The organism is Microbacterium kribbense (assembly GCF_039537285.1).
In the GTDB taxonomy this organism is placed as follows: Bacteria; Actinomycetota; Actinomycetes; order Actinomycetales; family Microbacteriaceae; genus Microbacterium; species Microbacterium kribbense.
In genome coordinates, this window is sequence record NZ_BAABAF010000012.1 from 1 (window position 1) to 57,483 (window position 57,483).

Genomic DNA, 57,483 nt, shown 5'->3' on the forward strand with positions numbered 1-57,483 from the left:
GACGAGGAGGTGGCGATCCCAGAACTCAACGCGGCATAATCAACAACAGCTGATCCGCACGGTGTCGAGAAACTCCACCACTCAGCGGGACGTCACCGATCAGACAGGCTGAGTCAGCCTCCAACGCACTCGCCACCCATCTGCTCGGTCTTGAGCTCCTGATGACGAATGAGACCTTTCACGCGCTGCCTGCAATTGTCATTGCACGGTCGATTGCCGAGATCAGCGCTACAGCTTCATGGATACTCAGCCCGGACTCCAGGTGGATAAGCGTACGGCGCGCGGCTACGCGGCACTCTTTCGATCGATTGAGAAAAGTACATCAGCGCTCCCGGATCAGACTGGCAGGGCGCGCGAGATGCTCATCGAGCATCTCGACGGCACCGGTGTCGTGGTCACACGAGGATACGACAAGGCGAAGTGCAAGCCGAAGCTGGAGGTCGCGCAAGTTGCCGTGGGGAACGCGTACGCCAAGACGAACTTCCAGTACACGCAGCGCATCCGCGAGCAGATCCCGTCGAGCGGCGGGATGTACTCAGTACTCTCCGGCATCGCCCACGGCGAGATGATTCCCGTATCCACCGCATGGGAGACACCCGACACGCTCGCCAGGGTGGTCGGAACGGTCGTCCACCAGTCCGTGAGCGCCTGGTCGCGAGCTGTACACGATTGGGTTGGTGTCACGCCTGCTCCATTCCTCAACCAGTCGGACATTGACGATCTGATTGCATCGATGCCGGAGGATTTCATTGCCGACTTCAGGACTAACACGGCTCACTAGAAGAAGAAGGCCGTCGGGGTGCGGGCGGCGTTGGAGTCGTCCGGCCTGGATCACGGGCTGATCAGCGTGCACGACAAGAGGCGCACGCTCGGGATGACTCCGGTGCCGTCGATCGCGGCATTGGCGCGGATCTTCCGCCAGGCCGGCGTCGCCCGGACGGAACCACGGAAGAAGCCGCGCGCCGCGTACCGGCGGTTCGTGTATCCGGCGCCGAACGCGTGCTGGCAGCTGGACGCGACCGAGTACGTCCTCGCCGGTGGCCGTAAGTGCGTGATCTTCCAGCTCATCGACGACCACTCCCGGTACGCGGTCGTCGCCTCCCACGCCGCCATCGGCGAGACCTCCCGCGACGCGATCCGCGTCGTCCGCAAGGCGATCGAGGCGCTCGGCGTCCCGCAACGACTGCTCTCCGACAACGGGGCCGCGCTGAACCCGTCACGGCGCGGCATCGTCGGGCAACTTGTCGCGTACGTCACCCAGCTCGGGGTCGAGCCGATCACCGGGAAGCCCTACAAGCCGACCACCCAAGGCAAGAACGAGCGATTCCACCAGACCCTGTTCCGCTATCTGGACAAGCAGCCCATCGCTGCGAACCTCCGCGAGCTGCAGGCTCAGATCGACGCGTTCGACCACATCTACAACACCCAACGCCCGCACCAGGCGCTGCCCGGCCGGATCACCCCACAGGCCGCGTGGGACGCGACCCCGAAAGCCGACCCGCCGAGACCGAAGCCGCTGCCGCCACGGACACGGAATGATCCGCCACCGCCAGCACCATCGCCGAACGGTCGCGTCCACGACGGGATCCGGGTCGCGACGGTCCACCCGAACGGATCGATCAAGGCCAGAGGCGTCACCTTCAACATCAGCTACCCCATGCGCGGCAAGGACGTGTCCGTCATCTACGAGGCTGCGGGACTCCTGATCTTCGACGACCACGGCACCCTCATCGCCGAGCACCGCTGGCCACCACCCGGCATCAAGTACGTCGGCAACGGCCGACCCCACGGCCCGAAGAAGAAGGAAACGTCACCGATGTCCTGACACAGGAAGCGTCACCGATGTCCTGACACAGAACTGTCACCCATGTCCTGAGACATCACAGGCCCACGTGCTCAGCACCATTGACCTCGGCTCGACCGATTTCACACAGGTTCAGATCAGCGGCCAATCCGATTTGATGCGATTTGAGCAGATTCGCCGTAGCAGGTCTGAGTTGATTTGTTCCCACGCCATGCTCAAGTGGACAGGGCGTTCTTCCTTCGTCCGGGGACCACGCGCATTCGCACGAAATTGCGACAGACCTCGGCGACCGGCATCAATGCGCTGCGCGGTAGCACTACGGGGTTAGCATCCACAGATGACAGCGGGTTCGACGGCGAATAGTTTGCCCGACGTCGATCGTGGCCGCAGCTTAATCTAGTTCCAGCATCGCCTCGTCTCAGCGTTCGCTGACGCGGCCGAACAGGCGTGCGATGGGGGCGAGCACCAGCGGACGCGCTGCCACCCAGCCGATCGCGACGATGACCATCGCCCCGACGAAGAACCAGAAGCCGACCCAGGTGTCACCGCCCTTCGCGGCGAACATGCTGTTCAGGTTGTGCAGCGCCCCGGTGGTCAGCACCAGCGTGACATGCCCGATGATGAACAGCACGAAGAACAGCATCGTCGGGAAGTGCACGGTCTCGAACACGAGGTCCAGCGCGTGGCACCTGCGCTCGCGCGGACTCTCACGGACGCGCTCATCGACGTGCTTGGAGGCGTCACAGCGATTCGCGCGTTCGGCAAGGGTGCGATCGTCGGAACAGGGGGCGAGATCGAACACGCAGCCGCGCTCATCCACACCCCATTCTTCGGCAACTTGTTCCGCGAGTTCCTGGACGGCGAGTCGATCATCTGCTTTGCCGACACTCGCGCAGAAGCCGGGGCCTCTCTCGTCGTTCCGGTCTGGCATAAGACCGTCGCCGCGACACGCGACTATTACCAGACCATCACGGCGCGGGTTGCCGACGGGCCCCGGCCCGATGAAATCGTGGTGGTTGCGGCAGCTTCTACGGGTCCGCGACCGCGCGCTCGCATCGGAGACCGCACCACCGACCCCGTCGTGCACGCGCAAGACATCGAGATTCTTCAAGGAGTGACCGCATGAATATCCGCAAAATCATCACCATCACCGAGAACACCCTCACAGAGGGCGGCCGCGCCGTCGACCCGCAACACCGTGTTGCCGTCGTCGCGGCGGTCATCGAGAACCCCTGGAAAGGCCAAGGGTTCGTTTCCGACCTCGGCCCCGGGATCGAGCAGAACGCCTCCGACCTGGGGGAGCTGCTCGCCCCGCGCGTGATGGCCGCACTCGGTTCGGCAGCGCAGGCGTACGGAAAGGCCGCGATCGTCGGGCTCGACGGCGAGATCGAGCATGGCTCGGCGCTGATCCATACGCTGAAGTTCGGCGATCACTTCCGTCGAGCGGCTAATGCCACCACGCTGCTGCCGGCGGTCGAGAAGCGTGCCGCCGCCGGCACCGTGTTCGACATCCCACTCAAGCACATCACGGATGCCACGATCCGCTCGCACCACCAGTCCATCGAGGTCCGTATTGCTGACGCACCGCATCCGGATGAGATCCTCATCGCGCTGGCCGCATCCACATCCGGACGGCCACAACAGCGGCTTGCCGCGCTGTCAACCGAAGGTCGCAAGTAGGCGTGAGAACAGTCGCGCTGCTGCATGGTGTCGGCCTGGACCCATCGATGTGGGCTCCAGTCGGCACGCTACTGCACGACCACGGGCTCACGGTCGTGACGCCGACCCTGCTCGGACACGGGACCAACCGTCATCTTGCGGCAGGATCGACGCTGGATGACTTGGTCGACGACGTCGCGAGCCATCTGGAATCCGCAACCCACATTGTGGGCTTCTCGTTAGGCGCCCTCGTCGCGCAGCGACTGGCGATATCACGGCCAGATCTGGTCGCGACCTTGACCTCAGTAAGCTCCGTGTTCGACCGGTCCCCGACCGAACGCGAAGCGGTATTGCGACGTCTGGCCATGGCGAGCCGTGATTTTCCATCCGCTGCCAGCGCCGCGATCGACCGGTGGTTTCCTGAAGACGCGGCCGGGCGCCGTCGAATTCCCGATGACCAAGTCGGCGACGTCCAGGCAGTACTTTTGGCCAATCACCTTGGTTCATACCTGGCGGCTTATCGGATCTTCGCGACCGCAGATGCTGATCTGTTTCCACAACTGTCGTCGATCCAGGTCCCCGCCCTAGCTGTCACGGGAGGCCTCGACCCCGGATCAACTGCCCGGATGACGCGCGGACTCGCGCGCACGATCCCGTCCTGCCGACCGGTGATCGTGGCCGGCGCCCACCACATGGTCCCGCTGGAGCGTCCAAGACAGCTTGCAGATCTGATCATCGATTTAATCAAGGAGCATGAACATGCCTGAGACAACGTACCAGCACTTCATCGGCGGCCAGCACGTCGAGCCGGCCAACGGTGAATATTTTGAGTCTACCAACCCTGCCACCCTCGAAGTGCTCTACCGGGCGGCCCGTGGTACGGCCGCCGATGTCGACCGTGCGGTCGCTGCCGCACGCCGCGCGTTCGAAAACCCTGCATGGGCCCACCTGAGCCAGACGGCGCGTGGTCATCTCCTGCGTCGTTTCGGCGATCTGATCGGCGAGCACGCCGACGAACTCGCAAATATCGAAAGCCGCGACAACGGCAAGTTGCTGCGCGAGATGCGCGGCCAGGCCGCGACACTGCCCGAGTACTACTACTACTACGCCGGACTGGCGGACAAGATTCAGGGCGACGTCATCCCCGCATCGGACTTCCGGATCCTCAACTACACGGTCCGCGAACCCATCGGCGTGGTGGGAGCCATCACACCGTGGAACTCCCCACTGACGCTGACCACGAGCAAGCTTGCACCGGCACTGGCAGCCGGCAACACGATCGTAATCAAGCCCTCCGAGTACACGTCGGCATCGATCGTGCGACTCGCGGAGCTCGCCACCGAAGCAGGAATCCCAGACGGCGTCGTCAACGTAGTAACCGGATTCGGAGCGGAGGCCGGCCAAGCGTTGGTCGATCACCACGACATCGCGAAAATCTCGTTCACCGGCAGCACCGGCACCGGTGCGAAGATCGGCGCTAGCGTGGCATCACGATTCGTGCGATCGACGCTCGAACTAGGCGGAAAGTCGCCCAACATCATCTTCCAGGATGCCGACCTCCAGAACGCGACCATGGGCGTCGTCGCAGGCGTCTTCGCAGCAGCCGGCCAGACATGCATCGCCGGCAGTCGGGTTTTCGTGCAGCGCTCCGTGTATGACGAGGTGTTGGAGCGGGTCACTGCGCGCGCACGCTCGATCGTGATCGGTGACCCGTTGCTGGATGCCACAGAACTGGGTCCGCTGGCCTTCGAGGCACAGTTCCACAAAGTCAACGGCTACGTCGATTCCGCCATCCGCGACGGCGCGACGGTAGCATCCGGCGGCGGTCGTCCCGACAACGGCATGCCCGGATGGTTCGTCCAGCCGACCGTGCTGACGGATGTTGAAAACGACATGCGTGTCGCCCAGGAGGAGATCTTCGGCCCGGTGGCAGCGTTGATGCCCTTCGACGACGAGGACGACGTCGTCCGCCTCGCCAACGACACTGACTACGGCCTTGCCGCGGGCGTCTGGACTCGCGACCTGGCACGTGCGCACCGGATGGCGCGCCGTCTGGAGGCCGGAACGATCTGGATCAACACCTACCGCGCAATGTCTCCACAGTCCCCACGGCAGGGCTTCAAGAACAGTGGCGTCGGTCTCGAGCACGGCATCGAGTCCATCCGCGAGTACACCCGCGTAAAGAGCGTCTGGGTGAACACCGACGAGTCCGAAGCCCCCGACCCGTTCATGATGCGGGGATGAGCAACTCGGCTCGCATGCCCGCGAGCGCGACGAAGAAATCGAAAAAGTGAGGACCATGACCCAGCGTCAAATGGGAGCAGTGCAGGGCCAGACCTTCCTCGTCGATCACCTGCGACAGCTCATCATGAACGGAGCATACGAGCCCGGCGCGGCACTGTCAGAAGCGCGCCTGTCGGCCGAATTTGGAGTGTCTCGCACCCCAGTGCGGGAGTGTTTGAAGCAGTTGCAGTCCGAGGGACTAGTGGAAATCCGGCCCAAGGTCGGTTCCTTCGTCCGCGTGACAACTCGCCGTGAAATCGTCGAGATGTTCCAGGTGAAAGAGGCGCTCGAGGGTATGGCAGCGCGCCTGATGGCGGGCCGGGGACGAACTCCGGAATTGGATGCTCTCGAAGAGAACGTGCTCTCCTCTGAACGCGCCGCGAAGGCGGGCAATCAAGACGATTATGCGCGGCTAGTCGGCGAATTCCATGAGACCCTCATTCTCGGCTCAGACAACACGAAGCTGGCCGGTCAGTATCGCATCCTCATGAACCAACTCGCATACCCACAGCTGGTGAACCGATCCTTGAGTCACCCCGGCCGCGTACAGCAGTCAACACGAGAACACCACAAGGTCTTCGAACTGATCCGCGACAAGGACGGCCACCGTGCCGAACAAGCAATGCGTGACCACGTCGTGTATGCATCCCGCGAGATCCTCTACAACGTGGGAGCCCCGGAGATGCGCCCGAAACCTTCCACGGAGCCCTCACCCGCGCGCTGATCTGGGGACTGTCAGAAAAACGGTGGATCTGGGACTGGCTTGACCGAAAGGTAAGGCAGTGACTCAGATGACCGAGATGATCGATCCTGTGACGGGAGAGATCATCGATGAACAGCAGGTCGCGCAGCAGTTGCTCGCGCAGGCGAAGGAACAGGGCGTCAGCCTCGTCGGGCCGGGAGGGTTGCTCGCGGGGTTGACGAAGACCGTGTTGGAGACCGCACTCGAGGTCGAGATGGCCGAGCACCTCGGCTATGAGAAGCACCAGGTAAGCGACAGTGGTAACGCCCGGAACGGGACGAGGTCCAAGACGGTGCTCACCGAGGTCGGTGCTGTGGAGATCGAGGTGCCGAGGGACCGGGACGGATCGTTTCAGCCGAAGATCGTGCGCAAGCGGCAGCGCCGGCTTGACGGGATCGACGAGATCGTCCTGTCGCTGACCGCCCGCGGCCTGACCACCGGTGAGGTCGCCGCGCACTTCGACGACGTCTACGGCGCCTCGGTGTCCAAGGACACGATCTCGAAGATCACCGACAAGGTGATCGAAGAGATGACCGAGTGGCAGAACCGCCCGCTGGATCGGGTCTACCCGGTCGTTTCCAGTCATCGTTGCGAATCCTGATGAGGGAGAGTTGCGATGCCGAGGTATGCGCCGAACAAGATCCCGGGTGAGGTCAAGCGCCGATATTTCGAGTTGATTCGGCAGGGGCTGAGTGGTTCGGGTGCCGTTGCGAGAGTCCTCGCTGTCACTGACCGTGTGCTTCTCATACCCGAGGTGCTCGGCCATCTCGACCTCGAGCGCGGTCTCCAATACGGTCTTCGTCAACCCCGCGAGCATCCCTCCCGGCCCGACGAGACTGACGCCCTGCTCCTCCGCCTGCGCGAGCAACTGCCCGGCGATCTGCTGCTCATCGATGATCTCTCCCGTCACAGGACCGATCATCTCGGTCATCTCAGTCATTGCCTTACCTTTCGGTCAGACCAGTCCCAGATCCACCGTTCCCCGACAGTCCCGGGCCGAGCGACGCGCCGCCTCTCCGGCTTCGCAACGCATGCCTGCCCTAGAACGGGTAGTCGGCGATGTCTCTCTGCACGGTGACCCATTGCGTCTCGGTGAACGTATCCAGGTTCGCGTGCGGCCCGCCGAAGCGTCCACCAACTCCCGAGGCCTTCATTCCGCCGAAGGGGATGGATGCTTCGTCGTCGACGGTCGCGTCGTTGATGTGGATGGCGCCCGACTCGATGCGGTCGGCCAGCTCGTATGCCCGGTATGCGTTGCCGGTGAGGATCGACACCGACAGACCGTACTCGCTGCGGTTAATGATCTCGATCGCCTCGTCGATGTCGTCGTAGACGAGGACTGGTGCGACCGGTCCGAAGATCTCCTCGGTCCAGGCGCGGTTCTCCTCGCCGACGTCGGCGAGGACCGTCGGCTGAAAGAACGGACCGTCATGAGTGCCACCGGCCACGAGCGTCGCGCCCTGCGCGACTGCGGCCTGCACGACGTCGTCGATGTGGGCGAGCTGGCTGTCGTCGATGATGGGGCCGAGCGCATTGTCGCCGTCCCGGCCATCGCCTACACGCAGCGCCCGCGCCTTCTCTGCCAGCAGACGGACGTACTCGTCGGCGATCGACCGGTGCACAAGGTGGCGTCCGGTACTCATGCAGATCTGGCCCTGGTGCAGGTACGACCCCCACGCTGCGACGGACGCCGCCTTCGCGACGTCCGCGTCGGGCAGCACGAGCTGGGCATTGTTGCCGCCGAGTTCGAGGTGCACTCGCTTGAGCAGGGGCGCGGCGGATGCCGCGACCCGGCGACCTGCGGCGGTCGATCCGGTGAACGAGATCGTGGAGATCTGCGGATGCTGCACGATGGCCTCGCCGACATCACCGCCGCCGGGGAGCACATGCAGCACGCCCTGCGGGAGGCCCGCTTCTTCGAACAGTGCGGCCAAGGCCAGTCCACCTGAGATCGCGGTGCGGGGGTCCGGCTTCAGGATGACCGCGTTGCCGAGTGCGAGCGCCGGGGCGACCGACCGCATGGAGAGGATGCCGGGGAAGTTGAACGGCGAGATCACCCCGACGATGCCCACGGGTACCCGGCGGGCGAGCGACAGCCGCGGCTTCATCGAGCGCAGTATCTCACCGTAGGGATGGGATGCCAGGGCGGCGGATTCCTGCAGCTCGGTGGTGACGAGCATGGCCTCGAAACCGGCCTTGCCCTGGGTCGAGCCGGCCTCGTCGACGAGCGGATCGATCAGACGCGCGGAATTGTCCTGCAGCAGCTGTGCCGCCTTCAGCAGTATGGCGGCGCGTGCCGGGTAAGGCTGTGCGCCCCACTCCCGTTGCGCGGCAACGGCGATGGTGACGGCGCGGTCGACGTCTGCGGGACTGGCACCCGCGACGGTGGCGATAAGGCGCCCGGTGGCCGGGGCGCGTACGGCGATCTCAGCGCCTGTGCCGTCGGTCCATCCGTCGATGAACAGCTTGCCCTCCCACAGGGGAGTCTGGTTCTCGGTCATGGTCATCGTCGACGTGTCCTTTCTGGTCTCGAGGCTGGTCAGTTTTCCAGCTCAAGGACGATCTCTTTCAGGGTGGTGGTGTACGCGGTGATGTCGTCTTCGGTCATCGGAACCGAGAGGGAGAACTCGCCGCGGTGAACGGGGAAGAAGCCGCGGATAGCAAGCTCGAGGGAGATGATTTGCGTAGTTTCCGCGTCGAGGCCGCGCCAGTAGTCGCGGTGATTGCGCAGCGTCAGCCCGGGGTGATTGAGATACCCGTAGGCGAGGTGCGAAAATCCCTTCCCGTAGATCGCGAAAGGACTATTGCGGGCGGTGCTCCACTCGTTGAGCTCGGTCTGGATTCGCTGCGCCTGGGTGTTCAGTCTCGTGAAGGCGTCCTCGTCCATGGCGGTCAAGCACGCGATGCCAGCCACCAGCGCGAGCTTGTGTCCGTGGTGTGTGCCGGAAATCGTGACGGTGCCGTTCTCGAGCACGCTCATGACGTCCTTCGAGCCGCCCACCGCACCAAGGGGCATCCCGCCGCCGATGATCTTGCCCATCACCGTCAGATCGGGACTGACCCCGTAGACGCCCTGCAACCCATGGAATCCGGCGCGCAGGCTGATCGTCTCATCGAAGATCAGGATGATTCCGAGCTCGGATGTGATCTCGCGGAGCATCTCGACGAATCCTTGATCGAGGACGACCAGGCCGCCCGCGCCGCTTTGCAGCTCGACGATCACTCCGGCGATCTCTGCGGCGTGCGCGCGCAGGATGCGCTCGGTGCCTTCCCTGTCGTTCTGGGTGAGGATGACCGCATTGTCTATGTCGGCCTGCGGGATGCCGCCGCTGTCGCGGATCGGCTGCGGATCGGCATCCGTGCCGCCCTCGTCGTCGGGGCCGGTGTGGGAGGAGATGTGCAGCGGGTCGCTGAAGCCGTGGTAACCGCCCTCGAACTTGGCGATCTTCGTGCGACCGGTGAAGGCGCGCGCGATCCGGATAGCGCTCATGCACGACTCGGTGGCCGAGCACGAGAACTGCACCTTCTCGACAGACGGGATGCGGTCCACCAGGATCTGCGCGAGCTGCAGCTCCATGGGACTCGGGTTGCCGAAGGAGATCCCACTCGGAATCGCGTCGATCAGCGCCGACGTGATCGCCGGGTGATTGTGACCGAGCACGTTTACCGTGAAATTGTTGTTCAGGTCAAGCAGACGATGACCGTCGACCGTGACGATGTGCGAGCCATCCCCGTTGCTGACGAACACCGCGTGCGGGCCGAAGTTGAACGAATTCCGGCTGTAGCCGCCGGGAATCAGTCTCTTGCCGTGACGGGTCATCTCGGCGGAGACGGCGAACTTCGTCGAGAAGTCCTTCACGCTCTTTTCGAGGCTCAATTTCGACATGGGTTCTCTTTCCGTACCGGCAACGACATGGAGGGCTCATCTGCGGTCCGCTCGAGGCGCGACCGTGCACCCGCATTCATCGTGGGTCGATGCGACATCCCCTGGCAACGGCCGATCCGCGATCGTGCGATCGCGTCAGCAGATTAGGCCCACGGCCCGGGATCCCTCGGCAAGCCGAGGGATCCCGACTATCCACTACCCGGCGGGGCCCAGGCGAACCGCCCCGGGGATGAGATGCAGATACTGGTCGACGATGCCAGAGGCAACCTCGCGGAAGCGGGAAGCCGCATCATCACCGTCCGCCGATGCCACCGAGACAATGGCAAGACTGGACAACTCGGCATCCGTCAACGGGATGAAACGCACGCCGGGATGCGGAAACATTGCCGCGGCGGTGGCCGGGTAGGTGTCGACAGCATGGCCATACGCGACGGCAGCGAGACTCTCGGGCACGGATCTCACTTCGCCGCCGACGCGGCTCAGGCCACCGCGCTCGTCATCGAACGACCAATAGGAGCGCCAGTCCACCGGCGCGCCTTCGGCGGCCACGGCGAAGGGCCTGTCGATCAAGTCCTCCACACTGAGACTGGCCGCCGACGCAAGCTCATCGTCGGCCGGTACGACAGCCACCCGCGGCTCCGCATACAGCGGCTCGACGTGCAATGACGCGTCGGTGACGGGCAACCGAAGGAGAGCGACATCCACGTCGCCGTTGCGCACGGCATCCAGCTGATTGACCATCGACAGCTCCACATACTGGAGCTCGACATCGACCGCAGCGTCGCGGAACGCGGAGAAGATCAGGTGCGTCAACGGGCCGGCACCCTCGGCGAACGTGCCCACGCGCAAGCGCCGCAGTGTGCCGCGGGCAACGTCCCGGGCACCGGACACGGCCGACCCGAGGGCGGCGAGGGTCTGCTCGACCTCCTTCAGGAACACCGCACCAGCCGGTGTGAGCGAGACGTGGTGACTGGAACGCTCGAACAACCGGAAACCCAGCTCCGTCTCCAACGACTGGATCTGGGTACTGATCACGGACTGCGAGACGAACTCCTTCGCGGCCGCACGCCCGAAGTGCAACGTCTCGGCGACCCGGACGAAATACCGCAGTTGTCGCAGTTCCATCTCGCCTCCAGGCTGGCGATCTGCCCAAGCAATCGCGCGATTGCGAATCCATCGTTGACCAGCGAAACGCCGTATTTGACGATGATACGACGCGCACCCGAACGCGCGATGTCTGTGCCGCACCGCCGCAGCCGACAAAATGAGGAGCGCAAAGATGTCCCATACCCCCGTCGAATCCACCCGTGAGCCCCGCGTCGCGGACGAGCAGCATGGGACGACGCTGAAGAAAGGTTCACTCGGCGTACCGGCGATCATCTTCTTCGTCGTCGCCACGGCCGCACCCCTCGCGGCCGTCCTCGGCGCGGGTCCCGTCGTATTCACCTTCGCGGGCGCCGGCGGGCCGGCGATGTATGTCATCGCAGCGATCGTCTTGCTGCTGTTCGCGATCGGGTTCGCCGCGATGAGTCGGCACGTCACCAGTGCCGGTGGGTTCGCCGCGTTCGCCGCCAAGGGCCTGGGGCGGTACGCCGGATACATCTTCGCCGGCGTGGCCGTAATCTCCTATGCCGGGATGCTCATCGGTCTGTTCGGTCAGCTTGCCGTCTTCACGGCGGACCTGTTCTCCAGCGTTCTGGGATGGGATGTGCCTTGGCAGGTCGTCGCGTTCGCCGGCGTCGTGCTGGTGGGCGCGTTCGGCTACCTCGACGTCCAGCTGTCGGCCTCGGTGCTGGGAGTCTTCATGATCCTCGAGGTACTGATCCTCGTGGTGTTTGACATCGCGGTCTTCGCGTCCGGCGGCCAGTCGGGCGTCAACCTGGAGGCCTTCACCCCGGCGAACGTCTTCACCCCACAGATGGGCGCGGGGCTCCTGTTCGCGTTCTCCTGCTTCGTCGGGTTCGAAGCCACCGTGATCTATGGGGAGGAAGCCAAGCGTCCGCGACGGACGATCCCCCGCGCCACCTACGGCTCCATCCTCATCATCGGCGTCATCTACACCGCAACGATGTGGGCGCTCGGACTCGCGTATGGGTCGGGGAACGTGCAGCATGCCGCGACCAGCGACCCCGTCAACTTCGTGTTCGCCGCCAACACAAAGTACGTCGGCGAGTGGTCGACCACGATCATGCACATCCTCGTGGTGACCAGCCTGGTCGCGGTGCTGCTCGCCTTCCACAACACGCTCGCCCGCTACCTGTTCTCCCTGGGCCGCGCCGGGTTCCTCCCCCGGTCTTTGGGGCACACGCATCGCAGATTCCAGAGTCCGAGTACCGCCAGCATCGTCTTGACGATCGTGACCGCGGTGGTTCTGGGCGTGTTCGTCCTCGCACAAGCGGATCCGTTCCAGACGATCTACCTGTGGCTGGTCGGCGTCGGCACGCTGGGCGTCCTGCTTCTGCAGGCCGCGGGCGCGGCATCCGTCGTCGGGTTCTTCGCCCGGCATCCGAACAAGCGCGCGAGCAGGTGGGCGAGTTTCATCGCACCCGCCCTGGGCGGCTTGGGCCTCATAGCCGCACTCGTCCTGGCGGTGGTCAACTTCCCACTGCTCACCGGGGTGACCGAAGGCCCCGCGACCCTGCTTCCCGTCCTCATGCTCGCCGCGGCAGCCGTCGGTCTCCTGATCGGCGCCGTACGGTCACGCGGCGGCAAGGAAGTGGACCTCTCGACGGGCATCATCACCCTAGAAGACGCCGCACTCGAAGAATCCGGATCCGACTGATAGAGCAGCGAGGATGGGGTGGCCCAACCGATAGTCCGAGCGATCTCAGCACGCATCGAGCCCATGGCTTCCGACGTACCCGATGATGCCAGCCAGCACCCATGTCCCTAGAGCATCGACGGGTCACGTACGTTCCGAGCGTCAAGGGGTATCGCGTATCTGGGTATGCGTCGCCAGATGACCGAGCATTGTCAGGGGTGACGGTGGGAAATTGACCATCCGTCAAAAACGCAGGTCAGCGTTTCTAGAAAAGATACACTGACCTGGGGTTTTGGCGGTGACGGTGGGATTTGAACTATTCTGCACAACGCCCTGTTCGACCGGGTTGAGCTCGGCTTGGTTGATTTCACGCGGGTTCAGATCAGCACACAATCCAGTTCGGTGTGGTTGAGTGCGCTCGGCCGTCGTACGTCTCCAATGAATTGTTCCCACGACGTGCGCACGGAACCGTCCGGCCCGAACGAGCGTTGACGTGACAAACAACCGTACTCAACTTCGACGAACAGGTTAAAGGCGACGAGAACGTCATGATAGGGGTGCGTGCCACGGCCCGCCGACAAGCAGTGCGGCTTCGCGGGCGATGATCGCCCGATCGGTCACGATCCCTGGCCTACCCCGACCGAATCCAGCCCTGCCTCTAGAAACCGAGCGACGCCGCCTTACACAAAACACTTGACAGGCTCTCTTCGACCAACCCGACACCGAGCATGTCTTCGCCCAGTTCCACGAGGTCGTGCGGATGCTGACCCGCTCGCATCCGAAGATCGCGGACATGCTCGAGGACGCGAAAGACGACATCTTCGCGTTCTGCGGATTCCCGCAGCAGCACTGGCGACAGATCTGGTCCACGAACCCGCTGGAACGGGTCGACAAGGAGATCAAACGCCGCACCGACGTCGTCGGCACGTTCCCCAACCCCGCCGCTCTCCTGCGCCTGGTAGGTCACGTCCTCATCGAACAACACGACGAATGGGACGGCGCCGACCGCCGCTACTTCTCCGAGCACTCCATGAAACTCCTCACCGCGAACGAGGAGAAGGTGGCGATCCCGGAACTCAACGCGGCATAATCAACACAGCTGATCCCGCACGGTGTCGAGAAACTCCACCACACAACGGGACGTCACCTGACGGCTTATCCGGAAAGGACCTGACAACGACCTCCCTTCGCGCAGTCAAAGGTGGCGAAATGATGCGCGCGGGAACACCGACTTGCGAGTAACGCGTAGGAACGGACCGCGTCAGAAATGGGCGGGGCGAGTCGCCATCTTCTACACCGCCGACGCTGACGCCCGCTGCGAGCTTGGAACGCTATCCCGTAACCCACCTAATGACGCCTGCTGCGATCCACGCGACCCCAAAGACAATCGGGACCGAGTTCCATGGCCACATCCAGTCGCCAACTCTCGTCTTCGCCCAGTGGGGAAGATCTGTCCAACGAGTTCCACATACGTCAGGCTCACCACCGGCGGCGTCCACGGCATAATTGTCCCACCGCTCGATGAGGTGACCCACAGCGGTCGGCCCAAGGACCAGGATGAACCGGAACATCATGCACAATAAGATTCCGAGGGGTGCTAACACGAAGGAGACGAGTGCGCGGTCTTTGTCCCAGGCAAACGCTAAGGAAGCGAACAGTAATCCTTGCGACGCGATTAGCCAACCCATCCTTTGATTTGTGAGATGGTCTTCATGTCGGATCATTGTCCGAATGACCTCCGCGACATGCGCGACGTGAGGATCTTCCTCCATTTGGCTAGTTTGGCACAGCCGGGAGCGGCCGGATGACGAGGTGATGCAGTTGCGGCGAGAGAACGCCCGGCTGCACCGGGCGACCGAGATCGATCTCGCACTTGTCAAAGGATGTCCTTCACGTTCTCCGAGAATCTGGTCACGTAGTCGGGCAGGTTCGCGGCCAGGTTTTCCGAGTCGCCCAGCGCCGTCTTCAGGTCGAACCTCGCCTCATTCCTGAACGAGTAGGCGTGGTCGGCCTTGTGGCGCAGCAGCGACGGGCGCACTGGGGTGCCGTCGGTTACGGCCTGCTCGACCCACTGCGAACACCGCCTGCTTGGTCGGCGCGAGCACCGCATCCAGGCGGCGCAGCACCGTGAACCGCAGAATGATGTCGCCATACTGGTGGGCCTTGAAGCTGCCATGCGGCAGATCCGCGATCGACCAGATGAACGTGGCATGGTTATTGCTCAACCCGCGAGCCGCGAGTGACACTCGAGAAGCCACCTTCAGCGTGGCTGCTGTGGCGCTGATCCTGGCGCTACAGTCCGACGAGCTCGCGCGCGAGAAGCCCCACCGGACAACCCAGCTGAAGACGGCCGCGAAACGCATCGGAATGAGCCTCGACATCACGCGACCCGATGGCACAGCTCTTGCGCCACGTTGACGCGAGTGCCGGGCCAAGATCCGCTCGAGCCCGCGTACCTTCAGCCGCACGCGCTCCGATCTCACCAGGCCGGCAGTTTCCCGCCGCGCCAGCGGTGACCCGCGGCAACCCCTCCCGCTCGCTCGCGGCCCAGCTCACGGTAGCCTTCCGGCAGTAACACCTCGGGGTCACCCTCGTTGGTGAACAACAAGTCCCACCGATTCTCGTACCGCTAACACGCCAGCTCGGAGGCGACGAGATGGGGACCCTGCCTGCGGGTGCCGCCACATCGAATGAGACCGGATTACCAATTCCTGGTACATTCGAGGTATGGCTCAAAACACGTCGATCAGCCTCGATGACCACTTCGTCGACTTCCTCGCCCGCGAGGTCAGGGCAGGGCGCTACCGCTCTGCCAGCGAGGTCGTGCGGACAGGTCTGCGGCTGCTGGAGGACCAGGAGACGCAGATGACGGCTCTTCGCGCGGCCCTCGTCGACGGCGAGGCCAGCGGTGCACCGGAAGACTTCGACTTCGACGCCTTCATCACCGCGAAGAAGTCGTGAGCTCGTTCCGTCTCACTCCCGCGGCGGTCCGGGACCTCTCCTCGATCTGGGACTTCACAGCGCAACGCTGGGACGCTCGTCAGGCCGAGAGCTACGTGACCGAGATCCGATCCGCGATCGAGCGGGTCGCGGCTGATCCCGAGCGCGGGCGCACGTGCGACGAGATACGCGAGGGCTACCGCCGGTATGGCATCGGCAGCCACCTGATCTTCTACGTCGAGAGCGCCCACGGCGTAGACGTGATCCGCATCCTGCACCAGCGCATGGACCCGACCCGGCACCTCTGACCGGCGGACCTCCGTGCCATGGTTCATGCTGATCCGGTGGGGGACGTACGACTTTCTACACGGCTTGAGACCACTGCCTACCGAGCTGCCATGGAGTGGTCGACGCACCCCCATGCGGGGTGGGTGCCATATGCGGTCCGCGCTCTCATCGAAGACGCGGTCAGCCACGCAGCTGAGCGGGAGGCGGTCGCCGGCCGGGCGCGCAGCATCTACAACAGCCTGCGCGCATCCGGCGAAGCGCCAGTGGACACCGCCGCGCCCAGCTTGGAAGATCACCTGGCGGGAGCGTCAGCGCTGAAGGAGGCTGCGTACACTGAACGCCGGCTGGCCCTCATCGCAGCGAAGGAACGAACGGCCAACCAGGTCGAGCTGGAGCGGCAGGGAGTTCGAGAGCGGGCGCGCACTGCCAACGCCGACGCCCGGGCTGCCGCTGACAATGCCCGAGACGCCGATCGTCGGCAGCAGCAGCTCAAACGTCGAGCCGAGTTGGGTCATACGCACCGTGGGAGATGACGGCATCGGCGTGGACTCTGAGCGGTACGTCGCGCAGGTACCTTCCCGCCGGTCCCACTCGCGGTCGTATTCCGCATGCCAGCGCTTGACGTCGGGGTCCTTGCGCTTCTCGTGCTGCTTGTGTGCGATCTCTTCTCGATGCGCGTCGCGGTACGCGCGAGTCCACTTGGCCTGGCCTTCCGGTTCCAGCCGCCGGCGCTCTTTCGCGCGGGCGGCGATCACTTCCTTGTTGCGGACGTAGTACTCACGGGAGATCTCCCGCCGGCGCTCCCGGTGCTGCCGTTCCCACCTGCGGCCGCGCTCGGCCACATCCTCGGGGTGCGCTGCCGCCCACGCCCGTGACCGTTGGCGCGACTTCGCCTGCGTCACCTCGGCTGCCGCCCGCTCGGCTGCGGCTCGGAGCCGCCGCTCCGCGCAGCGATAGCGGAACTGTGACACGGAGGGAAGACTGAGGAGGTGAAGATCGACGTGCCTCCCCCGGAGGCCCCGTGACTTGGCACGACGCCACAACACCCATCGGCGCCGTGCTGCGTATCGTGCCGCAGTTCCATGTCACCGCCGAAGACGAGCAGACCGGACTCGGCAACACCCTGAGAGTCGAGAGTACGACTCCGAAGCCGGCCGGTTCATCGTCCGCGAGGCCGCGACCTGGTCACTGGCCGGCGGTGAGATCACCGCCAACGAGCTACGGCAGGTGCGGGTCGTCGACATCATGCAGCACGCGGGAGATCCTCGGGATGGCGCTCGGCGACGCCGAGACCACGGACTTCTGGACCGAGTTCCTCCGCGGCCTGCGTGAGCGAGGGCTGAAGGTCGCGACCGACGCTGACCCGCTCGGCGTCGTGCTGGTCACCAATGACGCGCACGCCGGCCTGAAAGCCGCCGTCAAGGCGATCCTGCCCGGATCCGGGTGGCAAAGATGCCGGGTCCACTTCGCCCGCAACGTCACCCAGAAGATCGGCTCCGCACGCTCCAAGCCGGTCAACGCGCTGATCTCGACGATCTTCGCGCAGACCACGACGGAGGCCGTGCTCGCCCAATACCAGGCCGTCACTGACAGCCTCCGCGGCTCATTCCCGGAGATCGCCGCCATGCTCGAGGCCGCCGGGCCCGACCTCACCGCGTTTGCACCGCTGCCGCGGGAACACTGGCAGAAAGTCTGGTCGAACAACCCGATCGAGCGCCTCAACCGCGAGATCAAACGCCGCGCCGACGTCCTGCAGGTCTTCCCCGACCGCGACTCCGTCACCCGCCTCATCGGCGCCGTCCTGCAAGAGCAGCACGAGGAATGGTCCTACGGCGAACGCCGCTACTTCTCTGACATCTCGATGCGCAAGCTCGTCCACATCCTGCACGAACACACCGAACCCGCCCACCCCGAGCTCTACCTCACCGCCTGACTCCTACCCATCAGCAGCAACCGGAGTGACACCACACCACGGGACTTGACCGGACATGCTCGCCACAGCGAATCCATTCGGCTTGTCCAGGATTGCGCCCAGCCCGATGCGCAGACCTCAGGGGAGGCCGGGCTCTGCCGTTTCCCACGACGTTCGCGGCATCGACCTCACGCACAACGTGTTCACCGGGGGTTGTGGACCCGACGCCGCAGAAAATCGGTGGTCTGATTCCCTGTGCGGCTGATGCGACCCGGCAGCGACAGCGACGTGGTCGAAGCCGTCCCGCATCGCACACGGCGACGGCTGTCGCCGGCGCTACAGAATCCGCGAGAGGAACTCCTGCGTGCGCGGATGGGTCGGGTTGGCCAGCATCTCGCGAGGATTTCCGGTCTCCAGGATCCGCCCGTCGTCGACGAAGACGAGGTCGTCACCGACTTCTCGCGCGAACCCGATCTCGTGCGTGACCACGACCATCGTCATGCCCTCGCGAGCGAGGTTCTTCATAACCTCCAGCACCTCGCCAACCAGCTCGGGGTCCAGTGCGCTGGTCGGCTCGTCGAATAGCATCAGCTTGGGTTGCATCGCCAGCGCTCGGGCGATCGCGACGCGCTGCTGCTGCCCACCCGAGAGCGTCCTGGGATAGGCGTTCACCTTCGCACTCAGCCCCACCCGGTCCAGCAGTCCCAGCGCGCGTTCGGTGGCGACGGATTTGGACTCCTTGAGCACACCGACCGGCGCTTCGATCAGGTTCTGCAGCACGGTCATGTGCGGAAAGAGGTTGAAACGCTGGAACACCATTCCGATCTTCGATCGCCGCCTCTGGATGTCGCGCTCGCGCAGCTCGCGCAGATAGGTTCCTTCATCCTCGTAGCCGACCATCTGGCCGTCGACGTACAGCTCGCCCGCGTCGATCTTCTCCAGATGATTGATGCAGCGCAGAAAGGTCGACTTGCCGGACCCGGAAGGGCCGATGATGCAGGTCACGTTGCCCGCCGGAACCGTGAGCGACATCCCCTTGAGCACTTCGACGCGGTCGAATCGCTTGTGGATGTCCACCGCTTGGACCATTGCCGTCGTCATCAGTGGTTTCCCTTCACCGTCGGGCCCTGATCCTGCGCCGGGACGTGCGCCCTCCACAGACCGGTCCGAAGCCAGGCGAACAGCCCCTGCGATGTCGACCGGGACGTCCCGCGGGCGAACTTCTTCTCCAGGAAGTACTGGCCGATCGACAACAGCGTCGTCACGACGATGTACCAGATGCTCGCGGTGATCAACAGCGGAATCGTCTGGAACGTGCGCGAAGCGATGTTCTCCGCCGCGTAGAGCAGCTCGGTGACCGCGATGACACTGACCAGCGATGTGGTCTTCAGCATCCCGATCATCTCGTTGCCCGTCGGGGGAATGATCACGCGCATGGCCTGGGGGAGGACGATTCGGCGGATGGCCCGGCCACTGGACATTCCGAGCGAGTGGGCAGCCTCCATCTGCCCTTCGTCCACGGACAGCAGACCCGCGCGCACGATCTCGGCCATGTATGCGCCCTCGTTCAGCGACAGTGCCAGCAACCCTGCGGTCATCGGCGTGATGAGCGTGTTGGCGTCGAGTGTCGCGATGGGCGGGAGGAACGGGATGCCGATCTTGAAGGTGGGGTACAACGCCGCCAGATTGAACCAGAAGACGATCTGCACCAGTACCGGGGTCCCGCGGAAGAACCAGACGTACAGCTTGCTCGCCGCGGTGACGATGGGCGTCTGCGACAGCTGCATGACCGCGAGGATCATGCCGAGCGCTATCCCCACAGCCATCGAAATGATCGTGAGCTGGATGGTCATCAAGAGGCCATCCAGGATCTGGGGCGAGAAGAAGTACTGCGCGAAAACATCCCACTGGAACCGTGGATTCGTGAGCACGGATTGCAGCGCGAGGATCGCGAGGATGATGAGGATAACGCTTGCGGTCCACCGGATGGGGTGCCGGACGGGTTTGACCGGCTTGGCCGTCGGCGCAGCACCCGCGCCGACGGCCGTGCCAGGCTCAGCTGATTGCGCCATTGATTCCCGACTTCTCGATCGAGTTGAGCTTGTCCAGACCCCACTTGGTCAGGATCTTCTTGTAGGTGCCGTTGTCGATCAGCTTCTGGACGCCCGCTTCCAGAGCCTTGGCGAGTTGCATGTTGTCCTTGCGCACGGGGATCCCCAGGATGCTTCCGGCGGAGTAGGTGGCCGTCATGTCGAACTGGCCCTTGGCCTGGGTCATGATGAAGGCCCCCGACCCGGCGGTGACCATCGCGACATCGGCGCGGTTGCTGCGCAGGGCGAGGACGGCGTCGTCCTGACTCTGAAACTCCATGACCTTCGGCGCCTGCTTGCCGTCGGCGGTGCACTTCGTCGCCTGACCGGTCGCGTCGTCGGCCATCGTGGTCGCCGACTGCACGGCGACGTTTAGACCGCAGATGTCCGGCAGCGTCATCGGGTGATGCTTGGCGTCGGCGGTCACCAGGAACGTACCCGCGTTGCGCATGTAGTCGACGAAGGTGACCGCGGCTTCACGCTCCTTGCGGTCAGCCATGCCCGACAGGCCGAGATCGTATTTGCCGCTGGACAGACCGGGAATGATGTTCACCTGGGCCACGGGCTGCAGTCGGAACTGGATTCCCATCAACTCTCCGAGTGCCTTGGCGATGTCGGGGTCGGAGCCGAGAATCGTCTTTCCGTCGGTGTCGTAGAACTCGAACGGCGGGTAGGGCACATCCGACGCGACGGTCAGGTAGCCGGCCTTCTTGACGGCGTCGGGCAGCATCGCCCGGATCGAGGCGTCGACGTTCGCCGACGATGCGCCGCCGTCGGACGACGTCGGTGATGCGGACGGCGTGCTGCAGCCGGTGATGACCATGGCGGCTGACAGCGCGATCACCGCTGTGGCCGCCAGGCGGGGAACTATTCCGCGGAACCACGTGCTCAACCGCGTTGAGCACGACTTGGTTGATTTCACGCAGGTTCAGATCGGCTGCCAGCCTGGTTGCATTCGATGCGAGCGGGTTCGTCGCCAAGCGTCTGAATTGATTTGTTCCCCCGACATGTGTTCCTTCAGTGCCGCCACGCTCGGACAGCACACCGATGAAAATTCGCATAAAGCTACCGCAGCGTCGACCAAGGTCACGAGATTGGGGCAAGCAGCATCATGGCCGCCCCGCGCGTCAGCGCCGTCGTCGGCGGCAGCGCCGTAGTGTTCACCACGAGCGGCGCCTGTGGGCGAGTGGGTGCGTAAGTAACGCCGACGTCAGCGACGACGCCGGCCCTCAGGAGGGTTCGGCTCGCTGGAAGGTGTTCTGCGCCTTCAACTGATCGCGCGCTGCCTGCCGCGCCTCGTTGCGCGCACCGCTATCCGCCTCGTGCAGCGCGCGGCTTTTGCTCCGGAACAGAGCAGGCCGATGGGGGCTGAACTCTCCGCGCAGTGCGGGTTCATCGGGCGAGATCCACGCGCGCAGGTCGCCGAAGGGGGTGACCCTCAGGTATAGAGCGCGACCATCGGGGAGACGCGGCTGCCACCTCGTCTTCCCGGTGGGTGACTCCCACTTGACCACCGATGAATCGACCATCACCCTGCCCCGTTCGAATCATGTTGCCTCCGCGACGCGCAACAATCTCACTATGGCAGGCGGCCGTGACGTCAGCAGGGTGCGCGGCTTCGCCAGTGACAAGTGGCCTCACGGCCGCCGCGCCAGCGTGCCCGCATCCTGATCCTTTTCCAGCGCTCGTCACTGGCCATCGCCGCCACGGACCACTGAACGTCCGAGGTTCCTTGCCGCTTCTGGATGCCAAGAGATCCTCCCGTGCGGGGCGAGCGTTTTCGGGTGTCACGAGGAAGCTAATTGTCCAGGTCATCGAGAGGAAGCTGGTCCTGGTTACGTGAATTCTCAGGAACGGGTTTGTCGGCGCTGCGACGATTACGGGTCTTGGAAGGGAAGCCGGTCCCGCGTCCGTACGTGACGCTTGGCCCTCGTGTCGCTTCTGAGGTCTTCACGAGAATCTTGCGCTCGACGAGATCGGCCAGCACGCGCGAGGCACTGATGGTGTCAAGGTCGAGGAGAATCCGCACCATCCGTGCATTGATCGTTCCGGTCTCATGCACGAGTTCGATGATCTTGCGGTCGAGCTGGTCGGTGGTGCGCCGACGGTATGCGACAGCGGGACCAAGAGCCGCAAGGGCGTCTTCCCGAAGACGGTACTTCGGATACGCACGCCGAGCGGTCTCGCGGGTTGGCTCAAGCAGGCGAATCTCGTCTCCACTCAGGCGCGCGAGCACGGACTGGGCCTCATCGATCGCGGGCTTCTGAAGAAGCGGAGTCAGGTCTTCGGCCGCGACTGTCTTTCGGGTCAGGAGGGTGAGAAGGATCACCATGGTGTCGGCATCCGCGGCTTCCTCCGGTGGCAACGTGGCAACGTATCTCGCCAGTGTGGTGTTCGGCGCCCCGCCCAGCAGCGTGACCTCCACCCTGGTGGAGTCGGCCGCGTACCTCGGTGGTTCGTGACCGACCCGAGCCATCTCCGCATACATGCGGTCGACACCCGATCCTGCAGTCTCCGCCAGGCCCAGCATCCGCATGGCCCCAGCGAGATTTGTGTTTCGTGTACGGGATGACGTGGTCAGCACGTTGTCCACGTTCACGCCCGGGACGAATCCTCCGGGGGACGACACTCGCAGCTGTGTCACGGTGTGTTCGACGGCGGTGCGCTCCATGCTGAAGTACTCGCGGTGCATGAGCCCGTTGACGACCGCCTCCCGGACAGCGGGCTCCGGAAGATCGGCGATGTGGAGCTGTTGACCTTTGCCGATCGAGACCGGGGTGGTCTCAAGCCGCGCGTCGATCAGATCGAAGACTCGCTGAAGAGCGACAACCAGCGGGCCGGTGAGCTGCTCATTGGCGGTCAACTGGCCCGCGGGCGTCCGCCTGTGGGTGTACGAGATCAGCACGGTTCGTTCATACGCGCGCGTGAACAGCAGGGCGCCGGCATTGGTGAGCGTCTGGTCTTCAAGGACCACTCCTACCGCCCGCAGGAGATCAATGTCGCTGGCCTCAGCGACACGCCGCTTACTGGGATCGTTCGACCGGACCAACATCTCGCGAGCAACCTGCATCGCAACCGCATCGACCTCGGAGACGGGAACCCCACTCGAATGGATGCTCCAGTCCCGGCCCGTCTTCTGCGCGGTGACGGCCGCGATCCGCTCCGTGGTCATCGGCAGGCACCGATCCGCAACGCGTTCCGTGGGAATCTTGCCATTCGCGCTGTGCACCTGCGTGCTGTTCGGAACGGTCAGCACGAGCACCCCACCATGTAGCGCGGCCCTCACCTCCGTCTCTACAAGGAGAGGCGGCTGTGTGATCTCGTAGATGCGCAACCGCGTCTTCTCCGGATCAAGCTTGGTCCCCACGAATGCCTCGGCACCCGTTCTCTTGTCGTCCACCCCGACGACGACGGTGCCCCCCGCTGCGTTTGCGAGACACGCGACCGCTTCAGCGATGTTCGCCAGATCATCCTTCACAGACCGTCCGTCGGTCTTGAACTCCAGGACAAGCGACTCGCTCAAACCCGCCGAGTAGGAGCCGTCTGCTATGCGTGCGAGCGCATCATCCACTGCATCCATCGAGGACTCCTTCCCCGGTCACCAGCCACGATGCGACCAGGTCGTCAAGCTAACAGGCTTGAGCAGAGTTTATCGGATGTTTTGCGTAACCCTACACAGTGAAGGGTTCCGCAAAACTATCGCAAAACTATCGAGACTCAGCAGCGGATCGCCAGACCACGCCAGTCGAGGTCTTTCAGGCCGGCGGTCACCCAAGATGCGAACCTGCTAGACCAGAACCTGTCGCGGACGTTCCGGCCGGCTGACAACCCCCTTCTTCGGCCTGATGCGGGACGCGGCCCTCGTGCGTTGTTCGTGTGCCCGGAGCGACGCCCGGTAGTGCGGGAAGCGTTTCGGGCTGCCGTGGGCTGTGCTGGAGATGGGAAGCATCCACAACTACAACACGGTCCATGGACAACGGCACCTCGTGCGATACCGGAAGCCTGACGGAGCCCACGCCGCCCGGCGCGGTTTCCTCTCCCGAGCAGACGCGGTCGAGTACCTCGCATTGATCGACACCGCGATCGCCCGAGGAACGTATGTCGACCCGACGACCGGTCGCGTGACGGTCGAGGAACTCGCCACCGATTGGCTCGCGTTCCAGGCTGCGGTCCTGAAACCCTCGACAGTGCACGGGCTGAACTCTGCCTGGCGAGTACACGTCGCCCCCGCCTGGGGTCACGTGCGAATCGACGAGATCCTGCATGGACACGTCCGCGCCTGGATCACCGAACTCGCCGCCGCGACAGGACCGTCGACGGTGATCCGAGCCCACGGGGTCCTGGCGGGAATCCTCGACGTCGCCGTCCGCGACCGGCGCCTCGCGGACAACCCTGCCCGCGGCATCCGCCTCCCCCGCAAGACTCCCGCTCGCCGCCCGTACCTTGCCGATGAGCAGGTCGAGCTCCTGGCCGGCCACGCACGGCATCCGGCACTTGTCTATACGCTCGCGTACACCGGTCTGCGGTGGGGAGAGGCGATCGCTCTCCGCGTCCGAGACGTGGACCGCCACCGTCGACGACTACACGTCCAAGAGAACGCCGTCACCGTGAACGGCAGGATCCATGTCGGATCCCCCAAGACGCACCGCACCCGATCCGTGGCCTACCCCAGCTTCCTCGTCTCGCAGATCGACGCCGTCGTCGTCGGAAAGCTTCCCGACATGCTGCTCTTCGGCACCGGCCGCGAGTATCTTCCCCGCCCCAGCTCGCAGGCCGGCTGGTTCGCCTCCGCCGTCAGACACGCGCAAACCGAAGACCCCGCCTTCCCTCGCGTCACACCCCACGACCTCCGCCACACCGCAGCCGCACTCGCCATCCGTGCCGGAGCGAACGTGAAAGCCGTACAGCGGATGCTCGGGCACGCGTCGGCGGTGATGACCCTCGACACCTACGCACATCTCTTCGAGGACGACCTCGACACAATCGCGCATGCGATGAACCACGCGCATGCCGAATCCACCCGTTCAACGCCCTAAATCGGGCAAAAGTCCGAGGTTGGCCACCCACGCGACACGACCAGTGTCGTTCTCATTTTGTTCTCAAACCCACGTCAGCGCCTCTAATATAAAGCGCTGACCTGGGGTTTTGGCGGTGACGGTGGGATTTGAACCCAAAGAGGTTCGATCCTTCTCGATCCGTTCCAGTCGGTCTGCCGCAGAATCACGCGGTTACGCGCCTACCAGCATCTGCTGTCGATCGTCCTGGATCGGGCCGGATCCTGTTCAGTTGTGGGCACCGTGTGGGCACGACCAGTCTCGCGGGCGACGTGGCGTTCAATTGTCAGCAGCGGCTCCGAATCAAGCGTGACCGCCGTCATCAGCACGATATCGCGGATCACGATGATCGTGCACCTGGGGTGCTTGCCCACCACGCCCACGACGTCCCACTGTTGCCTTCACGCGTTCTGTTTGTCGGCGGGGTTTGACGTGACGATCAGGAGCAGTCGCTCGGTCTGGACAAAGAACCGGGCCGCGTCGGGTCCGATACCGTGGCACACGCTGCGCATGTCACGGCGTGCCCTGCGCAGATCGTATCGGTGCAATGGTTCGAGGTGGGCGACCCAGTTCCTCAGCCCATGGACGTTCGCAACGCGGGTCACAACGCTGTCCGCTGACCATTCGCCTGGCCACGCGGGGAAGGCGTTGCTGATAGCGACTTCCCACAGCTTCTGCTTCGACCTGTTCGCCTTCGACGGCAGGAGGTACCGCCACGCACCCAACGACATCTGCGCGAGCACGTCGTCGTGACACAGCGACCGCCCGTGCTCGGCGGCGATTCGACGACCACGCTGCGCGGCTTTGGCAACCGCGGCAAGGTTCAGCGCTCGGCGAAGATACACGTGCGGGGTGATCAGCCAGTCCGGCGTGCCGGCCATGACCTGATTCCACGCGCGAAGCTCCCTGTCGATCGCGTTGCGCAGCACGAGCTCGAACACGTGGATGGCTTCCATCGCCGCCCCCGATGCCCGCACATTCCACACGAACAGCTCGTGCGCGAGCCCGAGGTCGCCGTGCGTGTCGGCAAGCAGACGCTGCAACCGGGGGCCGCCGATGAATCTGGGACTCACAGGCTCCGCGGGTGGCATACGGGCTAGACTAGATGCACAAACACCGGACGCCTAGCGGATCGGTGCTTATACATAAGGGGCCCGGCGCAAGCCGAGGCCCCTTATCCGTCCCCCGGCCACGCCGCCACCTCGCTGCCGCCGCGTCTAGGCCGCAACCCGCCCTGAGCGTGCCATCGGCGCGGCTTCATCGTGCCAACAGCCAGGCCACGCATGCAAGCAATGGAATGGCATCGAGACAGTCGCGTCTCAGGCCACGACCAATGCCCGTGAGCCGACCAGCTTGGGGACATCGTTCGAACCGCAGTTCGACGTGTGGCTAAGGTGGCGTCATGTCTGGGGACTACGCAAATGAATCCATCACTGAGACGGATCACGAGGCGGGCGAGCTGCTCCACCGCGTGTTGCTACGCCTGGCCGAGTTGGTCAACGAACACGAACGGATCTACCCAGTGGCACCGGGCGCGAACTCAGTGCTCGCCGCGGATGACATCGCAACACACCCCATGCAGATCGGCCACTTTGCCGATTACTGCCTCCTTCAAGCAGTGGATACCTGCCGCTCCATCGTCCGCGCAGTCCGCGACGAGGATGGCGGAATCACTCTCCCGATCATGAGCCTCTTCACGCTCGCGCGCTCCGTGATCGAGTGTGCGGCTACCGCGATGTGGGTCTTGGCGCCGCCCGATCGCCGCACGCGGGTCCTGCGGCGTCTCCAATTCGAGCACAATGAGTTGTCGCACGAGACTGAGTTGACCAAGAGCGCAGCCTCGTCGTTCTCGAAGCCCGAGGAACAGGCGGCACTCCGCAAGGACGCGGAAAACCGCAAAAGGGCGAACGAATACTTGCGGGCTGTCGCGCATGCCAACGGGATCGACCGCACCGAGTATGAGAACGCGCGGCCCGGGTGGGAAGAAATCCTGATCGTTGCCGGCGAAGCGATGGGCATTGAGCATCGCGGACTGCCCACGGTCTGGCGTCTATGCAGTGGGCTCTCCCATCCGTCGGTCACCCGCGGGATCAACGTCCTCCAGTTCACTCAGACAGGCGAGAAGGGCGGCATGCTCAGCGGCGTGCTATCCGTCAAGACGAGCAACGCCGTGGGCGTCGTGTCTCTTGCCCACCGGGCGACCAAGATCGCTTTGGATCGCTGGCGCCAGTCCAAGATGCAGGTGAATCCCGAGCGTCCCGTCCCGAAGCCCGTCCCACCGAAGTTCTGACACTGTCGGATGACGAGGCACTTCGACTTCAAGCGACCCAGCGCTGTCAGCTGTGTCTCAAATGAGGACCGGCACCCGCGCGGTCACCCTAAGATCGGGTCCCCCTTCCTGTGCCGCGCGAGAGAACTCGACGGGGCGACGGTAGGTGGCGGACTCGGCGCCCAGTGGTGTCGACCCCTTCTGGAAGGATGAGCACCGTGGACGTTGAAGCGCTGGCAGTCGCCAAGATTCAGGCAATGATCGCGCGCTGTCCGCACCTGAAACCGTTCATCACGTCGAATGACAAGACACCATTCACGGACGGTCACATCGATGTGTATTCCGGGCTCGGCCAGAAGAAGACTGACTGGCTAGGAAGGGTATCGGTGCAGGTAAAGGGCCGATCGCATTCGGGGAAGCAGTCCGCGCAGATATCGTTCAGCATCTCGCGCATCGACTTGCTCGGGTTCCAGCGAGACTCAGGCGTCCTCTACTCCTACGTTGCCGTCGACAAGCGCGGCCGCTGTACACCGTACTACGCCCTCCTCTCCCCGTTCACGATCGAGCACTTCTTGAACTCCGCGCCGGCCGCGCAAGGGTCGATCTCGGTCGCGCTCAAACGGTTCCCCTACCAGCCCGTCGAGATCGAGCGGATCGTCGCCCTGGCACTCAAAACCCGCGATCAGCGAACGTCGTTGGGCTTCGACTCCGACGTCTTCCAGAAGATGAAGAGCCTCACCGTTCACTCGGCGATCGATCTGAATCTCAGCGCCCCGCTACGCCTCACACCCGATGAACTGGATTACGCGCTCGAACTCACGACTGACGGCGGACTGACGCTGCCACTTGGCGGCGAGCTGCACATCTACCCGCAGACGTACATGGAACAGTCGACGGACATCGCGATTGGAGCCGGCGGCGTGACATACGAGCGCGTCTCCACTCGTCGCGTTGACGCAGAGACTGTTGAAGTCCGCCTCGGCCCGGCCGTGACACTCACAATGCGGGAGAAGGGGACTCAGCGGATATGGAACGTGAGCTACACCGCTCCAGGCAACTTCGTTGAGCGACTCAGGGCCACCCGCTTTCTTGTCGGCCTGATCGAGAAGCAAGGCGTCGAGATCAACGGCGCGGCGAGGCCGCTTGGCGGCGCAACCGTCGCCGGCTACCTAGACGAACTCCGAGGCCACCTCTCCACTCTCGAGGAGCTGGAAGAACTGTTTGACCACCTGAGCGTTAACAGCGCGTTGGTCGACCTCGAGGAGATAAGCGCCAATGCCTTCAACTGGCTCAAGGCGCTGTACCGAGCGTTCGTGGGCGGGGAGGAGTTGCGAAACGAGTCCGGCGACACCGCGCGCGGCCTTGTGCACCTTGGGCGCTGGGCAGTCATGCTCATGACAGTGCCAGGCAGCGAGCCTGACACCTGGCGCTACATCGACCCCTTCGACCCTGCCGCACCCCACATGTTCCGCTGGAGCGCTGAGGACGACGATGGCACCAGCGCCTTCCCCGTCACCGCCTATGACATCGTCGAGCAGGAGCACTTGCCGACGATACTGAACCTCCGGCTCGACCGCATTCTGGACGCATACGAGCCCATCGCGGATAGCGACCGCACGATGGGCCTTGCGAATCGGTGCGTGCTGGCACTTGTCCTAGCGGCAGACTCCACGGACGAGCGAAAGGAAGAGTTCCTTCGCGCCGGCGGTGAGCTCAACGAGTGGATCATCGAGCACGAGGGCGAGACGCCCGTCCACCTCATCAACAGGTGGCAGATTATCCATCGGACCACCGGGCTCTCTCCCGAGCATTTGAACGCGATTCGTACCATGAAGCGGCAGGCTGGACGAAGAAGCGCGGCGATGGCTGAAGAGATCGAGCTGTCGTGCGCAATTCTGCTCGACGATGCGGAGGAAGTGGACTATCTCCTCGGCGAACTGGCCGAGGACAAGCTCGCTACGATTCGAACCTGGCCAATCTGGAACCTCCGCCTACAGCCCAGAAGCGGGGGAGTGGAGGTCGACGATGAGCAGAATCTGCGTCGCGGACAAGGTCCTGCTTGAGTACCAAACCGGCAGGATTAGCATGAGCCGGCTCACGCAGCTCAGCTACATGAGCAAGGCGTCCGTGTCGGCCGCGATCCGCACACTGACGGCGCAGAACTTCGTGGCGCGCGAGCGTTCCGCCGACGATGCCCGCTCACTGAATCTCGAGATCACGGATGCCGGCACCGATGTGGTCGAGCACATCTACCCGGTCTACAACCAACGCGAGCAGGCATGGGCGAGCCTGCTCGACGCAGACGACCGTGCCGCGCTGCTGCGCGTTCTGGAGCGACTGAAGGAGCGCACCCGCAATCATGAGCGTCCGTGACCCCATCGCACGCCGACCATACTCCGTTAGCAGCACGGCTTTGAATTGCTCGAAGGTCGTTCCCGCGGGCCGTGCCTATCCACCCTTGGGTCAGGTCCAGATTCACGGCGATCGCAGTGTCGCTGAAGTGGTGCGCAGCTAGCGCACACTCCGGCCGCGGCGGGACGACCGCCGCGGCCGGAGCTTTCTCGCTATCAGCTGCGTGGTTTGCCTGGAGTTTATGGGGCTGTGGACTGGGCAAGCTCTGCTTCCGTGGCGGGTACGCGAGATACGCTGCCGTCGGCACCCTCGAAGCGGCGACCCCATCCGGTGAGGACCGCGAAGATCATCACCGCGGTGAGCACGAGAGGATACAGCGTGCCGCCGAACAGTGTGAACGTCGAAAGCGTCGGGGCGCTGTCGTAGCCGTGCGTGAGGATCGACCCGATGAACAGGTACGCGCTGAGCACAGGTACGACCGCTCCGATACCCATCGCGAAGCAGTCCATGACGTTGGCGCGACGGTACGGGTGGATGTTGATGCGTGCACCGATCTCGTCGGCGACGGGGCCGAAGGTGAGCATGGCTGCGGAGTTGACGCCGCCGAAGAGCATCGTGGTGATGGTGATCCCGCCGCCGATCGCCAGTTCGGCCCCACGCGGGCTGCGAGCGAGCCTGCTGTTGACCAGTGCGTCGATGACGCGGGAGAGCACGCCGGCGGCGTTGAGGACGCCCATGATGCCGAAGACACCGATCACGAGAGCCACCGTCCCGACCATGGAGTTCACCCCGTCGAACAGGAACCCGGTGGGGGCGCCATCCTTGGCGCCGATGATGTCGTTCGGCTTGAGCAGGCCGGTGAGCAGGCCGGTGATGATTCCCGCAACCAGGCCGCCGGTTATCGCTTTGAAGATGTCGCGGGTGGTGAAGGCGAGAACGAGCATGATCGCCACGGGGATGAGCATGACCAGGCCGAGCGGGTTTGCGGTGCTCGGGTCGACCTGGCCGCCCTGTGCGGGGCCGCCGGAGCCGCCGAAGGCGAAGAATCCGATTGCGCACAGAACCGCTGCGGCGAGTGCGTACCGCGCCCGACTGGAAACGACGCCACTGATGTCGGCGACACCTTCTTTGCGACGGAAACGCTGGGTGGATGAGGAGATGATCGTGGTGTCGGAGATGGGTGCGAGGTTGTCGCCGAAGATCGCGCCGGAGATGATCGCACCGGCGAGGAAGACGGGATCGGACCCGAGCAGCACCCCCGCGGGGTAGAAGATCGGGAACGCGGTGAACATCGTGCCGATCGACGATCCGGTCGACATGGAGACCACACACACTGAGATGAACACGAACAGGGTGAACGTGTTTCCGTTGACACCGACAAGGTTTGCCAGCCACACGAACCCCCCGGAGACGTTGGTCACCTTGATGAGTTGAGAGAACATGCCGACCACGAACAGGATGACGATGATCGCGACGGAGGTGGGGCTACCGATTCCACGCATCACGCTTTCCCAGAACCGGCTGTAGTTGCGCGCGAAGACGGCACCGATCATGAGGGCGACGAACGCTCCCATGGCCAGGGCGACCATGTCGAATGCGTTGAGCACGACGAAGTACAGCACGCAGAACACCAGGAACACGAGCACCGGGATGAAGGCCATCAGCCATCCCCCGCGGAAGGTGAGGGCCGTCGCGTCCGTGTCCTGCTTGTCTTGTCTCTTGCTCACCATGACAACTCCTTCGTTCCATGACCGGTGGGCGGCTGTGTCGTCCAGCGCGATGACCATTCCGGCTCGGCTGGATTGCCCCAGTATGAACCTACCGAGGCCGTTTGTGCAATCAGACTATACAGATTTGCGACATCTTCGGTGAAGCGTACAGCCTGGGTGTACGCTCGAGGGCATGATCGGTGATCGGCTTCGAACCCTGCGCAAAGAGCGCGGCTTGAGTCTGCGCTCGCTCGCAGATCAGACCGGCTTGTCAGCGACGCTGCTCAGCCAGATCGAGCGGGGCGTCACCGACCCCAGCCTGAAGTCGCTGCGGATGCTGGCCGGCGTGTTCGGGCAGTCAGTTGCGACACTGTTCGAGAACAGTGACCTGCCGCCGGTGACGATCAGCCGGCCTGGTGCACGCAGTCGGATCACATCTCCGGCCGGACACGTGCAGTATGAACGGATCGCTGCGAGCAACGGGTCGTTCGAGGTGCTGCGCGGTGTGCTGCAGCCGGGCGATACGTCCAGTGACGATGCATGGGCGCACGAGTCCTTGGAGTGCGTCTACGTCATCACCGGCACACTGACCGTGTTCGTGGGAACCGAGCAGCATCGGTTGGCTGCCGGCGAGGCTGTCACCTTCGATGCGCGCCAGCCTCACCGCTACGCCAACGACAGCACGACGGACCTGGCCGAGCTGCTGATGACTGTCAGCCCACCTATGCCCTAGACCCCGCCGGAACGGCACCAGTTCAAGGAGGAACCATGAATCGCGATGACATTGAGTGGACCGGGTACATTCCCGCGGTGACCACACCGTTCGACCTCGAAGGCAATCTGGACTTGAATGCCTTCGAGGCGCAGGTCGACTGGTTCATCCAGCAGCGTCTGCATGGGATCATCCTGGCGGGTACCAGCGGTGAATGGTTCAGCATGACCGCGCCCGAGCGCGCACGGCTGTTTGAAGCGGGTGCCCGCAACGCCGGTTCGGAGATGTGGGTGATCGGTGCGTGCAATGCCTTCACCCAACGGGAGGCGATCGAGCACGCTCGATCCGCGCAGAAAGCCGGGCTGGACGGCATCCTGTTGACCCCTCCCCCGTACATCGTCCCCAACAGGCGGGAGATCGTCGCTTTCTATCAGGCGGTATCCGATGCCACAGACATCCCCATCTGCATCTACAACTGGCCGCGCGGTTGCATCGTCGATATGGACACCTCGATTCTGACCGAGCTGGCCGAGATCGATCACGTCGTCGCGGTCAAGAACTCCACCGGGAACTTCGCATCCTTCCTGGAGAGCATGTACGCGCTCGAGTCGGAGGTGCGCTACTTCGGCATGCCGACCAGCCCGCTCGGTGCAGACCTGGCACTTCTGGGCCACGGCGACGGCCTCATGGGCTCTGGAGCACCGCTCGGGGCCGACCACTCCGACTTCTGGCGCGCGATTGCAGAGGGAGACCGCGACCGCGCGATCCGGCTCGGGGCGCGCGACCGGGTGGTGATGACCGCCTGGTTCAGGCCGGACTATGGTGCACAGTTCGGCAATCAGCAGGCCATCATGAAAACGGCCCTGCGACTGCAGGGAGTTCCCGCGGGCTACGTACGTGAGCCGCTACTGGAACTCACCCCCGCCGAGGTCACCCGCGTCGAAGCGACACTGCACGAACTGGGGATCGAAACGGTTCCGCTGGTATGAAGGCAGTCCACGACATCGTCGTCATAGGAGGTGGCCTGCTTGGCTGCGCACTGGCGTGGATGTTGGCACGCGATAGGGCCGACATCGTGCTGCTGGAGAAGGACCAGATCAACCAACATGCCTCCGGCCAGAACGCCGGCAGCCTGCACTTCCAACTCGAGTACCGGATGATGGAGCAAGGCCTGGACCAGGCCCGCGTTGCTGCCGAAGCGATGCCATTGCACCTTGATTCCGCGAAGAGGTGGGCGCGGCTCGGCGATGAACTCGGTGAATCACTCGGCGTCGTCCAAACCGGCGGACTGATGCTTGCCGAGAACGACGAACAGGCCGACCTCCTGTATGCGAAGAGCGAACTGGAGCGTTCTTGGGGACTGGATGTCCGCGTGATCTCCGGCCAGGAGCTACGCACCACGGCACCATATCTTTCGGACACCGTCGTTGCCGCGTCGTTCTGCCCCATTGAAGGGAAAGCTGACACGCGCACTGCCGCACCGGCGCTGGCCCGAGGTGCCGCTCGTCTGGGCGCCGACATCCGCACTCGAAGCGAAGTGGTGGCAATCGACCGAGATGGCTCCCACTGGAGCTTGACCGTGCGAGACGGGCACGGCGCACCGGATGCCACGATCCATGCGGCGACGGTGATGATTGCCGCCGGTGTCTGGACCACAGAAGTCGGGACGCTGCTGGACGTGGACTTGCCCACCGTCCCCCTGGCACTCACGATGACCGCGACCATGAAGACGGCCAAGTTCATCCCCCACCTCATCCAGCACGCGGGTACGAAACTGTCCTTGAAGCAGTCACTGGACGGAAACCTGCTGATCGGGGGCGGGTGGCCTGCGCGTCTGATGATCGACGACGCGGGGAACCCTGACTTCGCTCGTAAGCCAGAGCTCCTACGCCACTCGGTCGCCGGCAACGCTCGCGCCGCCGCTCGGGTCGTCCCGCGCACCGGGAACATCCCCGCGCTGCGCACCTGGGTGGGAACGACGACCGTCACACCCGATCAGTTGCCTTTGGTCGGGCCCCTGGCAGGTAAACCCGGAGTATTCGTGGCGACCGGCGGGTCGGCATTCACTCTTGGCCCCGCATTCGCCCACGTGCTCGTTCAACTGGCGCAAGGCCGCGCCCCTGACATGGACCTGTCCGCGTACGATCCCGCACGATATGCGAGGCTCCAATGAGTGAGGGTTACCGTCTTCCCGCCGACCGCGGCCGCCGGATCCAAGTGTGGTTCGCCGATGAGCCGATCGATTGTTACGACGGTGAGACAGTCGCGGTCGCGTTGCTGGCGGCGGGGATTCACCGATTCGGTGTCATGGACGATGACACCCCGCGTCAGCCGCTATGCAACATGGGCACCTGTTTTGACTGCAGCGTGATCATCGACGACGCCCGTCTCGTGCGCTCGTGTCTCACCCCGGTCAGAGACGGCATGCACATTCAGCCCGAGAGGAGACACTGACGATGTTCGACGTGGTGGTCATTGGCGCAGGGCCGGCCGGCATGGCGGCGGCAGCCGCAGCGGCTGATCACGGCCTGTCTGTTGCACTCATCGATGAGCAGCAGCGCGTGGGCGGACAGATCTTCCGGCAACCCCCGACCGCGTTCACTGCCGAGACGCTTCACCCCACCGCGGGCTACCGCTGGAGCCTCGATCTCATCGCCGACATCGAGAACCGCGCCGATATTTCATGGATGCCTGGGACCACCGCACTCGGCATTCTCCGTGACCGCGAAACCACTCCGCAGGTCTTACGTGTCGCGGTCAGCGACGATGACGGCGGGCGCACGCTAGCAACACGGCGCATCCTCATCGCAACCGGTGCGTATGACCTTCCCGTCGCCGTTCCCGGGTGGACATTGCCCGGTGTGTTCATGGCCGGTGCTGCACAGACCCTCGCAAAGAGCCAGAAGTTCGTCGTGTCGGACCGCGTCGTCCTCGCAGGCTCACACCCGCTCCTGATCATCGTTGCGGACCTCCTACGCCGCAACGGGGTGGACGTCGCCGAGGTCGCTTTGGCGCGGGGCATCCCCGGTCCCGCCGAGGTTGCTCGGTCCCTGGCTGCGATTCCCGGACATGTGGGCATGTTCACCGAGCTGGGTGCCATGATCGCACGGCTTGTCGCCGCCGGAACACGGTTCAGCACACGGACCGTCGTCACGAATGTCCACGGTGACGACCGTGTCAAGGCCGTTGACCTCACCCGCGTCAACAGGGCTTGGCAGCCGACGGCACCGCCCCGGCAAGTGGACACATCCGCGCTGGTGCTCGGGTATGGATTTCTGCCATCCACCGAACTGGCTCGCCAAGCGGCGTGCGCCGTGTCGTGGGACTCTCCTAAGGGGGGATGGGTCGTTGACCACGATCAACACATGCGTACCAGCGTGCCTGACATCTTTGTCGCGGGTGAGCCCACCGGGGTCGCAGGCGCCGACCAGTCTCGCGCTGAAGGCATGCTCGCGGGGCTCAGCATCGCACAAGATCTCGGTGCGTCCGTTCCAAGCACTCAACTCGACGCCGTCCGTCGCGCGCTTGCAAAGTCGAACCGCTTCTCCAAGGTCGTGCAGAACATGTTCGCTCCGAATCGTGGGGGTCTGACCAACCTCGCCACTGCGGACACGCTCATCTGCCGATGCGAGCGCATTACCCGCGGGCGCATCACCACCACACTCGGCGCGAACCCTCACCTCGACACAGCCAGTGCACTCAAGCTTGAATGCCGTAGCGGGATGGGGCCATGTCAAGGGCGCTACTGCGAAAACACGGTCACTGGAATCATCGCAGCCACACGCAACACCACACCGGCCCAGATCGGCCGGTTCTCATCGCACTTCCCCGTCAAACCCGTCCCAGTGAGCGTCCTCAGCCAGATCGACGATTGACATGGGGCGCTCCTCTTAACACCCGACGGGCGGATCTCCTGCTTAGGACCGTCCATATTGTGGCCGTCATGCGTGGATGCCGTAGGCCATCATCGAGTACAGCCAACCGTGGGTTCCACGAAGGCGAGCTCGGTGCCTTCGGTCATCATGCGGCTCATGCCCGTTGTAGGAGCCTCCGAGTAGCGGTTCTCACGCAGTTGCCGGTGGACGCATGATCGCGAGACCCACGGAAGCACACGCTCGAATCGGGAGACACCGTGGAGTCATCAAAGCTGCCCTCGACCCTACGCGCGCCGTCGACCCAGCCGATCCTCCACTGAAATGAGTATTTGCACCTCTGAGCGCCAGTGAATATTGCGGTGGAGCGCCACCCGGTATTGCGTTTCGGGGCCGCCGGGTATCGCCGGTGAGCGCCACCCGCGTGTTCGCGCATGTTGACGTCGCCGGTTTCGATCCAGAGCGTGTTGTGCACGATGCGATCCATGATCGCGTCGGCGTGGACGCCGCCGCCGAGGCGTTGGTGCCAGTCCTTCTTCGCGTATTGGGTGCAGAACACCGTCGAAGCGGCGTCGTAGCGCCGCTCAAGGAGTTCGAGGAGCATGCTCCGAACGTCGTCCGTTGGCGGGTCGAGGAGCCATTCGTCGATCACCAGGATCGTGAACGCCGAATATTTGCGCAGCCACTTCTCCTTCCCGGCGGGCTTGTCTCGAGCGACGGCCCAGGTCTCTTCGAGGTCGGGCATGCGGATGTAGTGGGCCCGGTAGCGGTGTTTGCAGGCTTGCTTCGCGAGCGCGGACCCGAGGTAGGACTTCCCTGACCCGGTGAAGCCTTGGAACACGACGTTTTGCTGCCTCGTGATGAACTGGCAGGTCCCGAGCTGCGCGATCACGCCCCGGTCCAGGCCCCGCTGCTCGAGCAGGTCGAGGCGGCGCAGGTCCGCGTTCGGGTAACGCAAGCCCGCACGTCGGATGAGTCCCTCGACCTTCGACTGGGTGAATGTGGCGTGGGCGTCATCGACGGCGAGCTTGATGCGCTCCTCGAACACCATCCCCAACGTGAGGGTGTCGTCCTGGACGTCGAACGCGTCCACCAGCGATGTGACCCCCATCTCACGCAGCTTCCGCTTCGTCTCCGAGTCGAGCCGGCTCACCGGGCGCCCCCATCGGCGTAGTAGTCCGCGCCGCGAACATACCCGCCAGGCTCGGCCGCGGGCTCGGAGGGTTCGAACCAGGGACCCCTGCCGCGTTGGTCCTGGTTCGAGGCGAGGATCGGCCGCAGGTGCGCGTAACGTGGTGATCTCACTCGTGAGGCCAGCGCGATGCCCGCGGCGGCTTCGACCCTGGTGGCGGAGTATCGGCGCGTCAACCGCAGCACGGCCAGGGCCGCGTCGAGGCCTTGCTCCTCGACCGGCACGGCCTCGAAGATCCGGTTCACGACGGTGGTCGTGTTCTCCCCGATTCGGGCCGCCCACTCCCGGACCCGGGCCGCGTCCCACTGCCGGTAGCGGGACCCGTCGGGCAGGTCACCATCATGCGTCCGATACTCGTTGACTATCCCGGCCGGGGCGATCAGATGACTGGTCAGCCGATCCTGCCCCGCGAACACCTCGATCGTCGTGTCGGTGACCCGCAGGTCGACGCTGGCACCGATGTGGGCGGCGGGGACGGAGTAGAAGTTCTTCTCGAACACCACGTGCCCGTTCTTCTGGACGCGGCGTCCGTAGACCCATCGGGCGATCTCGAACGCCACGGCCGGCAGCGGTCGCAGCAATGGCTTCTCCTCCGCTTCGAACACGCTCGACCTGGACCCGGCGCGTTTCTGGAACGGTTCCGCGTTATACGCGGCGACGCGCTCATAGACCGCCGAGCGCAGCTCCGGCAGCGTCCCGAACAGCCGGTCGCGTAGGGACGCGATCACCCAGGTGGCGATGTTGCCGACCGTGTTCTCCACGCTCGCCTTGTCCTTCGGTTTGCGCACCCGGCCCGGCAGTACCGCGGCCGAGTAGTGCGCGGCCAGCTCCCGATACGCGTCGTTGAGGACCACCTCGCCCTCGGCTGGGTGCTTGATCACCCCGGTCTTCAGGTTGTCGGGCACGACCCGTGGGACGGACCCGCCGAACCAGTCGAACATCGCCGTGTGCGCACGCAGCCAGGTGTCCTGCTTCATGTCCAGCGTCGGCTCAACGAACGCGTACCGGGAGAACGGCAACGTGCCGACGAACAGATAGACCCGCGCCGTCGACGCGCCGGTGACCGGGTCAGTCAGCTGCATCGTCGGCCCCGACCAGTCGACCTCGACCGTCTGCCCCGCCTTGTGACCGACGCGGGACGCGGCCCCGGCGATAAGGACGTACCGCGCGTAGGTCTTGCAGAACCGGTCATAGCCCATCGTGGTCTCACCCTTGGCACGGCACGCATCGACATACTCACCGTGCAGCAGCTTCAGGGTCACCCCAACCTTCGCGAGCTCCCGGTGCACCCGCTCCCAATCCGGTTGCGCGTGCACGCTCTCATGCTCGCCCCTCCCGGGAAACAGTCGCGCATACACGGCTGCTTCCTCGAGATCGGCGATATCGTCCCAGCCGATGCCTTCTCGGTCGGCTGCGTCGATGACTGCGGCTACCGAGTGCCGGGACATGCCCTGCGCGGCGATCTGCCGCCCGGTGAGGCCTTCCGCGCGAAGCCGAAGCACCAGCTTCGCCTTGATCTTGCGTACCATCCGAATCACTCCTCCTGCCGCGTGATTGGCCACACGGCAGGAGGAGCCTACGAGGGTGGCGCTCACCCCGAATATCGAGCGGCGCCCACGAACACGATCACATCGACGGGCAACCGGTGCTCAACCGCAATACCCCTGGCGCTCAGAAACGCGAATATTCAGTTTTAATGGCGGTGACGGTGGGATTTGAACCCAATGAGGTTCGATCCTTCTCGATCCGTCTGGGTCGTCCAGCCGCGGAATCTCGCGGGTTCGCGCCTTCCAGGATCTGCTGTCGATCGTCCTGGATCGGGTCGGATCTTGTTCAGTTGTGGGCACGGCGTGGGCACGACTTCGCCACACATGCCACTGACCCGAGCAGAGAACCACCGAGCCGGTGTGTAACTTCTTCGAAGCGGCCGACCTACGTTTCACCAGCACTCTAACCCAGACAAACCAGCCGCGTCCGAGCCCGGCGTCGATGGACTTCCCGTGGGCGCACGCCGATGCATACCGACCGATTGTCATCGATGTCGCCCACGGTCGAACTGCGTCAGAGCCGTTCTTCACCGGTCCGCGAGTTGCGGGCGTCGGGCAGGATGCCGAACACCCCGACGCGCTCAATATCCTCGATGACGCGAAACCACACGTGATGATGCTTGAACACTCTCAGCGCTTCATGCCGCACGCCCGGCCTCACCGCTAGCTGGCACCGCGCCGCCTTCGAAGGCTGCGAGGTGACGACCACGACCGGGATGGGTAGGTCGAACGCCCGACAGATGCTGACCGGCCCGCCGCTTCCGGAGCCGGCTGAGCAGGTCGACCTGCGCCGAATGCGGCCGAAGGGGTTCAGCGACGAGTCGAGGCTCCTGCCGGAGCACGTGTGGGCGTTGATGGGCTGCCCGTGCGGGAAGTACACTTAATGTGTCTACATCACCCCGTTGACCTCGCCGCTCGCTGGTACGGCGCCGCCCTCGGAAACAACCCGGACAGATGAGCGACTGAACTTGGTCTGACTCGATTGTTTCCCTGGCGCTGCCAAGTTATGAGAGCACGCATCCGCCGATGGCGACGACGTCGAGGACAGCGGCTGGGCATCGGCGGCATTAGGCCCGATTTGTGGTCGAGCCGTTTCCCACCTGCAGCACCCACGACAGCGGGCCGCGCGCTGCTACTACTCGACGCGCTCCAACAGTGCAGCGATCGCCTGGCCACCGCCGATGCACATCGTCACCAGCCCGAGATGCGCGGCGGTCCGCCGCAGGGTGTATGCCAGCCGGAGTGCCAGGATCGCTCCCGTGGCGCCCACCGGGTGTCCGAGTGCAATCGCGCCGCCATACGGGTTCACAAGATCCGGGTCCAGCTGCGCATCCCGGATCACCGCCACGGCCTGGGCTGCAAATGCCTCGTTCAGTTCCACGACGTCCACCTCCGACAGATCACATCCCGTATTCGCCAGCACTTTCCGGATCGCCCCAACCGGGGCGTAGCCCATTATGGCGGGTTCGATCCCGGTGACGGCGAAGCCGACCAGACGGGCAAGCGCCGTCAGGCCACGCTCCTGCGCCTCCCTCTCGGTCATCAAGATGACGGCTGCTGCGGCGTCATTGATGCCGGATGAGTTTCCGGCTGTGACCGACCCCTCACTGGCGAACGCTGGCCTCAGCCTAGCGAGTGTTTCGAGACTCGTTCCTGGGCGCAGATGCTCGTCCTTGTCGATAACCACTTCTTGCTTCCGGTCACGAGTGGTCACACCGACGATCTCTTCGGCAAAGATGCCTTCGGCCTGTGCCTTTGCTGCCTTGCTCTGACTGAGGACCGCGAAAGCGTCCTGGTCGCTTCGACTGATGTTGAACTTGCGCGCGACATTCTCGGCAGTGACTCCCATGGCGTAGTTACCCCAGGGATCGGTGACAAGAGACAGGGTGCCGTCGACGAGCTTCCGGTCGCCGAGGAGGCTGCCGTCACGGGCCTGGTAGTCGAGGAACGGCTGCAGGGACATGTTCTCGTTCCCACCGGCGACGACGACCTTGGCCTGCCCCAGTCGAATACTGTTCACCCCGGCCCAGATGGCCTGGAGGCCACTCCCGCAGAGTCGATTGACGTTGTACGCCGTTGACGCCGCCGGAATTCCCGCCTCCAGGGCAGCGCGCCGGGCGTTGAAGATCTCGGGACCTACCTGGCCGACGCAGCCGAGCACCACTTCGTCAACCTCGCTTGCCGGCACCCCGGCTCTTCGTAGTGCCTCGGCGATGGCGGCCGCGCCGAGTTCGGAGGTCGGCGTCGATCTGAAGCCGCCCGCGTACCTGCCAACGGCGGTGCGTGCGCCTTCGACGAGCACCACCGTGTTTTCTGTTCCCATGCTCAACTCCTCTGCTGTCACGGCGATCAGATCCGGTAGCCGCCGCCGATATTGATGACTTCCCCCGTGATATACCCGGCCTCGTCAGACGCGAGGAATCCCACCAGGTCGGCGACGTCCTCGGGCCGGCCGGGCCGGCCGAGCGGAATCTTCGCGATCTGTGCCTCGTGGATGCCGGCAGGAAGCGCTCGTGTCATGTCCGTGTCGATGAAGCCCGGGCAGATCGCATTCGCCGTCACCTGATAGCGCCCAAGCTCGCGTGCTGCCGTCAAAGTGAGCCCGACGACGCCAGCCTTTGCGGCGGCGTAGTTCGCCTGCCCGACGTTGCCGAGCCAGCTCGCTGACGAGACATTGACGATGCGTCCGCTGCGTTGCTCGCGCATTGCGCTGGCCGCTGCGCGAGTGAGATAGAACACCGCGTTCAGATCGACAGTGAGCACCTGCGACCACTGTTCGTCGGTCATCTTGTGCAGGAGTGCGTCGCGGTTGATCCCTGCGTTGTTGACGCAGACGTCCAGAGTTGACCGTTCCTGGACCACGCGGTGGACGAGGTCGGCGACTGCCTCCCTGTCGGTCACGTCGAGCACCACACCGCGCGCGCGGCCGCCACATGATCGCTCTGTCTCGGCCAGATCCTCCGATCTGACATCGACGCAGTACACGAACATTCCTGCCGATGCGAGTTTTCTCGCGATTGCGCGACCGATACCGCGGCCGGCGCCGGTGACGATCGCACTCTTCTGGTCCATATTCACTCCTTGCGGTGCGATGGGGCTACGCGATCGCCCCGTTGCTGATGGGATGTGGCGCGCACCATGACACGCGCGTCTGCGACTTCGACACTGCGTTCGTAGAGGAACACGGGATTGAGATCAATCTCGTATCCGGGGTGCGCCGATACGAACTGCTGGAGCGCGGTCGCGATGGCCAACAGCGGCTCGGTGGCGAGCGGCTTCTGGTTTCGCGCGCCATAGAGAAGCGGCGCGCACCGCAGCTGGTGCAGATGCTCTGTGAAGCCACTCTCGGTGAACGTCCCTACCAGGACGGCGATGTCGGCGTCGATCTCGGCCGAGACGCCGCCGCGGCCTACGACGAGCACGGAGCCGAACAGCGGATCCGAGCGTACGCCGAGCATGATCTCGAAGCCTGACGGCAGATGCGGCATCACCAGAAGGCGACTACCCGGCGATGAGGAGAGGATGTCTGCCGCCGCTGCACGAAGCTGGTGCCGGTCCATGAGATGCGGACGCACCCCGCCCACATCCGACTTGTGGACAATGAGCGGGTTTGACACTTTGAGGCAGACGGGGAATCCGATGCGCGTGGCCGCGTCGCAGATGAGTTCGATGTCATCGCCAAGGTATTGCTGAGGAAGGGCGATTCCCGCGCTTGTCAGAAGGTCCCAGGCAGCCTCGGGAGAGAGCATGGTTTCGGCGGGGCTACCTGACTTGGCCTGCGGCTCACTGGCCACCGCTGGGGTCATGCCGCGCGCGGTTGCGTAGCGGCGAAGACTGCTGAAGAGTTGTCGCACGGTGCGGAAGACGGGGATGCCGCTGTCCTGCAGGATGCGCAGTGGCTCGGACTCTTCGCGTGTCAGCGGTGATTGAGCGGCGATGACGATGTTCCCTTGCTCCGCGATCTGCGTGATCGCCTGTGCTGCGGAGTTCTCTTCGTCGCGACGGGCGCTGTAGGTGCCGAAGAGGCCTCCGATCACGATGACGTCGACCTCGCCTGATTCGGCGACGGGGGCCAGGCAGCGGCTGAGGATCTGGGGGTCGTCTTCCACACCTCCTGCGGTGTCGAGCGTGAGCGGGTTCATACCCGGGCTCCGTGGAGCGTCGTCGGGGACGAACCGACCTAGCTCGACCTGCAGATCGGGACTGAATGCTGGCGCGGCGAGCCCATGTCTGGAGAGCTCGTCGAGGCTGAGGATCGAGTCCCCGCCGCCGTCGGTGAGCACACCGATACGCAGCCCGCTCGGCCGAGGTTGCCTGGTGAAGGAGAGGATGTCCAGGAGCTCTTCCGCATCCGCTGCACGCGACACATCGCACGATGCCAGGACTTCAGCCCAAACGGCGTCGTCAGAGCTCAAGGAACGAGTGTGCGAGCCGGCGACTCTCGCTCCGGCGCTCGACGTACCGGACTTGATCGCGACGACGGGTTTTCCTGACGCTCGGCAGCGTTGCAAAGCGTGCACAAACACTTCGCCGGCAGAGGCCGGCAGCCCCTCGATGTAGAGACCGATGGCGTCGGTGTTTTCGTCCTCCGCCAGCCAGTTCACGATTTCGGGGATAGAGAGATCGAGCTGATTGCCGATTCCCACACAGTGCGAGAATCCGAGACCCCGCCTACGAGCGCCGATAAATGCCTCCGCCGCAACGTTTCCCGATTGACTGACCAGCCCGATTCGTCCGCTGGGGAAGGGGGCGAAGGGGGTGAGGTTGATCTTGCCCACATGGGATGCGAGACCGAAGCAGTTTGGCCCGAGCAGACGGGCGTGATGCTGCTGGGTCAGGGTGAGCAGTTGCCCTTCGAGCGCAGCACCCTCCGACGTAGACTCGCCGAAGCCAGAAGACGGAACGATCAGGGTCTGGATTCCTCGTCGCATACACTGCGTGGCAGCGTCGAGCACCTTGCTGCTGGGTAGCGCGAGGAATGCGAGGTCAATACCGTCGCGCAGCCGGTCGATGCCGGTCACGACTTCTACTCCGTCAATGATGCAGTCGGGAGACGGGTTTACGCCAAAGAGCTCTCCTTCGAATCCCATCTGCTGGGTTTCGCGTATCAGGCGGTTTCCCCACTTCCGCGGATCTCTCGAGGCGCCGACGACGACCACGGATCCCGGAGTGAGCAGCGCCTCCATGCCAGGCTTCATGTCGTAGCCTCCTCGTCTGCCGCCCCGGGCCGAGCGTCGCGGTGTCCGGGCGTCCGGACGTAGCGGACGATGGCGCCGCACACACAGTGCGGCTTGGGGGAGGCTGCGCTGGTGATCGTCACTTGGTATTGCGCCTGGATGCCATCGCCCACCACATGCGCTTGTGCGAGGACGACCTCGGCACGCAGGAGCGTGCCCACCACCACCGGAGCAGGAAAACGGACATGCTCGAGGCCATAGTTGATGGTTGCGCTGACATCGTGGACGGAGATGACCTGGTCCAGGAAATGCGGAATGAGGGAGAGAGTGAGGAACCCATGGGCGATCGTGGCGCCGTAAGGACCTCTTCGCGCGCGATCGATGTCCACGTGTACCCATTGATGGTCGGAAGTCGCGTGTGCGAACGCGTTGATCATCTCCTGGGTGACGTGAGCCTCTCCGATGCCAATCACCTCTCCGGCATGCTCCAGCAGGGTGGCAGGCTCCGCGAGCTCCATGACTTGGGTCTCCTTTCGAGCGCGTCCTCGCGACGAGCGGTGGGCGCTGCGTCAGCTTTCGGGTGATGTGCTGGCCGCAGGCTGTACCCGAGACGCCTGGTGTCCTCGGCGAGTCTCGGCGAAATGCTCCGCTGCGATTCGGGCCTCCGCAGAAATCTGTGTCATCGTCGCGTAGAGCGACTCCAGGTGCATCGCCTGTTCCAGGCCGACCTCGGGGCCGAAGTCGAGGCATCGCTTTGCGTATTGCAGTGCAGCGGCTGGCTGTGCGGCAAACTTCGCCGCGATCTCAAGCGCGCAGGACGCGAGTTCGCCGTCTGGAACGACCCTGTTTATCAGGCCAAGGCCGAGTGCCTCCGTGCTTGAGAACCTCTCACCGAGCAACACCAGCTCCTTCGCCCGGACCATGCCGACCGCCAACGGGAGTACATGCGAGATCCCGCCGGTGATGCTCAGCCCGACCCCGACCTCGGGGAAGCCGAAGATCGCGCTCTCCGCTGCGACGACGAAGTCGCTGCACAAGGCAAACTCGCATCCGGCTCCCATCGCGTAGCCGTGCACGGCGGCGATGACGGGGAACGGCGTAGCCCTGATCAACCTCGTCACGTCCTGCGTGCGTTCGACCACTTGCCGGCGACGCTCCTCGTCCTGAATCGGTTGTTGTTTGAGATCGTGCCCGGCACAGAACGAGGTCCCTTCCCCGGCCAGAACGACAGCACGAGCCCGGTCCTTGACCGCGGATTCGAGACACTCGCAGAGCCGATCCACGAGCTCCGGTGTCACGGCATTGAGGCGCTCGGGGCGGTTCAGCGTGATACGACAGATCCCGTCAACGACGCTGTACTGCACGACCATGAGATCCCTCCGAATGCCGGTGTGGCTTGTCTGACACTCGAAGTATATCGATCGATCGAACGTTTTAGAAGATGATGATGGTGAATAGGTACGGTAGGGCCGGACAGCGGGCTACGACGAGGTGCCATGAACCACGCACTGACGAAGGACGATCGCACAGTACTCATCGCTGATCTGGTCAACACTGAGCGGGCCGTCCGGACGGTACCACGCATACACGCTGGTGCACGTGCCTAGGACGGCTCTGGTGGTCAGCTTGAGATCGCCGATGTCGAAGATTCCCTGCTCGCGCCCGTATTCCAGGGTGCGCTGCCAGATCGCCTCATATTCGTCTCTGAGCGCCACGACCTGGTGCCTCGCCCCGTCGTTCAGCGAACGCAGCTCACTATCTGTAACCCTGGCCACCAGCCCGAATCGGCAGTGGAAGCTGACGTGTTGTCGAACCAGATGCTTGATGCGCTCGCGGGGGTCCGAATAGCGCGTCTCCGCCGGCCTGGCGGCAGTCAGTTGGACGTTCATCGCGTCGACCATGACCCGGCATAGGAGTTCTTCCTTGCTGGTCATGTAGTGATAGAGGGTCGCGACGGTGATCCCAGCCTCACGAGCGATGTCGCGGATTCCCGTGGCCGCAAAGCCCCTCCGCCCGAACAACTCGATTGCGGCGTCCCATATCCGCTGCTCCGTCGACGTCATCGTCGAGCTCGTCGACGTCGTTGCCGTGTTCTCTGACTCTGCCACGCACTCATCCTGCCATCTGGCGTCGTCCATCGCCGGTACGCAGCTTCTCGGGTACCACGCGCCTGGCTGCCGGTATCGCCCGACAGCGCCGCCTGTTGCCTCATGTCAATACCTCCGCGGGATTGATTCATTGCCTCGGATGAAAACCTCCGCGTCGCTCACGCGTTCCAGGCGCTGTTGACCGGTGGCTTCACGGCTGCGGGTTTCTTTGCCAGGGCGAGGACCTCGAGCCGGCCAGTGAGCGCGAGGATCTGCCGAGACTGGGCCGCAGGATGAACTTTCTTGAACTCTGCGTTCATCCGGATGATTGGCATCTTGCGCATGTCCGAGCGTTCGATCGCGCGCTGGTGTGGGGTGGTCGCGGTGTCGTATCGTTTGGTCACTTTCGCGCCGTTGCGTTGCTTGAACACCAGCTTCTGCTGGGGCAGGAGATAGTTCGTGAACACCCGGTCCAACTCCCAGATCTCGTTCAACAAGGCGAGCTCGGCCGGCGTGTCGTAACGCAGATACCCGACGAGCTCACGCACGTGGGTCCAGTTCTTCTGCTCGACATGGGCACCGTCGTTACTATGGCTCGCCCGTGATCTCGTGAAGGTGATCTTGTTGGCCACGCAGTAGTCGAACAGGTGGTGGTTGATGAACTCGGACCCGTTGTCCGAGTCGATGCCGATAATCGGGAAAGGAAACACTCGGCCGACATGCATGAGCGCTTCGAACACCCACTTCTCGGCCTTGTTCTGCACCGACCGATTCACCGTCCACCCGGTCGCGATGTCCGTGACCGTCAGGGTGAAACAGAATCCGCCCGACGCGTTCCCGCCCTCGTGGCCGACCAGATCGATCTCCACGAACCCCGGGACCGCGTCGTCCCAGTCGGCCCAGGTACGGATCGGGATCTGCGACTTCAGCAGCGTCCCGGGCTTGGTATGGGAGCGACCGCGGGAGATCAGCTTCGCCCGTTCCGGGGCGAGCCGGCGGTCGATCGTTGCCGCGCTCATCCGCACCAACAAGGCCGCTTCGGCGTCGGTGAGGTCGAGCTCGTTATCGCGGCGCAGCAGCGGTACCAGCACGCCCAGCATCGGCGCCAGGCGCTTCCCGGCCGGCGCCCGCAGCACCGCCCAACACTTCACCAGCGCTCTCGTCACAGCAGACCCATACGTCGGCGCCCGCCCGACCCGGGGCCTCACCACCTTCAGCGTCAACGCGGCCCGCAACGCCGCCCGCGCGTAGTCGCGATGCCACCCGGTCAACTCGACCAACTCGGTCAGGATCCGGCCCTTGCCAGCCCGGTCAGCGCTGCGATACGCGAGCGCTTTCTTCTTCGTCACAGCCTGCCGCTGCGTCATCGTCAGCTCCATAGAAACGGGCGTAGCCCACATCCACCGGCTCAATTCCGAACCACGCCGAAGCGGAGGTTCTCAAATGAGGCAACGAATACTGCTACGCGGAGGTTTCTTCTGAGTCAACGCGCGCCGTTGACGGTCGTTCGATCGCTCGATAGAATCTGCCGCAGGGCGGCTGCTGGCACTGCCATCAATGCAGACGGAGAAGGGTTGGCGTCATGAGTCTTGGATCGTACGTTGTCACCGGGGGCTCGTCGGGCATCGGGAGGGCCGCGGCATTGTTGCTGGCCGAAAAGGGCGGCAGTGTCGGGATCCTTGATGTCCAAGATGATGCGGCTGAAGATACGGCACAAGAGGCGCGTCGCATCGGTGCTGCCGATGCCCGTGCATATCACTGTGACGTCACCGACGAGGCAGAGGTGCAGGCGACCCTCGCGAAAGTCCGCACAGAACTGGGAGCTCCTCGCGGGCTTTTCGCGAATGCCGGCATCGATCGGGGAGGATTGCTGCACGAACTGAGCCTGGCCAGATGGGAATCGGTCATCCAGACCAACCTGACGGGCGTCTTCCTGACCTGCAAGCACGTCCTCGCGGCGATGATCGACGCCGGAAACGGTGGTTCGATCGTATGTACTTCTTCGCCCGGTGGGTTCGTCGCATTCTCCGCCGGTGGCGCTGCGGCTTACAGCGCGTCGAAGGGCGGCATTTCCTCCCTCGTCCGCTGCATGGCGGTCGACTATGCCCAGTACGGAATTCGAGTGAACGCGGTGGTACCCGGGCCGACAGAGACACCGCTTATGTGGGCAAACGTTCCTGAGGGCGAGCGCGCGAGGGTCAGAGAGACCGTCAGTGCGGAGACCCCACTGGGGCGACTGGCCGATCCTTCTGAACCAGCGCAAGCGGTCGTATGGCTGCTGTCCGATGCGGCGTCATACGTGACCGGCTCTCATCTCATCTGCGACGGCGGCGTTCTCGCCAAGGCCGCTTTGAGCGTGTGAATACAGATCTATCCCGAAATCAGCCAACAAGAAGGGTCATCAGGCCATGGGCGGCACTCAGCCAAAAGGCAACGGCGGCTTGCAATCAGGAGCCCTCAAGTTTCCATCGGTGTTGATGCAGGCGGTCACGCACATCGCGCCGGCAGTGGGGACACTGCTCTCGCTCCAATTTATCGCTTCGCTAGCGGGCGTGACAGCACCTCTTGCCTTCTTGATCGCATTCGTGATCATCCTCACTCTCGGCGTCTCGCTGACTCAGCTCGCACGCAAGTTCCCGTCAGCCGGAGGGTATTACACCTACGTGTCGCGGACCGTTCATCCGCGTGCTGGGTGGTTCACGGCCTGGCTCTACTTCCTCTATGACCCACTGGCGACCGCGATCAACCTCGCCTTCATGGGGTACTTCTTCGAGATCATCCTCAAGTCCCGGTTCGGCGTGAGGTTCGATTGGTGGTGGTTCTTCCTGCTCGCACTCGCCTTGGTCACCCTGCTCGTCTACCGCGGTGTCGCGATCTCCGCCCGGGTGATGCTCATCCTTGGCGGGCTGGAGCTTCTGATCATTCTCGGTGTGGCCGTCTCCGGCCTTGTCAGCCCAGGTGCCGGAGGCATCAATCTGGACGCGTTCGTCCCGACGAACGCGCCGAGCTCGAGCGGTCTGTTCCTGGCAGTGATCTTCTCCATCTTCTTGTTCACTGGATTCGAGTCGGTCGCTCCACTAGCTGAGGAGACCGCCAATCCGAAGAAGCTTCTGCCTCGCGCGATCATCATCTCGATCTGCCTCGTCGCGGCATTCTTCGTCGTTTGCAACTGGGCGATCATGATCGGCTACGGCACAGACAACGTCAGCGAGTTCGCGACCGCGGGCGACAACCCGGTGATCGAACTGGCTGAACGGCTCTGGGGCTGGGGCTGGCTGGCCGTGCTGTTCGCGATGGTCAACTCGATCATCGCGGTGTCGATCGCTTGCACGAACGCCGCAACGCGGGTCTTCTTCTCCATGGGCCGGATCGGCGCGCTGCCCCGGTGGTTCGGCGGCGTCCACCCTCGTTTCAAGACGCCCAAGAACGCGGTCATCTTCCAGACGATCGTGACGCTCGTCTTCGGGCTCGGTATCGGTGCGATCCTGGGCCCGGATCAAGAGTTCTACATGATGGGCGTCGCCATCACGCTCGGTCTGATCCTCGTCTACATCGCCGGGAACGTGGGTGTCTTCCGCTACTACGCGTTCGAGAACAAGAAGGAGTTCAACGTAGTCCTCCACGTGATCCTCCCCTTGGTGTCCACCGTGGCACTGCTGTTCGTCGGCTACATGTCCATCGTTCCGTTCCCAAGCTTCCCGGTGGGAATCGCCCCGATCCTGGTTGGCGTCTGGATCCTGCTCGGCATCGGACTGACGATCTTCGCCTCACGCACGGGTCGGGAGGAATGGCTCGACCGAGCGGCGCACGTCTACGAAGAGCCCGTCGACGTCGAGCCGGAGGCTCCGGAACCGAACGTCCAGTAAGCGCCAGCGGAAGACAGAGGAGAATACGCAGATGTCGGTTCGTGTTGACTTGGACTGGGAATACCGCGGACTGCGGGTGGTCCGGATGGAAAGTTCGAGACTCTGCGTCGACGTGCTTCCCGACCTCGGCGGGAAGATCCTCAATCTCGTCGACAAGACGCAGGATCGGAATGTGCTTTGGCGCAACCAGCGGATCTATCCGCATCCTGCACCGCTGCAGGCGAATTTCGATGATCACTACGCGGGTGGCTGGGATGACGGGTTTCCCACCTGCGTCCCCTGCCGGAACGAGTACGAAGACGAGATCCCCTATCTCGGCGAGGTGTGGAACCTTCCGCTGTCGGTCGTAGTCGAAGAGGCTGATTCCGGCACGGCACAGGTGCGCTTCACAGGCGCTACGCCGATCACCCCCGCCTCGTGGTCGAGGACCCTCGTCCTGAAGGAGGACTCGCCGTCGCTTCGACTTGACACCGTGATCGAGAACAGCGGGACGCGGCCGTTCTCGTTCAACTGGGGGACCCATGCCGCCGTCGCTGTCAGTGCGGGTGACCGGATCGATGCCCCGGCGGCGTCTGCGGTGGTGCGGGAGGCGGGCGGCGGGGGACTGGGCGAGGTGGACGACGAGTATGACTACCCCTATGTGGCGTTGAAAGATGGCAGCCTGTTCGATGTCCGTCGTGTCTTGGAGCCGGCCACGGGGAGCTTCGCCTTGCACGTGTTGAGTCGGATGACCGACGGATGGATCGCTGTCACCAATACCGAAACACGATCCGGATTCGGCCTGGTCTTCGATCCCACGGTGCAGACCGCCGCCTGGCAGTGGATGAACTATGGCGGGTTCCGAGGCTTGTACCATGCCATCATCGAGGCTTGGCTCAGTCCCGCAACGTCCCTGGAGGCCGCCATCTCGGACCGTACAGCGCGTGTACTTCGACCCGGTGAGAGCTTCTCTTCCTCCGTGTATGGCGTCACCTACAGCGGTGTCGCGTCCGTCACTTCGCTGGCCGCAAACGGGGCGGTCAGCTGATGGAGGAATTCGCTCCGCACACATCCGCGCGCATTGACGCTGTACGACGCGCGGTGAGACAGGCAGAGGCCGAGCTGTTGGTGGCAACCGATCATGCGACCGTTCGTTGGATCTCCGGCCACAGCGTCCAGACGGGCACCATCGCCGTCGTGGGCTCGCATGCGGCGGCTCTGGTCCGGCCCGGCGATGACCAGCTCGACGCGCTGCGGGAGGCGGCGCCCTTCGCGAAGCGCGGGAGGATGACTCCGCTCGCAATCGAGACGTCGGCTGCCCCAACATGGATTCTGGGCGAGTTGGCTGGCCATCCTCTCGTCGATCTTGGCCAGAAGCTCGAGCAGCTGCGCATCGTGAAGGATCCAGCCGAGCTCGAGTTGCTCGCAGAGGCCGCTGCGAGGGCAACCGCCGCGCAACGCATCTTCCGATCCGAGATCAGCCTCGGGATCAGCGAACAGACGATCTCGGATCGGGTGCAGAGCCGACTGGCACAGCTACAGAAGCCAACAGCTGCGATCGTCGACCTGATGTTCGGTGAGCGCTGCGCCCTGATAGGCGCCGCGCCGACGAGCCACACGCTGGCCGCCGGCGAGACGGCATTGTTTGATTTCGCGCCGATCGTCGACGACTACTGGGGAGATTCCTGCAGCACCGTGGTTCTGGGAACACCCGCCTCCGAAATCTCCCGGCTCCATGAGGCGGTCGGCCGTGCGCTCCGTGCGGGAATCGGCCTTCTGCGACCGGGGGTTCGAGCGTCCGCCGTGGACGCCGCCGTGCGCTCCGTGATGGCTGATGCCGGTTATCACTATCCGCATTTCACCGGCCACGGCGTGGGGTTGAAGCAGCAGGAGCCGCCTTACATCTCTCCTGATTCGCAGCACATCCTCGCCGCGGGCACGGTGGTCGCCCTTGAGCCGGGATCATACTTCGACGGGTATGGGGTCCGTCTCGAACATGTGATCCAGATCACGGAAGACACACCCCGCGTCCTAACCAGCCATGATCTGGCGCTGGGAGCCGGCTGAGGGCTTACTTCGAACCGAGAAAAGAGATGGGCAGACCCATGCGAATCACCGGCATCGAATGCCATGTGCTCCTGGATCCGGACTTCGATACCACAGCGGCGAGTTCGGCTCAGGACGACTTCATCGTCGAGATCCACACTGATGCAGGCGTGTCTGGAATCGGTGAGACCGACCTGAACCCGTGGATCGCCAGGGCGTGCATCCAGGCACCAGGCACGCACAACATGGGCCTCGGGCTGACGGAGATGCTGATCGGAGCCGACCCCTTCGACATCGAAGGGCTGTGGCAACGGCTCTACGTCGGATCGGCCATGAACGGCCGACGTGGCGCGGTGATCAACGCGATCGGAGCGATTGACATCGCGCTCCACGACCTGCGAGGCAAAGCACTTGGACAGCCATGTCACGCATTGATGGGTGGAGCGGTCCGAGATGAGGTGACGCCATACGCCTCATTGCAACCGGAGGTGACGTCGTTCGCTGATTACCGGGACTCGCTGGTCGAATGGGCGCAGCGAGCTACGAGCATCGGATTCCGGGCGGTGAAGTCGGAGGTCACCCTGGCCGGTCCGTTCGCGCACAACAACCTTCGTGAGTCATGGGACAGGAGCACCGAGGTTGTCGCCGCAGTTCGCTCGGCGATCGGGCCGGATACCGCGCTTCTCGTCGACGTGCAATACGCTTTCCCAGACGCCGACACAGCGCTCGGTGTCTTGCGTGAGTGGCAAGACTTCGATCTGACCTTCGTGGAGACGCCGTTGTGGGTGGACGACCTCGACGGCTACGCAAGATTGGCCGCCGAGCAAGGTATACCGATCGCTGGGGGGGAGTGGCTGACGACACGCTTCGAATTCGCGAGCCTTATCGATTTCGGAAGGGTTGCGATCGCCCAGCCCGACATAGGACGAGTCGGGGGGCTCACGGAGGCCATGCGAGTCGCCAAACTGGCGGAGAGCCGCGGGCGGCGGGTGGTGCCGCACCTCTGGAAGACTGGCGTATCAATCGCCGCAGCGGTCCAGTTCGCCGCGGCGACTCAGGTCTGCGACTTCATCGAGTTCCTCCCGGCCGAGCTTTCGGAGTCGGCGTTACGGAAGAGTCTCACCGGCCCGGATCCGGCCATGGTCGATGGTCGGATCCGGGTGCCGTCATCGCCAGGACTCGGCGTCGAGATCAACGCAGACGCCATGCGCGAGTTTGAGCGGGCAGCGTTGCTGAAGACGTCCGAACATTGAACAGCAACATCCATTTCGGAATCGTGCTCGGCCGATTGATCCCGCGCCGACCATTGTGACAGCTTCCTACAGCCGAACACTTCCGACCTAAAGCACGAACTCCGACCCGAAAGAGGGATCCATGCGTTTCGCCCGGCTCGGCCCGATTGGCCAGGAGGTGCCCGTCATGCTCGACGGCGAGCGCGTCCTCGACCTCCGCGGCATCACCACCGACATCGACGGCAGCTTCCTCTCCTCCGGCGGCCCGGCACGCGTCGCCGCAGCACTGGCAGCCGGCGCGCTCCCCGAACTCGACGGCGCGGACGCCCTCCGCATCGGCGCGCCAATCGCGCGCCCCTCAGCGGTGTACTGCATCGGCATGAACTACGCCGCGCACGCCGCGGAATCCGGATCGGCGCCGCCCGAGAACCTCGTGATGTTCATGAAGTCGCCGAACACCATCGTCGGCCCGGATGACGACCTAGTCATCCCGCGAGGCAGCAGCAAGACCGACTGGGAGGTCGAGCTCGCCGTCGTAATCGGCCGGTCGACGAGCGCACTCGCATCCAAGTCCGAGTCGCGTGCGCAGATCGCCGGCTTCGCCGTCGCGAACGACCTGTCGGAGCGCGAGTGGCAGCTCGAGATCTCGGGCGGCCAGTGGTCGAAGGGCAAGTCGGCCCCCGGCTTCTGCCCCCTCGGGCCGTGGCTGGTCACCCCCGACGAGGTCGATGCCGACGACGTGGGCCTGCGAAGCCGCGTCAACGACGAGCCGCGCCAGGACTCCCGCACGGTCGACCTCATCTTCGGCATCGACCGGATCGTGTGGGAGCTGAGCCGGCGACTTACCCTCGAGCCCGGCGACCTCATCCTCACTGGCACCCCCGAGGGCGTCGGGCTTTCCGGGCGGTTTCCCTACCTCTCCGCCGGCGACGTCGTCGACATCGAGATCGACGGCCTCGGCCACCAGCGCCAGCGCTGCGTCGCGGCCTGAACGAAGGACACCGACATGACCCACCCCCTGCAGGGCCTCACCGCCATCGTCACGGGCGGAGCATCCGGCATCGGCGCCGCGATCGCCCACCGCCTCCGCGAGGACGGCGCGCGCGTCGCCGTGTTCGATCTCGATCCGGATGCCGCGGCCGACGCGAACCTCGCAGTACGCGTCGACGTCGCCGACGACGCCTCCGTCGTCGGCGGCATCGAGCGAGTCGTCGCCGAGCTCGGCGGCATCGACATCCTCGTCAACAACGCCGGCATCGGCGCGCAGGGGGATGTCGCCGCAAACTCTGAGGAAGAGTGGCACACGGTGTGGGACGTCAATGTCGTGGGCATTGCCCGTGTGAGCCGCGCCGCGCTCTCGCACCTGCGGGCGTCGTCCGCCGCGGCGATCTGTAATACGTCGTCGATCGCGGCGACGGTGGGCCTGCCGCAGCGCGCGCTGTACAGCGCCACCAAGGGCGCCGTGTTGGCACTCACGCGTGCAATGGCCGCCGACCACCTGCGCGAGGGCATCCGCGTGAACGCCGTGAACCCGGGCACCGCTGACACGCCCTGGATCGGCCGACTTCTGTCTTCTGCCGACGATCCTCTGGCCGAGCGAGCAGCTCTCGCGGCGCGCCAGCCGCATGGTCGGCTTGTGACGGCTGAAGAGGTCGCTGGCGCGGTGGCGTATCTCGTCAGCCCAAGAGCTGGGTCGACAACTGGCGTCGGTCTCGCTGTGGACGGCGGAATGGAAGGACTGCGTCTACGGAACGATTAGCCTCGATCGGCCTCTGTCCCGTCCAGTGAGCTATAAAGATTGCGATCGCTTCTACCTTGCGGCTCTGAACACCGTCGCCGTGGGCCTCGGCTGCGAAAGACTCGCCTAAGCCACGATCGAGCATGCGTCAACGGACCAAGAAGCTGGTGTCGCTCGCTCCTGGCCTTTCCACATGAATGATCAGGACCACCGCCGAGTCAGCTCCACTTGGCGAGGCGCGGTGGTTCAGTGATCTCACCCAGCATTGCAAATACCGAAGCTCCGTCCCCCATCGGCGAGTTCGCAGCGACGCTGTGGACGGTGAAAGACGCGTGGATCGCGCCCTCAATTGCCCTCCTCGTATATGTCCGGGAAGCCATGATCATCCAGCGCCAATAGAGGCGTAATGTGCACACTGGGCCTTGAAGGGATCGGAAGATCCCAGTAATTTCAAGGTCTCGGGGCTGTAGTTCATTAGCAGAACTTCTGCTTCCCAAGAACACGCCGCGACCATGGGACTCGACACCCTCAAACTCGACCGCCCCCACAACGACCTCGCTTAGACACCTTTCATCCTTTTAGACAGCACCGCCCGGCAACGCCGACGCACCACGCTCCGCAGTGCTGATAGCAGTCCGGACCTGCGAGATGACCTGCTCGGGATCGTAGTCGGGATACACCTCGATGAGTGCACACTGGTTCTGCTGGCATAGGCTTCGTTTGCGTTCGTCGCGTTCGATCTGTCGCTTGAAAGCCGCCGGCCCACCGAAACGTTCAACAGGCTTGGAATGCTGCTCCCCTTGATACTCGATCCCGACCCTCGCGTCCGGGATGTAGATGTCGATGGATTGGGGGCGCAGCCAAGCTGGCCGCCCCTGATGCACCACTTCCCACCCAGGGAATGCAGCTCGAACCAGATGGAGCAACGCCACTTCTGACACCCAGGGTCTGTCAACTTAACGGTGTAACTGGGTTGTGTTGTCATGCTGCTCTCGGGCTGCTGAGGCGGCCATCGAATCGGATGTCGAATGCGTTCAGTGCTTGCTTCCACCGCTGGGTCCATCGTGCTCTGCCCTTGCCTGTGGGGTCGAGGGCCATCACGGCGAGGTAGACGCATTTGAGGGCGGCTTGCTCGTTCGGGAAGTGCCCGCGGGCGCGGACGGCTTTCCGGATCCGTGCGTTCACGGACTCGATCGCGTTCGTGGTGCATACGATCCGGCGGATCTCCCGGTCGAAGCCGAGGAACGGGACGAACTCGGCCCACGCGTTCTCCCACAGCTTGACCACCGCGGGGTATTTCTCGCCCCAGGCCTCGGCGAACTCGAGGAACCGCTCCTCCGCATCGGTGACGGTCGCGGCCTGGTAGACGAGCTTCAATGCGCGAGCAATCGCGTCCCAGTCCTGCCGGGCGGAGTACTTGAAGCTGTTGCGCATCAGGTGCACGATGCAGGTCTGCACGATCGTCTGGTTCCACACCGTGTTCACCGACTCGGGCAGCCCCTTCAGCCCGTCGCACACCACCATCAGCACGTCGTTCACGCCACGGTTCTTGATCTCGGTGAGCACCTGCAGCCAGTACTTCGCCCCTTCACCGCCGTCCCCGGCCCACAGGCCGAGGATATCCCGGTTGCCCTCCGTCGTAACGGCGAGGGCGACGTAGATGGGCCGGTTAGCGACCTGCCCGTCCCGCACCTTCACATGGATCGCGTCGATGAACACGACCGGGTAGACCGGGTCCAGCGGCCGGTTCTGCCACTCGGCCATCCCGTCCAGGACCTTGTCGGTGATCGTGGAGATCGTGGTCTTGGACACGTCCGACCCGTACGTGTCGGCCAGGTGCGCGCTGATGTCCCCGTGGGTCATCCCGCGCGCCGACAGGGACAACACGATGTCCTCGATCGACCCGAGCCGGCGCTGCCGCTTCACAACGATCTTCGGCTCGAACGTGCCCGCCCGATCCCGCGGGACGTCGATCGTGACCGGCCCCGTCTTGGTGAGCACCGTCTTCGCCCTGGTCCCGTTGCGGGCGTTCCCATCTGCGGAGCCGCCCTTCTCGTGCTTGTCGTACCCGAGGTGATCGGTGATCTCGCCCTCCAACGCGGACTCCAGCACCAGCCGCGTCAACTCCGCGAGCAGCCCACCCTCCCCGTCCACGGGAAGACCCTGGCGTTGCGCGTCGCCCACGAGTGTGTTCCGTCAAGTGGATGTCGGCCGTTTGAGCGGTAAGAATCCGGCCATTGTGGCGGGGTTTCCGGCCGTGTGAGCGGGGTTCAGGCCATGAGGGCG

At 64.1% G+C, this 57,483-nt stretch carries 52 protein-coding genes and 6 pseudogenes; 30 read left to right on the forward strand and 28 right to left on the reverse strand.

Annotated features, from left to right (window positions below; translation table 11 throughout):
- The first annotated feature begins 358 nt into the window (after positions 1-358).
- Positions 359-781, forward strand: a complete 423-nt coding sequence (locus tag ABD705_RS15045) for a hypothetical protein (RefSeq protein ID WP_344785146.1) — start codon at positions 359-361, stop codon at positions 779-781.
- 18 nt (positions 782-799) lie between these two features.
- On the forward strand, positions 800-1,825 hold the full coding sequence (locus ABD705_RS15050) for an integrase core domain-containing protein (RefSeq protein ID WP_425562095.1): 1,026 nt from the start codon (positions 800-802) through the stop codon (positions 1,823-1,825).
- 397 nt (positions 1,826-2,222) lie between these two features.
- On the opposite strand, the gene ABD705_RS15055 is transcribed toward ABD705_RS15050, so the two are convergent.
- Positions 2,223-2,435, reverse strand: a complete 213-nt coding sequence (locus tag ABD705_RS15055; RefSeq protein ID WP_344785045.1) for a hypothetical protein — start codon at positions 2,433-2,435, stop codon at positions 2,223-2,225.
- On the opposite strand from ABD705_RS15055, the gene ABD705_RS15060 reads away from it, so the two are divergent.
- From ABD705_RS15060 to ABD705_RS15085, 6 genes and pseudogenes are all read left to right on the forward strand, one after another.
- Positions 2,415-2,930 carry an amino acid synthesis family protein gene (locus ABD705_RS15060; RefSeq protein ID WP_344785047.1) on the forward strand — a complete coding sequence of 172 codons (516 nt, stop codon included), beginning with the start codon at positions 2,415-2,417 and terminating at the stop codon, positions 2,928-2,930. The genes ABD705_RS15055 and ABD705_RS15060 overlap by 21 nt on opposite strands.
- On the forward strand, positions 2,927-3,484 hold the full coding sequence (locus ABD705_RS15065; protein WP_344785049.1) for an amino acid synthesis family protein: 558 nt from the start codon (positions 2,927-2,929) through the stop codon (positions 3,482-3,484). Before ABD705_RS15060 ends, ABD705_RS15065 begins: the two co-directional genes overlap by 4 nt.
- Before the next feature lie 2 nt (positions 3,485-3,486).
- Positions 3,487-4,230 carry an alpha/beta fold hydrolase gene (locus tag ABD705_RS15070; protein ID WP_344785051.1) on the forward strand — a complete coding sequence of 248 codons (744 nt, stop codon included), beginning with the start codon at positions 3,487-3,489 and terminating at the stop codon, positions 4,228-4,230.
- The gene (locus tag ABD705_RS15075; RefSeq protein WP_344785054.1) at positions 4,223-5,707 is read left to right on the forward strand and encodes an aldehyde dehydrogenase; all 1,485 of its coding nucleotides are present in this window, start codon (positions 4,223-4,225) and stop codon (positions 5,705-5,707) included. Before ABD705_RS15070 ends, ABD705_RS15075 begins: the two co-directional genes overlap by 8 nt.
- Before the next feature lie 55 nt (positions 5,708-5,762).
- Positions 5,763-6,470, forward strand: coding sequence for a GntR family transcriptional regulator (locus ABD705_RS15080; protein ID WP_344785056.1), 708 nt, complete (start codon positions 5,763-5,765; stop codon positions 6,468-6,470).
- 76 nt (positions 6,471-6,546) lie between these two features.
- Positions 6,547-7,065 (forward strand): annotated as a pseudogene (locus tag ABD705_RS15085) (transposase); the annotation flags it as partial.
- 171 nt (positions 7,066-7,236) lie between these two features.
- On the opposite strand, the pseudogene ABD705_RS15090 reads toward ABD705_RS15085, so the two are convergent.
- The 4 genes and pseudogenes from ABD705_RS15090 to ABD705_RS15105 form a co-directional block, all read right to left on the reverse strand.
- Positions 7,237-7,428: pseudogene (locus ABD705_RS15090) on the reverse strand (IS256 family transposase); the annotation flags it as partial.
- A gap of 100 nt (positions 7,429-7,528) precedes the next feature.
- Positions 7,529-8,995: an aldehyde dehydrogenase family protein gene (locus ABD705_RS15095; protein ID WP_344785058.1), complete on the reverse strand. Its 1,467-nt coding sequence runs from the start codon at positions 8,993-8,995 to the stop codon at positions 7,529-7,531.
- 32 nt (positions 8,996-9,027) lie between these two features.
- Positions 9,028-10,374: an aspartate aminotransferase family protein gene (locus ABD705_RS15100; protein WP_344785060.1), complete on the reverse strand. Its 1,347-nt coding sequence runs from the start codon at positions 10,372-10,374 to the stop codon at positions 9,028-9,030.
- A 195-nt stretch (positions 10,375-10,569) separates the two neighbouring features.
- Positions 10,570-11,679 (reverse strand): LysR family transcriptional regulator, encoded by a 1,110-nt coding sequence (locus ABD705_RS15105; protein WP_344785062.1) that lies wholly within the window; start codon positions 11,677-11,679, stop codon positions 10,570-10,572.
- Here ABD705_RS15105 and ABD705_RS15110 point away from each other — a divergent pair.
- Positions 11,654-13,156 (forward strand): APC family permease, encoded by a 1,503-nt coding sequence (locus tag ABD705_RS15110; RefSeq protein ID WP_344785064.1) that lies wholly within the window; start codon positions 11,654-11,656, stop codon positions 13,154-13,156. The genes ABD705_RS15105 and ABD705_RS15110 overlap by 26 nt on opposite strands.
- 676 nt (positions 13,157-13,832) lie before the next feature.
- Positions 13,833-14,225 (forward strand): annotated as a pseudogene (locus tag ABD705_RS15115) (transposase); the annotation flags it as partial.
- A gap of 786 nt (positions 14,226-15,011) precedes the next feature.
- Here ABD705_RS15115 and ABD705_RS15120 read toward each other — a convergent pair.
- Positions 15,012-15,173 carry a hypothetical protein gene (locus tag ABD705_RS15120; RefSeq protein ID WP_344785148.1) on the reverse strand — a complete coding sequence of 54 codons (162 nt, stop codon included), beginning with the start codon at positions 15,171-15,173 and terminating at the stop codon, positions 15,012-15,014.
- Entirely contained in the window at positions 15,118-15,393 is a 276-nt protein-coding gene (locus tag ABD705_RS15125) for a type I restriction-modification system subunit M N-terminal domain-containing protein (RefSeq protein WP_344785144.1), read from the reverse strand. The genes ABD705_RS15120 and ABD705_RS15125 overlap by 56 nt, the downstream gene beginning before the upstream one ends.
- Positions 15,394-15,409: 16 nt before the next feature.
- Between ABD705_RS15125 and ABD705_RS15130 the strand changes: the two genes are divergently transcribed.
- From ABD705_RS15130 to ABD705_RS15140, 3 genes are all read left to right on the forward strand, one after another.
- Positions 15,410-15,553: a hypothetical protein gene (locus ABD705_RS15130; RefSeq protein ID WP_344785150.1), complete on the forward strand. Its 144-nt coding sequence runs from the start codon at positions 15,410-15,412 to the stop codon at positions 15,551-15,553.
- A gap of 309 nt (positions 15,554-15,862) precedes the next feature.
- Positions 15,863-16,096, forward strand: a complete 234-nt coding sequence (locus tag ABD705_RS15135; protein WP_344785066.1) for a type II toxin-antitoxin system ParD family antitoxin — start codon at positions 15,863-15,865, stop codon at positions 16,094-16,096.
- Entirely contained in the window at positions 16,093-16,383 is a 291-nt protein-coding gene (locus ABD705_RS15140) for a type II toxin-antitoxin system RelE/ParE family toxin (RefSeq protein WP_344785068.1), read from the forward strand. Before ABD705_RS15135 ends, ABD705_RS15140 begins: the two co-directional genes overlap by 4 nt.
- Before the next feature lie 288 nt (positions 16,384-16,671).
- Here ABD705_RS15140 and ABD705_RS15145 read toward each other — a convergent pair whose 3' ends face one another.
- The gene (locus ABD705_RS15145; RefSeq protein WP_344785070.1) at positions 16,672-17,334 is read right to left on the reverse strand and encodes a hypothetical protein; all 663 of its coding nucleotides are present in this window, start codon (positions 17,332-17,334) and stop codon (positions 16,672-16,674) included.
- A 269-nt stretch (positions 17,335-17,603) separates the two neighbouring features.
- On the opposite strand from ABD705_RS15145, the pseudogene ABD705_RS15150 reads away from it, so the two are divergent.
- Positions 17,604-18,296: pseudogene (locus ABD705_RS15150) on the forward strand (IS256 family transposase); the annotation flags it as partial.
- A 315-nt stretch (positions 18,297-18,611) separates the two neighbouring features.
- Here the strand turns inward: ABD705_RS15150 and ABD705_RS15155 are convergent.
- The 5 genes from ABD705_RS15155 to ABD705_RS15175 form a co-directional block, all read right to left on the reverse strand.
- Positions 18,612-19,376, reverse strand: a complete 765-nt coding sequence (locus ABD705_RS15155; protein WP_344785072.1) for an amino acid ABC transporter ATP-binding protein — start codon at positions 19,374-19,376, stop codon at positions 18,612-18,614.
- Positions 19,376-20,347 carry an amino acid ABC transporter permease gene (locus ABD705_RS15160; protein ID WP_344785074.1) on the reverse strand — a complete coding sequence of 324 codons (972 nt, stop codon included), beginning with the start codon at positions 20,345-20,347 and terminating at the stop codon, positions 19,376-19,378. The genes ABD705_RS15155 and ABD705_RS15160 overlap by 1 nt, the downstream gene beginning before the upstream one ends.
- On the reverse strand, positions 20,331-21,209 hold the full coding sequence (locus tag ABD705_RS15165; RefSeq protein WP_344785076.1) for an ABC transporter substrate-binding protein: 879 nt from the start codon (positions 21,207-21,209) through the stop codon (positions 20,331-20,333). The genes ABD705_RS15160 and ABD705_RS15165 overlap by 17 nt, the downstream gene beginning before the upstream one ends.
- 385 nt (positions 21,210-21,594) lie before the next feature.
- A complete protein-coding gene (locus ABD705_RS15170; protein ID WP_344785079.1) occupies positions 21,595-21,894 on the reverse strand; it encodes a hypothetical protein in 300 nt (99 codons plus the stop codon).
- 269 nt (positions 21,895-22,163) lie between these two features.
- Positions 22,164-23,945: an ATP-binding protein gene (locus tag ABD705_RS15175; protein WP_344785081.1), complete on the reverse strand. Its 1,782-nt coding sequence runs from the start codon at positions 23,943-23,945 to the stop codon at positions 22,164-22,166.
- Positions 23,946-24,432: 487 nt separating this feature from the next.
- On the opposite strand from ABD705_RS15175, the gene ABD705_RS15180 reads away from it, so the two are divergent.
- Positions 24,433-25,401: a tyrosine-type recombinase/integrase gene (locus ABD705_RS15180; protein ID WP_344785083.1), complete on the forward strand. Its 969-nt coding sequence runs from the start codon at positions 24,433-24,435 to the stop codon at positions 25,399-25,401.
- Positions 25,402-25,601: 200 nt separating this feature from the next.
- On the opposite strand, the gene ABD705_RS15185 is transcribed toward ABD705_RS15180, so the two are convergent.
- Both ABD705_RS15185 and ABD705_RS15190 read right to left on the reverse strand, forming a co-directional pair.
- Entirely contained in the window at positions 25,602-25,802 is a 201-nt protein-coding gene (locus ABD705_RS15185; protein WP_344785085.1) for a hypothetical protein, read from the reverse strand.
- 18 nt (positions 25,803-25,820) lie between these two features.
- Positions 25,821-26,510, reverse strand: coding sequence for a hypothetical protein (locus tag ABD705_RS15190; RefSeq protein WP_344785087.1), 690 nt, complete (start codon positions 26,508-26,510; stop codon positions 25,821-25,823).
- Between the two features lie 311 nt (positions 26,511-26,821).
- Between ABD705_RS15190 and ABD705_RS15195 the strand changes: the two genes are divergently transcribed.
- The 3 genes from ABD705_RS15195 to ABD705_RS15205 all read left to right on the forward strand — a co-directional run bounded on the left by ABD705_RS15195 (position 26,822) and on the right by ABD705_RS15205 (position 30,061).
- On the forward strand, positions 26,822-27,709 hold the full coding sequence (locus tag ABD705_RS15195) for a hypothetical protein (RefSeq protein ID WP_344785089.1): 888 nt from the start codon (positions 26,822-26,824) through the stop codon (positions 27,707-27,709).
- Between the two features lie 188 nt (positions 27,710-27,897).
- Positions 27,898-29,751: a hypothetical protein gene (locus tag ABD705_RS15200; protein ID WP_344785091.1), complete on the forward strand. Its 1,854-nt coding sequence runs from the start codon at positions 27,898-27,900 to the stop codon at positions 29,749-29,751.
- Positions 29,714-30,061 (forward strand): MarR family winged helix-turn-helix transcriptional regulator, encoded by a 348-nt coding sequence (locus ABD705_RS15205; protein ID WP_344785093.1) that lies wholly within the window; start codon positions 29,714-29,716, stop codon positions 30,059-30,061. The genes ABD705_RS15200 and ABD705_RS15205 overlap by 38 nt, the downstream gene beginning before the upstream one ends.
- 218 nt (positions 30,062-30,279) lie before the next feature.
- Here the strand turns inward: ABD705_RS15205 and ABD705_RS15210 are convergent, their stop codons facing one another.
- Entirely contained in the window at positions 30,280-31,770 is a 1,491-nt protein-coding gene (locus ABD705_RS15210) for a Na+/H+ antiporter NhaC family protein (RefSeq protein WP_344785095.1), read from the reverse strand.
- Positions 31,771-31,942: 172 nt separating this feature from the next.
- Between ABD705_RS15210 and ABD705_RS15215 the strand changes: the two genes are divergently transcribed.
- The 5 genes from ABD705_RS15215 to ABD705_RS15235 are packed head-to-tail and all read left to right on the forward strand — an operon-like array spanning position 31,943 to position 36,336.
- On the forward strand, positions 31,943-32,482 hold the full coding sequence (locus ABD705_RS15215; protein WP_344785097.1) for a helix-turn-helix domain-containing protein: 540 nt from the start codon (positions 31,943-31,945) through the stop codon (positions 32,480-32,482).
- A 35-nt stretch (positions 32,483-32,517) separates the two neighbouring features.
- Entirely contained in the window at positions 32,518-33,450 is a 933-nt protein-coding gene (locus ABD705_RS15220) for a dihydrodipicolinate synthase family protein (protein ID WP_344785099.1), read from the forward strand.
- On the forward strand, positions 33,447-34,634 hold the full coding sequence (locus ABD705_RS15225) for an NAD(P)/FAD-dependent oxidoreductase (RefSeq protein WP_344785101.1): 1,188 nt from the start codon (positions 33,447-33,449) through the stop codon (positions 34,632-34,634). The genes ABD705_RS15220 and ABD705_RS15225 overlap by 4 nt, the downstream gene beginning before the upstream one ends.
- Positions 34,631-34,915: a (2Fe-2S)-binding protein gene (locus tag ABD705_RS15230; protein WP_344785103.1), complete on the forward strand. Its 285-nt coding sequence runs from the start codon at positions 34,631-34,633 to the stop codon at positions 34,913-34,915. The genes ABD705_RS15225 and ABD705_RS15230 overlap by 4 nt, the downstream gene beginning before the upstream one ends.
- A gap of 2 nt (positions 34,916-34,917) precedes the next feature.
- Complete coding sequence (locus ABD705_RS15235) at positions 34,918-36,336, forward strand: FAD/NAD(P)-dependent oxidoreductase (RefSeq protein WP_344785105.1); 1,419 nt, start codon at positions 34,918-34,920, stop codon at positions 36,334-36,336.
- A gap of 418 nt (positions 36,337-36,754) precedes the next feature.
- Here ABD705_RS15235 and ABD705_RS15240 read toward each other — a convergent pair.
- The 10 genes and pseudogenes from ABD705_RS15240 to ABD705_RS15285 form a co-directional block, all read right to left on the reverse strand.
- Positions 36,755-37,486: pseudogene (locus ABD705_RS15240) on the reverse strand (ATP-binding protein); the annotation flags it as partial.
- Positions 37,483-39,054 (reverse strand): IS21 family transposase, encoded by a 1,572-nt coding sequence (gene istA, locus ABD705_RS15245; protein ID WP_344785109.1) that lies wholly within the window; start codon positions 39,052-39,054, stop codon positions 37,483-37,485. The gene istA and the pseudogene ABD705_RS15240, both read right to left, overlap by 4 nt.
- 532 nt (positions 39,055-39,586) lie before the next feature.
- The gene (locus ABD705_RS15250) at positions 39,587-39,952 is read right to left on the reverse strand and encodes a hypothetical protein (protein WP_344785111.1); all 366 of its coding nucleotides are present in this window, start codon (positions 39,950-39,952) and stop codon (positions 39,587-39,589) included.
- A 255-nt stretch (positions 39,953-40,207) separates the two neighbouring features.
- Positions 40,208-41,395, reverse strand: coding sequence for a thiolase family protein (locus ABD705_RS15255; protein WP_344785112.1), 1,188 nt, complete (start codon positions 41,393-41,395; stop codon positions 40,208-40,210).
- Between the two features lie 26 nt (positions 41,396-41,421).
- Entirely contained in the window at positions 41,422-42,144 is a 723-nt protein-coding gene (gene fabG, locus ABD705_RS15260; RefSeq protein WP_344785114.1) for a 3-oxoacyl-ACP reductase FabG, read from the reverse strand.
- Positions 42,145-42,146: 2 nt separating this feature from the next.
- Positions 42,147-44,270, reverse strand: a complete 2,124-nt coding sequence (locus ABD705_RS15265; protein WP_344785116.1) for an acetate--CoA ligase family protein — start codon at positions 44,268-44,270, stop codon at positions 42,147-42,149.
- Positions 44,267-44,767: a MaoC family dehydratase gene (locus tag ABD705_RS15270; protein ID WP_344785118.1), complete on the reverse strand. Its 501-nt coding sequence runs from the start codon at positions 44,765-44,767 to the stop codon at positions 44,267-44,269. The genes ABD705_RS15265 and ABD705_RS15270 overlap by 4 nt, the downstream gene beginning before the upstream one ends.
- 51 nt (positions 44,768-44,818) lie before the next feature.
- Complete coding sequence (locus tag ABD705_RS15275) at positions 44,819-45,619, reverse strand: enoyl-CoA hydratase/isomerase family protein (RefSeq protein ID WP_344785120.1); 801 nt, start codon at positions 45,617-45,619, stop codon at positions 44,819-44,821.
- 111 nt (positions 45,620-45,730) lie between these two features.
- The gene (locus ABD705_RS15280; RefSeq protein ID WP_344785122.1) at positions 45,731-46,357 is read right to left on the reverse strand and encodes a TetR/AcrR family transcriptional regulator; all 627 of its coding nucleotides are present in this window, start codon (positions 46,355-46,357) and stop codon (positions 45,731-45,733) included.
- Between the two features lie 158 nt (positions 46,358-46,515).
- The gene (locus tag ABD705_RS15285) at positions 46,516-47,715 is read right to left on the reverse strand and encodes an integrase catalytic domain-containing protein (protein ID WP_344785124.1); all 1,200 of its coding nucleotides are present in this window, start codon (positions 47,713-47,715) and stop codon (positions 46,516-46,518) included.
- A 203-nt stretch (positions 47,716-47,918) separates the two neighbouring features.
- Between ABD705_RS15285 and ABD705_RS15290 the strand changes: the two genes are divergently transcribed.
- The 7 genes from ABD705_RS15290 (at position 47,919) to ABD705_RS15320 (ending at position 55,218) form a co-directional block, all read left to right on the forward strand.
- Positions 47,919-48,698 (forward strand): SDR family NAD(P)-dependent oxidoreductase, encoded by a 780-nt coding sequence (locus tag ABD705_RS15290; RefSeq protein ID WP_344785126.1) that lies wholly within the window; start codon positions 47,919-47,921, stop codon positions 48,696-48,698.
- A gap of 46 nt (positions 48,699-48,744) precedes the next feature.
- Positions 48,745-50,202: an APC family permease gene (locus tag ABD705_RS15295; protein ID WP_344785128.1), complete on the forward strand. Its 1,458-nt coding sequence runs from the start codon at positions 48,745-48,747 to the stop codon at positions 50,200-50,202.
- Positions 50,203-50,233: 31 nt separating this feature from the next.
- Positions 50,234-51,229 (forward strand): aldose epimerase family protein, encoded by a 996-nt coding sequence (locus ABD705_RS15300; RefSeq protein ID WP_344785130.1) that lies wholly within the window; start codon positions 50,234-50,236, stop codon positions 51,227-51,229.
- 53 nt (positions 51,230-51,282) lie between these two features.
- Positions 51,283-52,248 (forward strand): M24 family metallopeptidase, encoded by a 966-nt coding sequence (locus ABD705_RS15305; protein ID WP_344785132.1) that lies wholly within the window; start codon positions 51,283-51,285, stop codon positions 52,246-52,248.
- A 38-nt stretch (positions 52,249-52,286) separates the two neighbouring features.
- The gene (locus ABD705_RS15310) at positions 52,287-53,480 is read left to right on the forward strand and encodes a mandelate racemase/muconate lactonizing enzyme family protein (RefSeq protein WP_344785134.1); all 1,194 of its coding nucleotides are present in this window, start codon (positions 52,287-52,289) and stop codon (positions 53,478-53,480) included.
- 121 nt (positions 53,481-53,601) lie between these two features.
- Entirely contained in the window at positions 53,602-54,450 is an 849-nt protein-coding gene (locus ABD705_RS15315) for a fumarylacetoacetate hydrolase family protein (RefSeq protein ID WP_344785136.1), read from the forward strand.
- A 15-nt stretch (positions 54,451-54,465) separates the two neighbouring features.
- Positions 54,466-55,218, forward strand: a complete 753-nt coding sequence (locus ABD705_RS15320) for an SDR family NAD(P)-dependent oxidoreductase (protein ID WP_344785138.1) — start codon at positions 54,466-54,468, stop codon at positions 55,216-55,218.
- Between the two features lie 557 nt (positions 55,219-55,775).
- On the opposite strand, the gene ABD705_RS15325 is transcribed toward ABD705_RS15320, so the two are convergent.
- Complete coding sequence (locus ABD705_RS15325) at positions 55,776-56,138, reverse strand: hypothetical protein (RefSeq protein ID WP_344785140.1); 363 nt, start codon at positions 56,136-56,138, stop codon at positions 55,776-55,778.
- 40 nt (positions 56,139-56,178) lie between these two features.
- Positions 56,179-57,384, reverse strand: a pseudogene (locus ABD705_RS15330) (IS256 family transposase); the annotation flags it as partial.
- Positions 57,385-57,483 lie beyond the last annotated feature (99 nt).

Coding starts and splice junctions, on each gene's coding strand:
- ABD705_RS15045 (WP_344785146.1), top strand. CDS start 359: ATGCTCATCGAGCATCTCGACGGCACCGGTGTCGTGGTCACACGAGGA.
- ABD705_RS15060 (WP_344785047.1), top strand. CDS start 2,415: ATGCCCGATGATGAACAGCACGAAGAACAGCATCGTCGGGAAGTGCAC.
- ABD705_RS15065 (WP_344785049.1), top strand. CDS start 2,927: ATGAATATCCGCAAAATCATCACCATCACCGAGAACACCCTCACAGAG.
- ABD705_RS15075 (WP_344785054.1), top strand. CDS start 4,223: ATGCCTGAGACAACGTACCAGCACTTCATCGGCGGCCAGCACGTCGAG.
- ABD705_RS15080 (WP_344785056.1), top strand. CDS start 5,763: ATGACCCAGCGTCAAATGGGAGCAGTGCAGGGCCAGACCTTCCTCGTC.
- ABD705_RS15095 (WP_344785058.1), bottom strand. CDS start 8,995: ATGACCATGACCGAGAACCAGACTCCCCTGTGGGAGGGCAAGCTGTTC.
- ABD705_RS15100 (WP_344785060.1), bottom strand. CDS start 10,374: ATGTCGAAATTGAGCCTCGAAAAGAGCGTGAAGGACTTCTCGACGAAG.
- ABD705_RS15110 (WP_344785064.1), top strand. CDS start 11,654: ATGTCCCATACCCCCGTCGAATCCACCCGTGAGCCCCGCGTCGCGGAC.
- ABD705_RS15135 (WP_344785066.1), top strand. CDS start 15,863: ATGGCTCAAAACACGTCGATCAGCCTCGATGACCACTTCGTCGACTTC.
- ABD705_RS15155 (WP_344785072.1), bottom strand. CDS start 19,376: ATGACGACGGCAATGGTCCAAGCGGTGGACATCCACAAGCGATTCGAC.
- ABD705_RS15160 (WP_344785074.1), bottom strand. CDS start 20,347: ATGGCGCAATCAGCTGAGCCTGGCACGGCCGTCGGCGCGGGTGCTGCG.
- ABD705_RS15170 (WP_344785079.1), bottom strand. CDS start 21,894: ATGGTCGATTCATCGGTGGTCAAGTGGGAGTCACCCACCGGGAAGACG.
- ABD705_RS15175 (WP_344785081.1), bottom strand. CDS start 23,945: ATGGATGCAGTGGATGATGCGCTCGCACGCATAGCAGACGGCTCCTAC.
- ABD705_RS15190 (WP_344785087.1), bottom strand. CDS start 26,510: ATGCCACCCGCGGAGCCTGTGAGTCCCAGATTCATCGGCGGCCCCCGG.
- ABD705_RS15195 (WP_344785089.1), top strand. CDS start 26,822: ATGTCTGGGGACTACGCAAATGAATCCATCACTGAGACGGATCACGAG.
- ABD705_RS15200 (WP_344785091.1), top strand. CDS start 27,898: ATGAGCACCGTGGACGTTGAAGCGCTGGCAGTCGCCAAGATTCAGGCA.
- ABD705_RS15205 (WP_344785093.1), top strand. CDS start 29,714: ATGAGCAGAATCTGCGTCGCGGACAAGGTCCTGCTTGAGTACCAAACC.
- ABD705_RS15210 (WP_344785095.1), bottom strand. CDS start 31,770: ATGGTGAGCAAGAGACAAGACAAGCAGGACACGGACGCGACGGCCCTC.
- ABD705_RS15215 (WP_344785097.1), top strand. CDS start 31,943: ATGATCGGTGATCGGCTTCGAACCCTGCGCAAAGAGCGCGGCTTGAGT.
- ABD705_RS15220 (WP_344785099.1), top strand. CDS start 32,518: ATGAATCGCGATGACATTGAGTGGACCGGGTACATTCCCGCGGTGACC.
- ABD705_RS15225 (WP_344785101.1), top strand. CDS start 33,447: ATGAAGGCAGTCCACGACATCGTCGTCATAGGAGGTGGCCTGCTTGGC.
- ABD705_RS15230 (WP_344785103.1), top strand. CDS start 34,631: ATGAGTGAGGGTTACCGTCTTCCCGCCGACCGCGGCCGCCGGATCCAA.
- ABD705_RS15235 (WP_344785105.1), top strand. CDS start 34,918: ATGTTCGACGTGGTGGTCATTGGCGCAGGGCCGGCCGGCATGGCGGCG.
- istA (WP_344785109.1), bottom strand. CDS start 39,054: ATGGTACGCAAGATCAAGGCGAAGCTGGTGCTTCGGCTTCGCGCGGAA.
- ABD705_RS15255 (WP_344785112.1), bottom strand. CDS start 41,395: ATGGGAACAGAAAACACGGTGGTGCTCGTCGAAGGCGCACGCACCGCC.
- fabG (WP_344785114.1), bottom strand. CDS start 42,144: ATGGACCAGAAGAGTGCGATCGTCACCGGCGCCGGCCGCGGTATCGGT.
- ABD705_RS15265 (WP_344785116.1), bottom strand. CDS start 44,270: ATGAAGCCTGGCATGGAGGCGCTGCTCACTCCGGGATCCGTGGTCGTC.
- ABD705_RS15270 (WP_344785118.1), bottom strand. CDS start 44,767: ATGGAGCTCGCGGAGCCTGCCACCCTGCTGGAGCATGCCGGAGAGGTG.
- ABD705_RS15275 (WP_344785120.1), bottom strand. CDS start 45,619: ATGGTCGTGCAGTACAGCGTCGTTGACGGGATCTGTCGTATCACGCTG.
- ABD705_RS15285 (WP_344785124.1), bottom strand. CDS start 47,715: ATGGAGCTGACGATGACGCAGCGGCAGGCTGTGACGAAGAAGAAAGCG.
- ABD705_RS15290 (WP_344785126.1), top strand. CDS start 47,919: ATGAGTCTTGGATCGTACGTTGTCACCGGGGGCTCGTCGGGCATCGGG.
- ABD705_RS15295 (WP_344785128.1), top strand. CDS start 48,745: ATGGGCGGCACTCAGCCAAAAGGCAACGGCGGCTTGCAATCAGGAGCC.
- ABD705_RS15300 (WP_344785130.1), top strand. CDS start 50,234: ATGTCGGTTCGTGTTGACTTGGACTGGGAATACCGCGGACTGCGGGTG.
- ABD705_RS15310 (WP_344785134.1), top strand. CDS start 52,287: ATGCGAATCACCGGCATCGAATGCCATGTGCTCCTGGATCCGGACTTC.
- ABD705_RS15315 (WP_344785136.1), top strand. CDS start 53,602: ATGCGTTTCGCCCGGCTCGGCCCGATTGGCCAGGAGGTGCCCGTCATG.
- ABD705_RS15320 (WP_344785138.1), top strand. CDS start 54,466: ATGACCCACCCCCTGCAGGGCCTCACCGCCATCGTCACGGGCGGAGCA.